This window comes from Halomonas sp. 3A7M, from assembly GCF_014897875.1.
GTDB lineage: Bacteria > Pseudomonadota > Gammaproteobacteria > Pseudomonadales > Halomonadaceae > Vreelandella.
The window spans coordinates 35612-79720 of sequence record NZ_JABUZD010000082.1; the positions used below are offsets into that span (position 1 = coordinate 35612).

41 protein-coding genes, 2 tRNA genes and 1 pseudogene are annotated in these 44109 nt (G+C 51.9%); 10 read left to right on the top strand and 34 right to left on the bottom strand.

All coding sequences use genetic code 11. The annotated features are described in order from the left end of the window. On the top strand, positions 1–3962 hold a 3962-nt coding region (locus tag INT19_RS07555; protein ID WP_226924527.1), incomplete at its 5' end, for an ExeM/NucH family extracellular endonuclease. A 158-nt stretch (positions 3963–4120) separates the two neighbouring features. After that, on the top strand, positions 4121–5557 hold the full coding sequence (locus tag INT19_RS07560) for a phosphomannomutase (RefSeq protein ID WP_226924529.1): 1437 nt from the start codon (positions 4121–4123) through the stop codon (positions 5555–5557). A 105-nt stretch (positions 5558–5662) separates the two neighbouring features. Here INT19_RS07560 and glyA read toward each other — a convergent pair whose 3' ends face one another. The 4 genes from glyA to INT19_RS07580 all read right to left on the bottom strand — a co-directional run bounded on the left by glyA (position 5663) and on the right by INT19_RS07580 (position 11936). Further along, positions 5663–6928, bottom strand: coding sequence for a serine hydroxymethyltransferase (glyA, locus tag INT19_RS07565; protein WP_089037385.1), 1266 nt, complete (start codon positions 6926–6928; stop codon positions 5663–5665). 156 nt (positions 6929–7084) lie between these two features. After that, positions 7085–8476 (bottom strand): hypothetical protein, encoded by a 1392-nt coding sequence (locus INT19_RS07570; protein ID WP_193060330.1) that lies wholly within the window; start codon positions 8474–8476, stop codon positions 7085–7087. A gap of 51 nt (positions 8477–8527) precedes the next feature. Then, the gene (locus INT19_RS07575; RefSeq protein ID WP_193060331.1) at positions 8528–11092 is read right to left on the bottom strand and encodes an ABC transporter permease; all 2565 of its coding nucleotides are present in this window, start codon (positions 11090–11092) and stop codon (positions 8528–8530) included. Continuing rightward, entirely contained in the window at positions 11085–11936 is an 852-nt protein-coding gene (locus INT19_RS07580; RefSeq protein WP_226912702.1) for an ABC transporter ATP-binding protein, read from the bottom strand. The genes INT19_RS07575 and INT19_RS07580 overlap by 8 nt, the downstream gene beginning before the upstream one ends. Here INT19_RS07580 and INT19_RS07585 point away from each other — a divergent pair. Continuing rightward, positions 11935–12606 carry an arylesterase gene (locus tag INT19_RS07585; RefSeq protein WP_193060332.1) on the top strand — a complete coding sequence of 224 codons (672 nt, stop codon included), beginning with the start codon at positions 11935–11937 and terminating at the stop codon, positions 12604–12606. The two genes, INT19_RS07580 and INT19_RS07585, sit on opposite strands and share 2 nt — an antisense overlap. 317 nt (positions 12607–12923) lie before the next feature. Here the strand turns inward: INT19_RS07585 and INT19_RS07590 are convergent, their stop codons facing one another. Both INT19_RS07590 and INT19_RS07595 read right to left on the bottom strand, forming a co-directional pair. Beyond that, on the bottom strand, positions 12924–13799 hold the full coding sequence (locus INT19_RS07590; protein ID WP_193060333.1) for a DMT family transporter: 876 nt from the start codon (positions 13797–13799) through the stop codon (positions 12924–12926). Then, positions 13796–14065, bottom strand: coding sequence for a SelT/SelW/SelH family protein (locus tag INT19_RS07595; protein WP_193060334.1), 270 nt, complete (start codon positions 14063–14065; stop codon positions 13796–13798). Before INT19_RS07595 ends, INT19_RS07590 begins: the two co-directional genes overlap by 4 nt. 381 nt (positions 14066–14446) lie before the next feature. Here INT19_RS07595 and INT19_RS07600 point away from each other — a divergent pair, with 381 nt between their 5' ends. The 3 genes from INT19_RS07600 to ettA all read left to right on the top strand — a co-directional run bounded on the left by INT19_RS07600 (position 14447) and on the right by ettA (position 17121). Beyond that, the gene (locus tag INT19_RS07600; RefSeq protein WP_193060335.1) at positions 14447–14884 is read left to right on the top strand and encodes a PAS domain S-box protein; all 438 of its coding nucleotides are present in this window, start codon (positions 14447–14449) and stop codon (positions 14882–14884) included. A gap of 154 nt (positions 14885–15038) precedes the next feature. Continuing rightward, the gene (locus tag INT19_RS07605) at positions 15039–15251 is read left to right on the top strand and encodes a PA3496 family putative envelope integrity protein (protein WP_089039365.1); all 213 of its coding nucleotides are present in this window, start codon (positions 15039–15041) and stop codon (positions 15249–15251) included. A 208-nt stretch (positions 15252–15459) separates the two neighbouring features. Next, positions 15460–17121, top strand: a complete 1662-nt coding sequence (ettA, locus tag INT19_RS07610) for an energy-dependent translational throttle protein EttA (protein ID WP_038476899.1) — start codon at positions 15460–15462, stop codon at positions 17119–17121. A 102-nt stretch (positions 17122–17223) separates the two neighbouring features. On the opposite strand, the gene INT19_RS07615 is transcribed toward ettA, so the two are convergent. From INT19_RS07615 to phaR, 5 genes are all read right to left on the bottom strand, one after another. Continuing rightward, positions 17224–17565, bottom strand: coding sequence for a histidine triad nucleotide-binding protein (locus INT19_RS07615; protein ID WP_193060336.1), 342 nt, complete (start codon positions 17563–17565; stop codon positions 17224–17226). A gap of 54 nt (positions 17566–17619) precedes the next feature. After that, positions 17620–18492, bottom strand: coding sequence for a phosphoribulokinase (locus tag INT19_RS07620; protein WP_038476906.1), 873 nt, complete (start codon positions 18490–18492; stop codon positions 17620–17622). Next, positions 18492–18944 carry an acyl-CoA thioesterase gene (locus INT19_RS07625; protein ID WP_193060337.1) on the bottom strand — a complete coding sequence of 151 codons (453 nt, stop codon included), beginning with the start codon at positions 18942–18944 and terminating at the stop codon, positions 18492–18494. Before INT19_RS07625 ends, INT19_RS07620 begins: the two co-directional genes overlap by 1 nt. 52 nt (positions 18945–18996) lie before the next feature. Next, positions 18997–20283, bottom strand: a complete 1287-nt coding sequence (gene purD / locus INT19_RS07630; protein WP_193060338.1) for a phosphoribosylamine--glycine ligase — start codon at positions 20281–20283, stop codon at positions 18997–18999. Positions 20284–20379: 96 nt separating this feature from the next. Continuing rightward, on the bottom strand, positions 20380–20844 hold the full coding sequence (gene phaR, locus INT19_RS07635; RefSeq protein WP_038476915.1) for a polyhydroxyalkanoate synthesis repressor PhaR: 465 nt from the start codon (positions 20842–20844) through the stop codon (positions 20380–20382). 134 nt (positions 20845–20978) lie between these two features. Here phaR and INT19_RS07640 point away from each other — a divergent pair, with 134 nt between their 5' ends. Further along, positions 20979–21689 carry a 16S rRNA (uracil(1498)-N(3))-methyltransferase gene (locus tag INT19_RS07640; protein WP_193060339.1) on the top strand — a complete coding sequence of 237 codons (711 nt, stop codon included), beginning with the start codon at positions 20979–20981 and terminating at the stop codon, positions 21687–21689. A gap of 56 nt (positions 21690–21745) precedes the next feature. On the opposite strand, the gene rloA3 is transcribed toward INT19_RS07640, so the two are convergent. From rloA3 to hemH, 12 genes are all read right to left on the bottom strand, one after another. Continuing rightward, a complete protein-coding gene (rloA3, locus tag INT19_RS07645; protein ID WP_193060340.1) occupies positions 21746–22300 on the bottom strand; it encodes a retropepsin-like aspartic peptidase RloA3 in 555 nt (184 codons plus the stop codon). 76 nt (positions 22301–22376) lie between these two features. Next, positions 22377–23633, bottom strand: a complete 1257-nt coding sequence (locus INT19_RS07650) for a lytic murein transglycosylase (RefSeq protein ID WP_193060341.1) — start codon at positions 23631–23633, stop codon at positions 22377–22379. A 125-nt stretch (positions 23634–23758) separates the two neighbouring features. Next, complete coding sequence (locus tag INT19_RS07655) at positions 23759–25180, bottom strand: DASH family cryptochrome (protein ID WP_193060342.1); 1422 nt, start codon at positions 25178–25180, stop codon at positions 23759–23761. Then, positions 25164–25340 (bottom strand): DUF2256 domain-containing protein, encoded by a 177-nt coding sequence (locus tag INT19_RS07660; RefSeq protein WP_193060343.1) that lies wholly within the window; start codon positions 25338–25340, stop codon positions 25164–25166. Before INT19_RS07660 ends, INT19_RS07655 begins: the two co-directional genes overlap by 17 nt. 255 nt (positions 25341–25595) lie before the next feature. Continuing rightward, complete coding sequence (mnhG, locus tag INT19_RS07665; RefSeq protein WP_038476932.1) at positions 25596–26000, bottom strand: monovalent cation/H(+) antiporter subunit G; 405 nt, start codon at positions 25998–26000, stop codon at positions 25596–25598. Beyond that, positions 25993–26262 carry a monovalent cation/H+ antiporter complex subunit F gene (locus INT19_RS07670; protein WP_193060344.1) on the bottom strand — a complete coding sequence of 90 codons (270 nt, stop codon included), beginning with the start codon at positions 26260–26262 and terminating at the stop codon, positions 25993–25995. The genes mnhG and INT19_RS07670 overlap by 8 nt, the downstream gene beginning before the upstream one ends. Beyond that, positions 26262–26735 (bottom strand): Na+/H+ antiporter subunit E, encoded by a 474-nt coding sequence (locus tag INT19_RS07675; protein WP_193060345.1) that lies wholly within the window; start codon positions 26733–26735, stop codon positions 26262–26264. The genes INT19_RS07670 and INT19_RS07675 overlap by 1 nt, the downstream gene beginning before the upstream one ends. After that, positions 26732–28333 (bottom strand): Na+/H+ antiporter subunit D, encoded by a 1602-nt coding sequence (locus INT19_RS07680; RefSeq protein WP_193060346.1) that lies wholly within the window; start codon positions 28331–28333, stop codon positions 26732–26734. Before INT19_RS07680 ends, INT19_RS07675 begins: the two co-directional genes overlap by 4 nt. After that, positions 28330–28677 (bottom strand): Na+/H+ antiporter subunit C, encoded by a 348-nt coding sequence (locus INT19_RS07685; RefSeq protein WP_193060347.1) that lies wholly within the window; start codon positions 28675–28677, stop codon positions 28330–28332. The genes INT19_RS07680 and INT19_RS07685 overlap by 4 nt, the downstream gene beginning before the upstream one ends. An 18-nt stretch (positions 28678–28695) precedes the next feature. Next, positions 28696–29127 (bottom strand): Na+/H+ antiporter subunit B, encoded by a 432-nt coding sequence (locus INT19_RS07690; RefSeq protein ID WP_193060348.1) that lies wholly within the window; start codon positions 29125–29127, stop codon positions 28696–28698. Continuing rightward, complete coding sequence (locus INT19_RS07695; protein ID WP_193060349.1) at positions 29120–31477, bottom strand: putative monovalent cation/H+ antiporter subunit A; 2358 nt, start codon at positions 31475–31477, stop codon at positions 29120–29122. The genes INT19_RS07690 and INT19_RS07695 overlap by 8 nt, the downstream gene beginning before the upstream one ends. Before the next feature lie 215 nt (positions 31478–31692). After that, positions 31693–32772: a ferrochelatase gene (hemH, locus tag INT19_RS07700; RefSeq protein ID WP_193060350.1), complete on the bottom strand. Its 1080-nt coding sequence runs from the start codon at positions 32770–32772 to the stop codon at positions 31693–31695. Between the two features lie 395 nt (positions 32773–33167). Between hemH and INT19_RS19745 the strand changes: the two are divergent. After that, positions 33168–33314: pseudogene (locus tag INT19_RS19745) on the top strand (DCC1-like thiol-disulfide oxidoreductase family protein); the annotation flags it as partial. 59 nt (positions 33315–33373) lie between these two features. On the opposite strand, the gene INT19_RS07710 reads toward INT19_RS19745, so the two are convergent. The 9 genes from INT19_RS07710 to rnr all read right to left on the bottom strand — a co-directional run bounded on the left by INT19_RS07710 (position 33374) and on the right by rnr (position 41167). Continuing rightward, complete coding sequence (locus INT19_RS07710) at positions 33374–33676, bottom strand: DUF6482 family protein (protein ID WP_038476962.1); 303 nt, start codon at positions 33674–33676, stop codon at positions 33374–33376. Positions 33677–33816: 140 nt separating this feature from the next. After that, positions 33817–34110 (bottom strand): hypothetical protein, encoded by a 294-nt coding sequence (locus INT19_RS07715; protein WP_009721685.1) that lies wholly within the window; start codon positions 34108–34110, stop codon positions 33817–33819. A gap of 66 nt (positions 34111–34176) precedes the next feature. Continuing rightward, complete coding sequence (gene dnaB / locus INT19_RS07720) at positions 34177–35565, bottom strand: replicative DNA helicase (protein ID WP_009721684.1); 1389 nt, start codon at positions 35563–35565, stop codon at positions 34177–34179. Positions 35566–35784: 219 nt separating this feature from the next. Further along, on the bottom strand, positions 35785–36231 hold the full coding sequence (rplI, locus tag INT19_RS07725) for a 50S ribosomal protein L9 (RefSeq protein WP_038476968.1): 447 nt from the start codon (positions 36229–36231) through the stop codon (positions 35785–35787). 15 nt (positions 36232–36246) lie between these two features. Next, on the bottom strand, positions 36247–37098 hold the full coding sequence (locus tag INT19_RS07730) for a hypothetical protein (protein ID WP_038476971.1): 852 nt from the start codon (positions 37096–37098) through the stop codon (positions 36247–36249). A gap of 12 nt (positions 37099–37110) precedes the next feature. Beyond that, positions 37111–37338, bottom strand: a complete 228-nt coding sequence (rpsR, locus tag INT19_RS07735) for a 30S ribosomal protein S18 (protein WP_009097135.1) — start codon at positions 37336–37338, stop codon at positions 37111–37113. A gap of 33 nt (positions 37339–37371) precedes the next feature. After that, positions 37372–37755, bottom strand: a complete 384-nt coding sequence (rpsF, locus tag INT19_RS07740) for a 30S ribosomal protein S6 (protein WP_009721681.1) — start codon at positions 37753–37755, stop codon at positions 37372–37374. Between the two features lie 212 nt (positions 37756–37967). Further along, positions 37968–38762: a 23S rRNA (guanosine(2251)-2'-O)-methyltransferase RlmB gene (gene rlmB, locus INT19_RS07745; protein WP_089039382.1), complete on the bottom strand. Its 795-nt coding sequence runs from the start codon at positions 38760–38762 to the stop codon at positions 37968–37970. Positions 38763–38764: 2 nt separating this feature from the next. Further along, positions 38765–41167 (bottom strand): ribonuclease R, encoded by a 2403-nt coding sequence (gene rnr, locus INT19_RS07750; RefSeq protein ID WP_193060351.1) that lies wholly within the window; start codon positions 41165–41167, stop codon positions 38765–38767. Between the two features lie 246 nt (positions 41168–41413). On the opposite strand from rnr, the gene INT19_RS07755 reads away from it, so the two are divergent. Both INT19_RS07755 and INT19_RS07760 read left to right on the top strand, forming a co-directional pair. Then, positions 41414–41500, top strand: a tRNA-Leu gene (locus tag INT19_RS07755). A 104-nt stretch (positions 41501–41604) separates the two neighbouring features. Continuing rightward, positions 41605–41691 (top strand) — tRNA-Leu (locus tag INT19_RS07760). A 176-nt stretch (positions 41692–41867) separates the two neighbouring features. Here the strand turns inward: INT19_RS07760 and INT19_RS07765 are convergent. Both INT19_RS07765 and INT19_RS07770 read right to left on the bottom strand, forming a co-directional pair. After that, positions 41868–42518, bottom strand: a complete 651-nt coding sequence (locus INT19_RS07765; RefSeq protein WP_193060352.1) for a DUF4214 domain-containing protein — start codon at positions 42516–42518, stop codon at positions 41868–41870. Positions 42519–42550: 32 nt separating this feature from the next. Further along, positions 42551–43945, bottom strand: coding sequence for a choice-of-anchor L domain-containing protein (locus tag INT19_RS07770; protein WP_193060353.1), 1395 nt, complete (start codon positions 43943–43945; stop codon positions 42551–42553). Between the last annotated feature and the right edge of the window lie 164 nt (positions 43946–44109).

The window sequence follows — 44109 nt, forward strand, 5'->3', positions numbered from 1 at the left end:
CAGCAGAACCTGAAGAGCCAGCAGAACCTGAAGAGCCAGCAGAACCTGAAGAGCCCAGTCAGCCTGAGCCAAGCAACCCAAACTTCAACCTGGGAGAGCGCTACCACACGGGCACTTCTGACGCTTCAGCAGCGATTGCCGTGGGTGAGGGTCTAATGCTGGTGGCGGATGACGAAGATCAAGTGTTACGCCTCTATGAGCGCGACACTGATGGTGCCCCTCTGGCGGAAATTAACCTGAATACTGCCCTGGGCTTGAATGACACCCAGGAGGTGGACTTGGAAGCGGTGGCGACTTATCAAGGCACCCACTACTGGCTAGGCTCCCACGAGAGCAGCCAGCGCTCGATGATCTTCGCCACTCAAGTGACCGGTGATAATGCTGAGAATTTGAGCATTGAGGTGACGGGCCAGTTTACCGATTTAGCCAGCCAGCTTAGCGACTGGGATGCCAAAAATGGCCATGGGCTCGGTGAAAATGCGCTGAGCCTCTCGTTAGGGGTTAATATTGAAGGCGCTGTGTTTATCGGTGATTCCCTTCACCTTGGCCTCCGCTCGCCGTTGGATGATGGCTTCGCACAATTAGTGCCCGTTGAAAATGTGATTGACCTCGTTTCTGGTGAGGCTAACGAAGCTTCTTTTGGCGATCCCCTTCGTTTAGACCTGGATGGCCGCGCGGTGCGTTCTATTGAACCTGCTGGCGATGAAGGCTACCTGATACTAGCGGGCCCGGTTAATGATGATGACGACGTTGGTTTTGGTCTTTATCTATGGGATAGCGATTATGCCGTTCGTGAAATAGACGGCCCGGATCTCAATACCCTACCGGACGCACTAACGGCGAAGCCGGAATCACTTTTCGATGTTTCCATCACCGAGTCGGGCGTTACTGCGAGCGTGCTGTTTGATAGCGGTACGGTGGATTGGTTAGAGGATGGTCAAGAGTCTAAGGATCTGCCCGCCGAACAGCAGCGCTTTGTGAGCACAGGCATTGAATTCAACCTGCCTGATTTCGCACCTCAACCCGGTGACATTGCGATTACTGCGCTCAGTGGTAGCGAAAAATCCTTCCAGTTCGTCGCATTGAAAGGTATCAGCGGAGGTGCGGAAATTACCTTTACTGACTCAGGCTGGGCAGGCGATGGCTTCCGCGCCAGCGAAGGCGCCGTTAAGTGGACGGCGCCTGAAGGCGGCGTACCGGCAGGCACGGTTGTTACTTATACCGCAGACTCTTCGCAGTTCACGCCTGCTAATAGCAGCAACGTAGGTAATAACGGGTTCAACCTTTCGGTCGGCGGTGACCAAGTACTTGTTTTCGTCGGCGAGGCAAGCGACCCAACGTTTATCTACGCAGCCCAAACAAACAGCGATGCGTGGCAAGACACTGCAGACTCCTCTAATAACTCTTCCCTGCCGCCTGGCCTTGAAGAGGGTATCACCGCGGTTGCCATTGGCAGCGTACGCAATGCCGCCTTTACCGGCAATGGCTTCGGCACGGCGGAGGAGCTATTAAGCGCCATTGGTAACCCAGAGAACTGGTCATTTGAGTACGCTGAACTACCCACCAATGCCACCACTGACTTTCATGTAGGCACGATGAAAGCTCCTTATGTACCGGGCGAGCTCGATATTGGTTTAGCCATCACTGAGATATGGTCGGGCCAAAGCGGCTTTGACGTCACCGCCGATTGGTTTGAAGTAACCAACCGCTCGTCTGAAGCGCTTGATTTCAGCGATATGCCGCTTTACTACGATGATGACAGCGCCGATCCCGTAGATGCGATTGAAATTAAGGGGCTAAGCTCGCTAGCTCCTGGGGAATCAGCGATTGTCATGGTCGATGGCGACGCCCAGTCAGTCGCGGAATTCCGTTCAGCGTGGAGCAACCTGGATAATATCGATGCCTTAAAAATCGGTTATGCCGAGAATGCTTCTGGCCTGGGTGGTGGTGGCGATGCGGTAACGCTGTGGCAAGGTGACCCACGTGTTAATGGCAACCAAGTGGCAATGGAAGCCTACCCAGATACCGACGGGTTTGACGCCGCTTCTTGGGATGTGGATTTAGGCAAATTCACCACCACTGATACCGAGGGAGCAATTAGCTCTGACGCACTAGGCGGTGATGCTAGTGATGTAGCCGCCGTAGCGTCTCCGGGCCTTGCTAATGAACCCCAGGTAGATATCACGCTGATTTCTGCCGTACAGGGTAACTCGAACACCAGCACTTTAGCGGGTGAGAACGTTACCCTTGAAGCCATCGTCACCATGGTAGCGCCTGGCTTGGATGGCTTCTTCCTGCAAGAGGAAGATAACGATAACGACAATAATGCCGAGACGTCAGAAGGTATTTTTGTGTACGCAGGTAGCGGTAGTAGCGATTGGCTGGAACAACTCACTGCCGGCGATCAAATTCGTATTAGCGGTGAGGTCTCAGAGTATTTCGATAAAACGCAGTTAACCGCCGAGCGCGGCAGCCTTGAGGTACTGGCAAACGATATTCCTCTGCCTGAAAGCCAGCGAATCGTTATGCCGTTTACCGACAAACAAGGTCTGGAAGCCTTTGAAGGTATGCGAGTCGCCATAGAAGCACTGGACGGTGAGCCATTGGTGGTCACCGAACTTTACGAGCTTGGCCGTTACGGCGAAGTCACGCTTTCGTCCGGTGGCCGTTTAGAGCAGTTCACTGAAGTCAACGAGCCTGATGTAGAAGGCTATAACGCGTGGCTTGAAGATGCAGAGTCGCGCACCATCAAAATCGATGACGCGAACTCGACACAAAACGCTGATCCAATTATTTATGGTCGTAACGGTGAGGAGCTTTCTGGCACTAACCCGCTGCGCGGTGGCGACGAGCTTCAGACACTCGAAGGCGTGCTTGATTACAACTTCGAAGAGTGGAAAGTTCAAAACGTCGAAGGTCTGGACTTTACCGGCGCGGAGCGTCCGGCGACACCTGATACGGATGCCCTGGGTGAGGCCGATATTACGGCGGCCTCTTTCAATGTATTGAACTACTTCACGACGCTGAATGAAAACGGCAATAAAACAGAGACCTTAAATGGCACCCTGCATAATCCTCGCGGGGCCAATAATGCCGAAGAGTTTGCCCGCCAGGAAGCCAAAATCGTTGAGGCGATTAATACCAGCGGTGCCGATGTGGTGGGGCTGATGGAAATCGAGAATAACGGCTATGGTGACGATAGCGCCATCGCAGCGTTGGTTGATGCACTGAATGCAGATGTGCAGGATAAAAACATTCAGGATGTCACTTGGGCTTACAGCGTCCCCGAAGATGAGAATGGCAACACCACTAGCCCTGGGGATGACGCCATTGCCGTTGGGGTCATCTACAACAGTCAGGCGGTGACACCTACGGGCGCTGCAGTCACTAAAACCGATGGGGCTTTCGCCACTGCAAACCGCGCACCAGTGATGCAAACCTTCGAAGATAATAAAGGTGAAACCTTTTCGGTGGTGGTTAATCACTTCAAATCCAAAGGCAGTGTCGTCAATGGTGAAGACGCTATCGGCGACGGACAGGCCAACAACAACCCCACACGGGTCGAGGCCGCGGAGGAATTGCTTGAATGGCTATCCACCCAGCCCACCGGTAGCAATGACAGCGATGTGCTGATTCTCGGCGACTTGAATGCTTATGCCATGGAAGACCCCATCACAACCCTGAAAAATGCTGGCTATGACCTGCTTGATGATGATTACAGCTACGTCTTTGATGGTTTCTGGGGTTCATTGGACCATGCGTTAGCCAGTGAAACGCTCGCAACACAGGTCACGGGCACCACGACCTGGCACATTAATGCGGATGAGGCATCTGCTTTGGACTACAACACCGACTTCACCAGCGACCGTCAGGATGACAACCTATACGCCGATGATGCGTTCCGTAGCTCAGACCATGACCCTATCTTAGTAGGTCTGAATTTAGGCCTCGCTGAAGCTTAATAAAAAGGACTGACATTTGCTGATGGCCTCCGCTTGCGGGGGCCTTTTTTGTCTTGGCAACTTGCTATTACAACTGCCCACTTCAATAGCCAAAGCACCCCGTAGCGCTTCACGCCTAGGGTGTTAAACTCATGGCAGGCACTTTCTCCAGGAGATACATGTTGAGCTCAGTACGTTCCACGACCGCGATTATTGATGACAGCGGCATTGCTTTTGGTACCAGCGGCGCGCGAGGGCTGGTTGAACAGTTTACCGATGAAGTATGTGCGGCCTTTACCGTGGCGTTTATTAGCGCCATGCGCACATCCTTTCCAGTGGAGCGCATTGCGTTAGGCATGGATCGCCGCCCCAGCAGCCCCGCGATGGCAGCCGCCTGCACTAGCGCTGCCCATGCGCTGGGAGTGGAGGTGGATGACTATGGCGTATTGCCAACGCCCGCGCTGGCGCTAAAAGCGATGGCGGATGGCATACCCTGCATTATGATTACCGGCAGTCATATCCCGTTTGACCGGAACGGCATCAAGTTTTATCGCCCCGATGGCGAGATCACCAAAGCTGATGAAATTGCCATTCTTAATGCCGAGGCAGCAATACCTCCCCTCGCTGCATCAGCGCGCGGCGAGGTCTCTGAAGCAGCAAACAAGGCATACTCCCGACGCTTCACAGCATGGTTTCCAGGTGAACCATTGAAAGGTTGGCGGGTAGGCTTATACCAGCACTCCGCTGCAGGCCGTGATTTAAGCGCGCATATTTTGAGCGAGTTAGGTGCGGATGTGGTGGTGTTGGGCCGCAGCGAGGCCTTCGTTCCCGTAGATACCGAAGCCGTTAGCGACGAGGATCAGGCTCAAGGTCGTGCCTGGGCAAGCCAGCACCAGTTACAAGCCCTGTTGTCTACTGATGGTGACGGTGATCGCCCATTGCTGGGGGATGAAACGGGGACATGGCAGCGTGGTGATATCGTCGGGTTACTCTGCGCCCAGGCATTGGGAATCGAAGCCCTGGCCGTGCCGGTAAGCTGCAATACGGCAATAGAAGCCTGCGGTGCCTTCCAGCTAGTTGAGCGCACGCGTATCGGTTCACCGTATGTATTGGACAGTATGGCTGAACTCAATAAGCGGTTTGCGCGAGTGGCTGGGTTTGAGGCCAACGGCGGCTTTCTATTGGGAAGCAGTCTGGAAAGCGATGGCCGTCAGTTAGCCGCACTACCCACCCGTGATGCGCTACTACCTGCTTTTACGTTAATGGTGATGGCCGCCCAGCGTGGGGTTAACCTTTCGCAGTTAATCGCTGATTTACCTGCTCGCTATACGGCAAGCGATAGACTCAAAGATTTCGCCACAGAGAAAAGCCATGCGTTGCTGGCCGAGTGGCAAACCTCGCCTGAGCTGATGCAGCAAACGTTAGGGCTTCAGTCTCGCATTTCAGCGGTGAATAGTATCGATGGCCTAAGAGCCACGCTTGAAAATGGCGATATTGTGCATCTTCGCCCCTCTGGCAATGCGCCGGAGCTGCGCTGCTATAACGAATCAGCTTCGCAAGCAGACGCAGCGGCACTGGTAAAACAGAGCTTGGCCGCTCTCGAAAAGCTGAACTAAGGACCTTATTCTTAAAAAGAACGGAGCATTAACAAAGAACGGGCGACCCGAATGGGCCGCCCGTTCTTTGGGCTATCCTTAGCCAAGGAGCATTGTTACAAGCGCTTATTTATAAACCGGAAGCCGCGCACAAACCTCGGCCACTTTATCCAGCACTTGGGCTTCGATTGAACTGGTGTCCTCACCTTTAGCAAGTACATCTAAGATGTCACAAATCCAACCGGCCAATGTACTACACTCTTGCTCACTGAACCCGCGCGTGGTCACCGCCGGGGTGCCAATACGCAAACCAGAGGTCACGAATGGGCTTTGCGGATCGTTAGGCACCGCATTTTTGTTCACAGTAATGTGAGCGCGGCCCAGGGCGGCGTCTGCATCTTTACCAGTCACACCCTGCTTGATCAAAGACAGCAGGAACAGGTGATCTTCGGTACCACCAGAAACGATATCGTAACCGCGATCGATAAACACCTTGGCCATCGCCTGGGCGTTTTTGACCACCTGCTGCTGGTAAGCTTTGAATTCAGGCGCCATGGCTTCTTTGAAGCAGATCGCCTTGGCAGCAATAACATGCATCAACGGGCCGCCCTGACCACCAGGGAAGACAGCTGACTGCAGCTTTTTCTCGATATCCGCATCGTTTTCAGCGGAGAGAATAACGCCGCTGCGTGGGCCACGCAGGGTTTTGTGCGTGGTAGATGTGACGACGTGAGCATGGGGCAGCGGGCTTGGGTAAATGCCTGCAGCAACCAAGCCAGAGACGTGCGCCATATCAACCAACAAGTAGGCACCTACTTCATCAGCGATCTCACGGAACTTAGCCCAATCGACAATTTGCGAGTAGGCAGAGAAACCAGCAATGATCATTTTGGGCTTGTGCTCGCGAGCAAGCTGAGCCACCTGATCGTAATCAATCAAGCCCTGTTCGTTCAGCCCATACTGGATAGCATTGTAGTGCTTGCCAGAGAAGTTAGGCTTGGCACCATGGGTTAAGTGACCACCGGCATCCAGGCTCATCCCCAAGATGGTGTCACCCGGCGTTACCAGCGCTTGGAAAACCGCGCTGTTGGCCTGTGAACCAGAGTGAGGCTGAACATTCACGTAGGTCGCGCCGAACAGCTGTTTGGCGTAGTCGATCGCAAGATTTTCAGCGATATCAACAAATTCACAGCCGCCGTAGTAGCGCTTACCTGGATAGCCTTCGGCGTATTTATTGGTCAGCTGGCTGCCTTGCGCTTCCAGTACGCGGGGGCTGGCGTAGTTTTCAGAAGCAATCAATTCAATGTGAGCTTCCTGGCGTGCAACTTCTTTTTGCATCGCGTCAAATAGCACATCATCGAATCCGGCAATTGTCATATCGCGGCTGAACATCGGCGGGAACCTCGTTACAAAAGGATCATCATGGGGAAACTAGGCCGCTATCATAACGCAGCCTGACGCGACTTTCATCGCATCCGCGTCAGGTCGTGCATGAGCGTATTTCATGTTGCAGTCGTCATCAAAAAACTGACTAACTGGTCAACCGCGCTACTTTAGCTCATAGGTGAACGTAAACCGCTCAGTACTCGCCATCGGGTTCATCATGAATTGGTTAAAAGTAAACGGATTGGGCAATGCGACATTGACCGTTAAGGCTTGGGAATGGCCAGCCATAATGTCGACCATCCCGGTCATTAATTTGGTTATTTGCGAGCCTAACATAGGCTCAAGCTGACGAGCCTGCCCCACCGCCATAGAGATTGCTTGCGCTTCGGTAATATTCTCGTGCGCGGCGATCTCGGTAGTTAATCGCGGCAGCAACCCTTCATCGGTATAAGCCACAACGACCTCACCACCATGCAACGTGGCTGATTCAAACAACGCAGGGTTTTGCATTGCCTGCTCAATGGAAACGCTTTTTGGCAAACTGATCGGCAAATCAAGGCTGTATTCAATTCCTGCAGCACTACTCAAGCGCACATAGCCATCAGCGATCAAGCGGTCGGTTTCCCCCCCTTCCTCCCAGCGGGAATGACTGCGCCCTTCAGCCTGTAACTGACCACTTCCCCCTGTGAGTATTTTGTTGAAGGTTTCGAACTCTTGTCGTTGCTCGAGTGGCAATAAAGGCAGCAGTCCCCCAATATCAAAAAATGCGCCTTCGAAGCCTGCATCGCCCACATAGGAATTGCCTTCTACCCAGGCGCTATCCAACGCTACGCGCCAACCATCTCCGGACAGATCCATGCCATTCAACGCGGCATGTTCCACGCTCTCTTCCCCAGGCGTATCAATTCCGGTTAGCTGCTCAATGCGCAAATTAGCGAGCGCAAGAACCGAACTAATCCCACTTTCCAAGTCATTAAAATCGGCACTGACGCCCTGCATATCGAACAAGCCAATAGCGCTACTGCTGACCTCTTCAAGCGTCAGCGTTTCAATGTGCAACTGCCCCTCAAGCGGGGGAGAGTCTAGCTCACTAAAAAACTCATCCGCTGCCTCACCCTGTAGGTTTAGCGTGATGTCACGCGCATTCAGCGCCTTCCATACCATGCCTGGCGCACTCATTTCATCAATCGACGGCACGGCTTGCACTGCGTTAGGCAGTTCAATGGAGGCGACGCTGAAAAAAGGCAGCGAGCTGCCAGCCTCGCTAACGGCCATACCATCAATAACTACGTTATCAGGACGATGATAGTCGCCTTCAACGAGATAGCGTTCGATAGTAAACACGTCGCCATTGGCATAAGTGATAGCAATGTCTTCAGCAATAACAGCCTCAGACTGCTCATACACTTGGGCAACTGTGAATGCGCTCGCTTCATTGCCAAGCCGCTCGCGAAGCTCCGCTTCAAGTTGCTGAGGCGACGCATTCACCGCACCGGAAAGTAGCAGCAACGAAACCCCAGCCGTCAGCTGGCGATGACCTAAAGACACGGGCATGTCATGACCTCCTTGTGAGAAGCGCTAAGCATAGCACTTGGCAACGTGCTGTTAAGCTTCTCCAAGCAACCCCAAACTCGCCGCAGGCGCTTGACGCCGCAGGCTATAAGAAAGGGCATGTCCGATAATGCCAATCAGTAATGCGCCCCCTAAGGGCAGAACTAACCATAAGCTCACATGTAGGCGCGGTGTTAAATCAAGCCAATAGAGATAAAGCGCGGCAGTGGCAAACTCTGCAAGGAAGGCCCCCATCAAACCGCTGGCAAAACCGAGCAGCGCATATTCAGCACCTTGTACCCGTGAAATCATTCGGTTACCTGCACCAAATACACGCAGCAAGCCGCTCTCATGGGCGCGTACCGGCCGGCTAGCCGTCAGTGCTGCATAAAGCACACTAACGCCAGCCATCAGAACCAGAATAAGCACTAGCTCCACTGCTCGGGTGACCTGGGTAAGCACCTCGCGCACTTGGCCTAAGATGGCATCCACGTTGAGCAGTGAGACACCTGGAAAATCATTGACTAATTGTCGGATTAAGCTCTGTTCTTGCTCTGGCAAGTGAAACGCGGTGATAAAACTATGGCCAAACGATTCAAGCACGCCCGGTGGAAAAATAACGAAGAAATTTGGGTTAAAGCTATCCCAGTTAAGGCTGCGCAGGCTCTCAATACGGGTAGTGATGGTATCACCGCCGACGGAGAACGTTAGCTCGTCGCCTAACCCAAGGCCAAGGCGCTCTGCTAGTCCATCTTCCACCGAGATGGGCACAACGTTAGCAGCTTCCTGAGGCGTGGCCTCCACCTCACTCATCCACCCCTGTGGCTCACGCGGTTGTGAAAACCACTCTCCGGCGACGACCTGATTACCTTCGGGCAGCTCTGATTGCCAGGTAAGATTCAGTTCACGGCGCAGCGAGTTATCACCTCTGGCATCAGGCGGAACGGCTTCTATCGGCGGCTGACCGTTAATAGCACTGATTCTTCCGCGCACCATTGGGTACAGCGTGCTTTGGGTCTCCACCCGCGGAGCAACCGCCTCTTCGAAGGCATCTCGCTCACTGGGCTGAATATTGATAGCAAAGTAGTTAGGGGTATTCGCCGGCAACTGATCTTGCCAGGTGGACAATAAATCCCCCCGCACCAGTACGATCATCGCCATCGCAAAAAACGTGACCGAAAACGCCAGCAGTTGCCCAAGCCCTGCCTGCTTTCGGCGGGCCAGCTGCCTGCCGCCCAACCGAAACGCTTGGCCCCACTCACTTCCACCGGAAAGCCGTTGAACAGCTTTCAACAGGCCGTTTAGCAACAGCGTGCTAGCCATCCATAGAAGCCCTAACAGGGCCGCACCGCCAATGAGTAAAGCCAGTGCAAGCGAAAAACTGCCTGAGTAAAGCCACAACAGGCCACCAAACACTAGACTCGCCACTCCCACTACTAACCAAGCAGACGGTGGTAGTGGGTCAAGCTCACGACGCAACACTTTCAGCGCACTAACACGCTTAATGCGTAACAGTGTGGGGCCAGCAAAACCAACCAGTACCGCAAGTGCAGTAAAAATGCCCAGCCAGAGCGGCATAATGCCGGGGGGTGGTAAAGTCATAGGCAGAAAACTTGTTAACAGCCACAGCAGCACAGCCTGACCAATAAGCCCTAACAGCGCTCCAATAATTGCGGCCATCAGTGCGAGTCCCATTAGTTGCAGGGTAAAAATAGTCACCAGTTGATATTGACTAGCGCCGAAGCAGCGCAGCAACGCCGCGGTGTCTAGATGGCGTTCAACGTAACGACGAGTCGACATAGCCACCGCGACGCCCGCTAATAATACCGCCGCCAATCCGGCAAGCCCAAGATAACTCTCAGCGCGTTGAAGCGCGTTGCCTAACTGAGGACGGTCAACACGTACATCACGTACGTCTACCCCATTACGTTTTAGTTCGGCCAGCAAGCCCTGTACTTGCTCCAGTGCTGTAGGAGGCCCAGCAGCAAGCAGTTCAAACTCGAGCCGTGACCCTAACTGCACCAATCCTGTTGCTTCCAAGTCGGCGGTATTGAGCATTAAACGAGGATTGAAATTACTAAAACCAGCCGACTGATCCGCCTCGCGCTCGATAATCCCACTAACAAGAAGTTCTGTTTGGCCTACTTGAACACGGTCGCCTATCGCAATGTCAATCAGTTGCGCTAACCGCGGGTCTGCCCAGGCTTCCCCAGGCAGCGGACCTGATGCAATCTGCTCAACCCCGTTGCCACGATCCACATGGGAAACGCCATAGTGAGGATAGACTTCATCCACCGCTTTCAAGCTAGCTGGCTGGAAGCGCTCACCACGACTAATCATTGACACCAGATCAACCTGATCACTCAGCGTAAAACCCGCTTGCTCTAGCGTGGTGCGTAGCTCCTCAGAGAATGGCTCGCGCTGCTCAAGAACTAAGTCGCCACCCAGCATCTGACCTGCTTGGCGCTCTAACCCACGTTCCAGGCGATCTAAAAAAAAGGCGATCATGGTAGAAGCGGCAACTGCCAACACCAGCGCGACAAACAGCGCGCGAACATCAGCGGCACGTAGGTCACGCTTCAAACTACGTGCCGCAAGCCGCCAGTTTATATCACTCATCGCCACCCCCGCTGGCAGCAGCGGTTGGCTCGAACGGCATCAACTGCCCGTTAGCCAGGCGCAAACACCGGTCGCAGCGGCGGGCAAGTGCGTGGTCGTGGGTCACTAAAATTAGCGTCGTGCCCGCTTCACGGTTCAGCGTGAAAAGCAGGTCAATAATCTGTGCGCCCGTATCGGGATCAAGGTTACCTGTTGGTTCGTCGGCAAAGACTAGCTCAGGGTCGGTAACGAATGCGCGAGCAATGGCAACGCGCTGCTGCTCGCCTCCCGAAAGCTGTTTAGGCAGATGCTCTGTGCGCTCACCCAGTCCGACTCGCTCAAGCCATTGAGCCGCTGCCTGAGTTTCTCCCGCTCTGGGAGACAACTCCAACGGCAGTAGCACATTTTCTAATGCACTTAACGTCGGTAGTAGCTGAAAGTTTTGGAATACAAAACCGACTCTTCCGGCACGCAACGCTGCACGCCCATCTTCATCCATTCGGCTCAGCGGCTGGCCAAATAGCGTGAGCTCACCATCACTGGGCGTATCCAACCCAGCCAATAACCCTAGCAGGGTCGACTTACCAGCACCGCTTTTACCAAGAATGGCAACACTTTCTCCCGCGGCCACGCTGAGCGAAAGGTCGTGTAAGATAGTTAGCGAACGCTCTCCGCTCCTCACCTGTTTAGATAGTTTCTCAGCATGCAGGACTGGCTGGTGAGCTTGCTTGTGAGGAACATTACTAGCGGTGATGGTGTCGGTGGTGGGCTGATGCGAAGAGGCAGCATCGGTTGGCAAATTAGCGGTTGGGTCCAAGTGGGCTTTTGGATCCAAATTGGCTTGTGGATCAGAGGAGTAAGACATGAAGCATGGCATCCCTATAGCGAGGCAAAGACTGAACCGCATGGTAACCGGAGGGTTGCTGGCACTGATAGTCATCTTTAGCGCACCAGCACTCAGCGCCGACCAACGCCCAACACTTTTAGTCATGGGCGATAGTCTTAGTGCCGCCTATGGTATAGAGCAAGAAATGGGTTGGGTAACGTTATTGGCTGAGCGGCTAGATAGTGAAGCCCAGGTTATCAATGTCAGTATCAGCGGTGAAACGACGTCCGGTGGTGCACAACGATTAGCTAACATTATCGGACAACGACAGCCTGATATCGTTCTGTTAGAGCTTGGCGGCAACGATGGATTACGCGGCCTTCCGCCTGCTCAAATGCGTTCTAATCTAGCTGGCATGATTGAACAAAGCCAACAGGCAGGTGCTGACGTACTGCTTCTCGGCATTGATATTCCGCCCAACTATGGCCAAGCCTACCGTGATGCCTTTACCGGTGTTTTTCATTCGTTAGCTGATGAGTATGACGTACCTCTCGTGCCCTTCTTGTTGGAAGACGTAGCGCTTAACGAGCAACTGATGCAAGATGACGGCATTCACCCCACCGCAGCAGCTCAACCCATTATTTTAGACAACGTTTGGCCAGCACTTGAACCTCTGCTCGATAGCGTGTTTCAAGCATCCGCCAAATGAGACAACGACAGTTCCTTTTTATCGTTTAACGCTAGCGCTTCTAAGCCACTAATCTTAAAGAGGCTCTGAGAAAAACCCTAACATCAGCGATAATGCGGCCATTGTCTTGCATAGATTTCAGTACTGTCATGGATCAGATCACCTTCTCCGAAGCTGAGTACCAGAACAAAAAGCGAAAGGCTCGTTATCGTGGGCTGGCCAAAAACACTCGGTACCTGCACTTGCTAGCAGCGTCGTTCAACAACCTGCTAATCAAATCAGTGAGAAATATCTGTGGGAATAGGGCTATTCCGCCCCCCCCCCTTAAGCTCCAAGAGCTAGGCTTTCGAAGATTGCAGCTGCTGCAGCGCTAGCCCTGAAAGGATCAGCATCAACCCTACCAACGTGGATGCCAACAATGGCTCATTGACAACCAGATAGAGCAGTAGCAGCGAAATAGGCGGCGAAAGAAATATCAGATTAGACACCTTGGCCGTACGCGAGACCTTGCGAACCGCCATCTGCCAAAGAATAAAAGCGACCCCCATTTCGAAAAGACCCACGTAGACACCCGCGCCTAAAGCTTGCCAGCCATGCCAACTGAACCCTGGCCCGACAATTAATAGCAGCGTTAAAACAGGCAAGCCGACGCTGAAGTTCTGCCATTGTGCGACCAAGGGCGCTCTTTCATCCCGTGCGTTGAGCAACCAGTAGAGCGCCCATAACAGCGTCGACACAAGTGCAAACACGACTCCAAGGGGGTCTGCGAAATCTACATTGAAAACATTACCGCGGGTTGCTATCACCCAGACCCCCGCGTAGGCAATGAGCCCCGCGACCACATCCACTCGCGTGAGCCGTTGCCCTAAGATCGGTACCGCCAGAAGCGCCATTGCCAGCGCCCAAGTATAGTTGAGTGCCATTGCCTCTTGCCCAGGCAGCCTATCGTAAGCGGCAAACAGCACTAGATAGTAGGCAACAGGATTCATCAACCCAGCCCATGCAGCGGTTCGCCAGCCATGGCGAAGGGCTTCTGTTAAATGCCCTTGCTTCACTACCAACACAAACATGAATGCCCAAGATACAAGGGCCGCGAGCCACATCAACTCTAGCGGACTCATCCAGGCAAGAGCGACCTTAAAAGCCGTAGCAACTGTCGACCATAGCGCCACCGCTCCAAGACCATACAGTATCGCTTGACGATCTTGGTTCATCGGTCGATATGCCCCAAATCCCGGGCTGGCTCGACCTTATCCCGCACGCGCTGCTTTAGGACCTTGATATCTGGAAAGCCACCATCGCGCTTTCTTTCCCATAGCAACGCCTCGTCGCACCATATCTCAAAGGTGCCACCATGAGAGGGAGACAAGGCAACCTCTGCAAGACTTTCGCCAAAGGTTGAAAGCAGCTCTTGGGCATACCAAGCACTGCGTAACAACCACTGGCACTGCGTGCAGTAACGTATTTGAATGCGTGACATACAGAGGTTCCTAAACGTTTTAATGTGGCATCCTTGTTTCTCATTCTGTCACCTTACATTAGCAACTGCCAAGGGAACGCAATGACCAAGGTAGGCGGGATAATTGGTGGATTGGCCAAATGGCCTGGTAGCGCTCCGCTGCTATTCTGCTTGCTGGGACAGCATTCGGTGCCATGTTATCAGCCCAACGATTACCTGAGGCAGAATAGCGCTGTCGATTGCAATGCATCACAACGCTCGCCATGATGGTAGGTAATTAGCGGTGATTAGCTGGGTTTTTGCTATTCTACCTTTATTAAGCAATATGAAATGCCGCTTAGCTCCGCGTTGATGGACAGCGCATAGCTTCGGAAGAACGAGAGCAGCAACAGGAACCCATTGATGAAACGATCTCCTTTGATCAGCCCTGTGTTACTCGAACGCATTATTGACGCCTCCGAGGATGGCATCGTCGTTGCAGAGCAAGAAGGCGATGAAAACATTCTGATTTACGTCAACCAAGGCTTCGAACGTCTCACCGGCTACAGTGCAGATGAAATTCTTTATCGCGACTGCCGTTTTTTACAAAATGAAGACCGTGACCAAGATGCACTGGTCTCTATCCGGGAAGCGCTGAAAGAGGGTCGCCCTTCTCGTGAAGTGCTGCGTAATTATCGCAAAGACGGCACTATGTTCTGGAACGAGCTCTCTATTACACCCGTTTATGACGAAGCTGATAACTTGATGTACTACATCGGCGTACAGAAAGATGTGACGGAACGCGTAGAAGCACAGCAAGCATTGGCAGCCATTCAAAAGCGCCAAGAGCTAGCAGAATAAACAAAAAGTAGCCTCAGGGGCTTGAACTTCAACCTAAGTGGCGGTATATAGCGGCTAAGCGCATAAAAGCGCCAGGCGCTTCTTGTTTCATCTATCGATTGAAAGAAGAAGCCGTTGTGATGCCGGTGCGCCGGCTTGGGTTGGAGGGCATACTATGAGCCGTGACCCCTTAAATCGTGAATCTTATGCCAGTGATGCAATCGATGCAGATGAGTTCGATAACTTAGACGCTGTTAACGATGACCACTACGGCAAAAGCAAACCCAGCAAAGCAGATACGCTTCGCGCCCGCCGCCAAGTAGAAGCATGGCTCGAGGAGCGCCGTTTGCAGCGCGCTATTGAAGATGATTGGGATGAAGAGGAATAACCTGATCGCCTCAACCGCTTTCATTGATTGGCAGCTTAGTTACGACGTCTAGTGACTCACGCACTAAGCCTTCACTAAGCTGCTGATCAACGCATACACAAGACTTATCTTCTACGCTTCTGGCCTTTACCTGCGCTGAGCACTATCATCTTAGCCCTATGCCAGCACACAGCTGCGACTCTTTTCTCCAACAACCTAACGGATTTCCATGGCGCAATACGTATTCACCATGAACCGGGTTGGCAAAGTTGTGCCACCCAAAAAGCAAATTCTCAAGGATATTTCGCTATCGTTTTTCCCTGGCGCCAAAATTGGCGTACTGGGTTTGAACGGTTCCGGTAAATCCACACTGCTACGCATTATGGCTGGTGTCGATAAAGAGTTTGAAGGTGAAGCTCGTCCGATGCCTGGTATTAATGTGGGCTACCTGCCTCAGGAGCCACAGCTTGATGACGAAAAGAACGTTCGCGATACAGTAGAAGAGGCGCTAGGCGCCATTAAAGAAGCCCAGGAAAAACTGGATGCGGTGTATGCCGCGTATGCCGAGCCTGATGCGGATTTTGATGCCCTAGCAAGCGAACAAGCACGCCTTGAAAATATTATTGAAGCCGCCGATGCGCATAACCTTGAGCGTAAGCTGGAAGTCGCTGCTGAAGCGCTGCGTCTACCGCCCTGGGATGCCAAAGTAGGCAATCTTTCTGGGGGCGAGCGCCGCCGTGTAGCGCTGTGCCGCCTGCTGCTCTCAAGCCCCGATATGCTCTTGCTCGACGAGCCTACCAACCACTTGGATGCTGAATCCGTTGCCTGGCTAGAGCGCTTCTTGCACGACTATAACGGTACTGTCGTGGCCATTACCCACGACCGCTACTTCCTGGACAACGTTGCCGGATGGATTCTGGAACTTGACCGCGGCCAGGGCATTCCTTTTGAAGGCAACTACTCCCAGTGGCTGGAGCAGAAAGAGCAGCGCCTGAACCAAGAAGCCAAACAGGAAGTATCGCGCCAAAAAGCTATCAAGCAAGAGCTTGAGTGGGTGCGCAGCAACACTAAAGGACGCCAAGCGAAGAGTAAGGCGCGCCTTAATCGCTTTGAAGAGATGCAGTCTGGCGATTTCCAAAAGCGTAATGAAACAAATGAGATCTATATTCCGCCTGGCCCGCGCCTGGGTGATAAGGTCATCGAGTTTCATAACGTGACCAAGCGGTTTGATGACAAACTGCTCTACCAGGACCTCTCCTTTACCATCCCTCAAGGGGCGATTGTCGGGATTGTAGGTGGTAACGGGGCCGGTAAATCGACACTGTTCAAGCTAGTCACCGGCCAGGAACAGCCGGATGCTGGCGAAGTAGTGATTGGTGAGACTGTCGATATTGCCTACGTTGAGCAGTTGCGTGACGCGCTAGACGACAAGCAAACTGTTTGGGAAGCCGTCTCTGACGGACAGGATATTCTCAACATTAACGGCTATGAAGTCTCTTCGCGTGCCTACGTTGGCCGCTTTAACTTTAAGGGCAACGATCAGCAGAAGCGTCTAGATGAGCTTTCTGGTGGTGAGCGCGGTCGCCTTCAGCTTGCCCAAACGCTTAAACAAGGCGCAAACGTACTGCTGTTAGACGAACCTTCAAACGATCTGGACATCGAGACCCTACGCGCCTTGGAAGAAGCGCTGCTGGCCTTCCCAGGCTGCGCGATGGTGATTTCTCACGATCGCTGGTTCCTAGACCGTATCGCCACGCACATTCTCGCCTTTGAAGGCGATTCAGAAGTCGTCTTCTTCGATGGTAACTACACCGAATATGAAGAAGATCACAAGAAGCGTGTGGGTAACGACACACCTAAGCGAATGAAGTATAAGCGCATCGACGCCTAACGATTCGTTGCAATACCGCTGATACGTAAAAAGCCCCTTGTACGCTAAAAACGCACAGGGGCTTTTTACTTTTGTTGGGCTATAAAATAAACAAACCCACTATCAGCCAGCCGGCCAAGTAAACTGCCGACCTCCCAATAAATGCATATGAATGTGATAAACCGTCTGACCACCCAGTTCATTACAATTCATCACCACACGATAACCATCTTCCGCGAAGCCTTGCTGCTTGGCCAGCTGTGCGGCAGTGTGCTGCAAACGCCCAACCAGGGCTAGGTCTTCAGGATCAATATCGTTAAGCGTAGCAATATGCTTTTTAGGAATGATCAACTGATGCGTTGGCGCCTGAGGATTAATGTCGTTAAACGCCAATACATGCTCATCTTCAAACACAATATCTGCGGGAATTTCGCGGTTTATTATTTTGCAAAACAGGCAATCCATACGGCCTCCTTCATTTTTGTAAGTGGCGAAAACGTGCTAATTAGCAAAAACGGCCTAGCGAAAACGGCGCTGAGACAACAAATGGCGAACTAGCGGCGCTAGGATCAGCTCCATCGCTAACGACATTCGCGCCCCAGGCACCACTAACGTGTGCGGACGTGTCATAAATGAATCTTTTATCATCGCCAATAGCCATGGAAAATCCACCGTTGAGGGATCTCTAAAGCGAATCACCACAAACGATTCTGCATCGGTCGGAATATCCTGAACCTCAAAGGGGTTCGACGTATCGACAGTGGGCACACGCTGGAAATTAATATGGGTACGCGAGAACTGCGGCTGAATGTAGCGCACGTAATCATCCATGCGCCCTAATATGGTATCGATGACCGCTTCCTGGGAATAACCGCGCAGCTTGGTATCACGATCAATTTTTTGAATCCATTCAAGATTCATGGTCGGCGCAACGCCGACTAGCAAATCTACGTGACGAGCAATATCATACTCTTGGGTCACCAAGCCGCCATGCAGTCCTTCGTAAAAGAGCAGATCAGTACCACAAGGCAGTGACTGCCACTCAGTGAACGTCCCTACTCGATAACCTGCCTCAATTTTTTGCTTATCTTCTGCATGAATGTAGTGACGGAACGTACCCGCTCCATGCTCACCGTATTCAACAAAAAGCCCTTCAAGTCGATCAAGCAGATTAGCTTCTACAGCAAAGTGAGAAAGCTCATCTTTGCGTTCGGGCTCGTCACGAAAAATCCGCTGGAGATCATCGCGGGTGTAGCGGTGAAAGGCATCGCCGTCCACCATGGCAGCATGCACATCTTCACGCAGGAACATGCGCTCAAAGCTGCGACGCACCGTGGTAGTACCCGCGCCTGAAGAGCCCGTGATGGCAATGATTGGATATTCCCGCGACATTAAGTACCTCTCTCCTGAGCAGTCGCGCGAGCAATCGCCTGCGCAACGTCATCAGGCACTTTGACAGGCCGCCCTGAAGAAAGGTCTAAAAGAAGCTGGTTAACCCGAGCAGTTGCCACCACCTTATCGGTTTCTGCATGACAAATGCGCTGATAAACCGTCAACGCTTTGCCTTGTGGTTCAGGGACAGCGGTCTCAATTACCAAAGCATCCGGCCAGCGCGCCTCGCTCTGGTACTGAACCGCTAGGTCAGCAACAACGCTCGGGTAGCCTTTTATATCCCACTCAGGCAAACCTAGCGCAGCGAACGCATGCACGCGAGCTTCATGTAGCAGCGATACTAAAGCGTCATGCCCCAGGTGGCGACCGTAATTCATATCCGTTACGCGCACCGTTAAAGGATGCCGATGAATAATCGCTGCCGTGGGGAAATCTAGCGTGACACGCTCCATGCTTAGTTCCTTGTCAGTGGTGGTTTAGCTCCGGCGAGATCATCGCTGATCGCTATTTTTCTCGGGCGATAGCACGGAATGCGATATCACGGCGGAATTCAGCACCCTCCCAGTGAATCGCTTTAACCCCCTGGTATGCTTGCTGTTGAGCAGCAGATACTGTGTTGCCTAATGCGGTTACGCATAGCACTCGCCCGCCTGCGGTTACGATACTGCCGTCAGCAGCCTGAGTAGTGCCTGCATGGAATACTTTGCACTGCGCCTGACCTGCCTGCTCCAAGCCATGAATGACATCGCCTTTGCGGTAACTGCCGGGATAGCCACCTGCCGCTATCACAACACCCACGGCTGCGCGGGAGTCCCACTCACACTGCTTATCGGCAAGCTCGCCCTTAGCGCCAGCCAAGCAAAGCGCGGCTAAATCTGACGTTAACCGCATCATGATTGGCTGAGTTTCGGGGTCACCAAAACGGCAGTTATATTCGATTACTTTTGGATTGCCTTCAGCATCAATCATTAGGCCTGCATATAAAAAGCCGGTATATGCATTTCCTTCTTCCGCCATGCCCCGCACGGTGGGAAGTATAATCTGCTCCATGATGCGCTCGTCGATCTCTGGGGTTACCACCGGCGCCGGAGAGTAAGCTCCCATGCCGCCTGTATTGGGGCCGGTATCACCGTCATAGGCACGCTTATGGTCTTGGCTAGTGGCCATCGGCACCACATTCTCACCATCAACCATGACGATAAAGCTAGCTTCTTCGCCTTCCAGAAATTCTTCGATAACAACGCGCGCACCCGCATCGCCAAATGCATTCGCCTCTAACATATCGCGAATAGCCGCTTCAGCTTCGGCTTCACTCATCGCTACAATGACACCCTTACCCGCCGCCAAGCCGTCAGCTTTGATGACAATAGGCGCGCCCATCTCAGCTAAGTAAGCCAAGGCTGGCTCTACCGCTGTGAAGGTTTGATACGCGGCAGAAGGAATCTGGTGGCGTGCCAGAAAGTCTTTGGTAAACGACTTAGAGCCTTCCAACTGTGCGGCGCGTTGTGAAGGCCCAAAAATTGTCAGGCCAGCCGCCTGAAAACGATCAACCACCCCTTCAACTAACGGCGCTTCTGGCCCTACCACTGTTAGCGCTACCTGCTCGCGCTGGGCAAACGCCACCAACGCGTCTAAATCTGTTGCTTCAATAGCTACGTTGGTCAATTTAGGCTCAGTGGCAGTACCTGCATTACCTGGCGCTACAAACACCTGCTCGACGTCACTAGACTGCGCTAGTTTCCACGCCAATGCATGCTCGCGACCACCGCCACCTATCATTAAAACGTTCATCATCATCCTTCTCAAACGGGAGTGCCTAGCTGAGATTAGCTGAAAGCGTAACTAAGTTAATCGGCATATTATGCCACAACGACTCAACCAGCGGCGTCAGGAGCTTTTATCCGGCGTATCGTCATCGTCTGTTTGATTAGGCTGATTAAGCGTTTTTTGCCAAAAACGCATATTTTCTTCGGCCAACTCACGCATGAACTCCATAGGAGAGTGGCGTATCGCTTGTTGCCACTGGCTTTGCATGCGCTTTTGCTGTTCCAGCATGAGCTGGGTGCCCTGCTCTAAATAACGTGCTAGCGGTAAAGGCGATGACATATCGTACACACGGATCAACTGAGCCAGCAGGTCATTTGAGAAAACTTCGGCTTCACTATCAGCCTGCTCTTGCTCGATAATGATCGACAGCAAAATGGTCCGCGTCAGGTCTTCACCACTTTTTGCATCCTCGACGCGGAAGGGTTCTTCTTCAATAATCAAACGCCGCAGATCCTCAAGCGTCACGTAACGACTTTGTTGAGTATCGTACAACCTACGGTTGGCATATTTGCGAATTACGCGCACAGCGCATCTCCTTAAACGCGGTAGAGGCTTTGTCGCCGTTGCTGCTATTGTGCCTGCAACATGCGCCTATGCAAGTCAGCTTAACGGATTAGTACCGGTAGGCGTGTCTTCCTTATGACCAATAGACGACAATCATGAATCTTATTCTGCTTGATCCGAGCGAAGTAAAGGGAGCTTATGCTTACCTTACTGACACACGACGTATCACCCATTTACGCGAGGTCCACCGCGCTTGTGTAGGAGACTACTACACAGTCGGTCTACAGGGCGGCAAGATGGGGAAAGCGCAGCTAACTGAACTACACGAGACCCAGGCAACCTTCACACTGGAAAATCTCAATGAGCCCCCCCCTCCGCCCTTGCCAGTACACTTAATATTGGCGCTTCCTCGCCCCAGAATGCTGGCACGTACCTTAGAGCATGTCACGGCTCTTGGTGTAAAAAATATTACACTGCTTCACACCAAGCGGGTGGAAAAAAGCTACTGGCAGTCCCCAGAACTCCGTGCAGAAAAAATTCATCATCACTTAGTGCTAGGCCTGGAACAAGCGCGAGACACACAATTGCCTAATGTGACGCTGTGCAAAGGCTTTCGCCCTTTTTTAGAAGAACAACTGCCGGAGCTGCTAAAAGAACGACGCGGGCTGGTGGCACACCCTGGTATGCCGAATGCCTGTCCACGGAATATTGACGGAAAAGTACTGCTTCTCGTTGGACCGGAAGGCGGCTTTATACCTTGGGAAGTTGAAAAACTACTTGAGGCAGGCTGCGAGGGCATGCACCTAGGCCCTCGCATCTTACGGGTAGAAACTGCCGTCACCGCACTATTATCGCGACTTTTTTAATCACCGATTACGCCAGTAAGCTGGGTGACACGAGCTTTATGCTTAGAACGGCGTAATTAGGACTGTTCATCTGTTGGATCGTGGGGAACATAGGCTGCCTTCTCCCCACATTCAGGGTCTTGAAGAAAGGTATTGCGCACATCTAATAGTCCTAAGTGGCTAATTGTGCGACGCCCCAAGAGCAGCGGGTAAATCATCTCTTCACGATCTCGCAGACCAAACTGCTCTTCATACACCGTGTTGCCCATGCAAACATCCATTAGCACCACTGGACGTTCATCACGACCACCTGCGCCACGAACCGCCAACTCTCGATAGAGGGGGCGCTCAATCTGATCACTAAACGTTTCACCGTTTGCCTGATCCTCGAGCTTCAGGCGGAAGCGAACCCACTCCTCGCCGTCTTTCTCGAACATCTCAATATCACGCGCGTCTAATGATGAGGTCAGCGCACCGCTATCTAGCTTCGCTTTTACAGCGATACCCCACGGTTCAATGGATGCATTTTCAACCCAACCAAATACCTTATCATCTGCCTGGATAGCTGTGCTCACTGACAACGCACTGACCATTACACCGGTAGCCAGCACACCTACAAAAGTTTTCCTCATTACCTTTCGTCCTTAGTGAGAAGTTTACCTAGCATGAGACATTTGACTCGCTAAAGAGACTCATCGAAACGCAACATTAACGCAGCCGTTCTAACAGCGCCTGGGTGGCAAAGCCATCGGGCGTGAGCCCTTGGTCACGCTGAAAAGCACGTAGGCCCTCGCGCGTATTAGGCCCCATGATGCCGTCCGCAGTACCCACTGAATATCCAGCACTATTTAGGCGTTGCTGTAGAGTACGCACATCATCACGTGTCAACGGCGCCTGATCTCTGGGCCAGGACTGGGCAATGCCGTCACGCCCAGCAATAGCATCCGCCAAGGTAGACACGGCTAGCGCATAACTAGTTGCGTTGTTATAGCGCAAAATTGCCCGAAAATTAGGCCCTACCAAAAAGGCAGGGCCGTTTGCTCCTGCTGGCACAATAACCGCAGCGCTATCGAACGAGGGCAGCTCACCACTCAATGAGCGAACGCCTTGTGCCGCCCATTCAGCACTGCTACGACGTTGCGTTTGTGAATAATCGAAGGAGTCAGGCAAACTTACTTCAACGCCCCAAGATTGGCCGGCCTGCCAACCTGCCCTGGCAAGATAGTTAGCGGTAGAAGCCATGACATCAGGAATACTGCCCCATATGTCTCGACGGCCATCATTGTCGCCATCCACTGCGTATGCCTCAAAACTGCTGGGTATAAACTGCGTATGTCCCATGGCACCCGCCCAGGAGCCTTTCATTTGCTCGGCGGCAATATCGCCTTGGTCGATAATACGTAACGCGGCTAACAGTTCGCTGCGTGCAAAATCACGCCGACGGCCGTCGTAAGCAAGTGTTGCCAGTGACTCAAGTGTCGAGAAATCACCAAAATTGCTGCCGTAGTTACTTTCTATACCCCAAATAGCCACGATGATTTCTGCAGGAACCCCGTAACGTTGCTGCATTTGTTGCGCGGTATCGCGGTGAGCCGCAAGCTTCTCTACGCCGTTATTAATCCGTGTGCTGGAAACCGCTGTATCTAGGTATTGCCAAATGGGACGAACAAACTCTGGCTGATACTGATCGAGCTCAATGACTCGTTCACGATAGCGGAGCCCATCAAAAGCGGAGGCAAGAGTAGACTCACTGACGCCCTGCTGAGCAGCATAGCGGCGAAAATCAGCCAACCACTGGTTAAAGTTGGCATAGCTAACTTGTTCTGCCGCTTGTGCATCCACTTCGCTCATCAATTGCTGATTAGCGACTGCATTAGTACTTAATGCCCCACTGCATGCTGCTAGTGCAAATGATAAATACAAGGCGGGGCGGATACTCAGTGGAGCTTTAACTTTCAAAGACATAGCATTAATCTCTTGGCAATCCTTGGCGTGCTTCCGATAATGGCTCAGAAATAGCGTAGATGCTAGCCCTACCCACATTGCATAACCTATCTTTCGGGCACCATCGTCTATTTCCAGGAAGAACATTACTCATCCGTTTCTTGAAGTTCCGTTGTAGCCACTAGCCAACGCTGCCACTCGGCTGGCTCTACGCATGGTGCATCAAACTTAGCAGGCGCTACCCGCCAGGGTTGGTGGCGCTCCATTCCTAACGGCAGCGACGCCAGCTCAGGCAGCCAATAGGCAACGTAAAGCCCGTTTGGATCATAATGCCCTGCTTGTTTCAGTACATTAAAGTAACGGTCTTGACGGGGATCACGACCAATACCGGCAATATAACGCCAGTTGCCCCAGTTACTCGCCACATCGTAATCAATCAGGCAGTGCTCAAACCACGATGCACCAAGGCGCCAATCGACGTTGAGATCTTTCACTAGGAAACTGGCGACATTTTGACGCGCTCGGTTAGATATCCACCCGCTAACCTTCAGTTCTAGCATGACAGCATCTATAAACGGCACGCCGGTTGTCGCGTTGCGCCACGCATCAAATGCACTGTTAGCGGGCGGTAACTCTTCATAACCAAATAATGCCGCACCGTCCACCTGAGCCGCTCGATGGAAGTAATCTCGCCACATTAATTCGAAAATTATCCAATAACTTGATTCGCAGCTCCCATGAATGGCCTCCCAGTTTTTTACTTCTTGACACACTTGGCGCGCAGATAAGCAGCCACGCGCCAGCCAAGGAGAAAAACGTGTGGAAAAATTGGCGCCCAGCAAACCATTACGGGTTGTCTTATAAGATTCCGCGCCGTTTTGCCGCCAGAGATACTGCTGAAAACGATCGCTTGCCGCCGCCTCCCCGCCAACAAACACAAAGCCCTGTCGCTTATCAGGCTGCCAGCCAGCACTCTCTTTACACACTACTTTAAGGGGAGGAAATCCTCGGGGAGCAGATTCTGGCCAGGGTGGCAGTGTCACTGGCGCTGGCAGGGGCGCTAAAAACGTACAATGCTTTTCAACACGTCGCCGAAATGCCGAAAAGCTGGGCGGCAACTCATTCAATGCAAAGGGAAGCTCGTCTTCGGCAATTAAATAACCGCTATCAGCACAACATAACTGACAGGCCGATGGGAGCTGGTCAGCGACCCGCGCAATATACTGTGACTCTTCATACCCAGAATGCGCTGCCACACGTATTTCTCTTGCACCAAGCATGGCAGCAGTATCTAGCACGATGCTGGCAGGATCACCGATGCGGACTAGCAAATCACTGCCACGCTGCAGCAGCTCGCCTCGTAGCTCCATCAAACTTTGCCATAAAAAGCGTAGCCGAGCGGGCCCCAGCCTGGGAGAAGCATCACCCGTAATCGAACGTTCAAACCATCGCTGGTCTAGCACATAGAGACAAAGCAACTGGTCAGGAGGGGAATCAAAATGCAACAAGGGATTATCAGCTATCCGCAAATTATCCTGAAGCCATACAATATCAGTCGTGCTGCTCATGCATTTGCCTCCTTGGTGCGTTGGACTGCTTGGCTTCGCGACGGCAGCGTTCACTGCAATGGCGCACTTCATCCCAGCAGCGCGCCCACTTTTTCCGCCAAGTAAAAGGACGCTGGCATTGAACACAGTCTTTTTGCGGTAAATCCTGCTTACGTTGCATAGGCCCCATCTCGCTAGCTAACATTTACACGCCACGCGTCAAAAACATAGACATACAATCCTTCACAGTATAACTATTGTACACAAATAGGCACGCGTGTTTTCTTTCCCCTGAGCCTCCTTCCCTACTGTTTAGCCGATTTTTTTCACGCTTATCTCGATAGCTTTTCCCCAAAGCACTGCAAATAAAAAAGCCATCCGTGTGGATGGCTTTTCGAGCAGACGTGTCAGCATGGGGAAAGTTAGCAAATTGCCGTCAGTCCGGGTCTGTGGCGCGGGGATGCCGTTTGGCATTTTCATGGGTTTCTAGGCCACTTTTAAGCTCATGAGTAAGCGGGTCATAATTGGGTCTCAGTTCATCCTTAACGGTGCCGCTCCAGAGGCGCGAGCCAACAAAGTAACCCGCCCTACCAATCACATGGGCAGCAATCGGTGCCGTTATTAAAATAAACACAATAATCGCGAACGAGCGCGCAACCACCCCAACTTCAGCAAAGTGCATGGCCGAGGCAAGCATGATTAAAATAACCCCAAGCGCTGCAGCCTTAGTGGTTGCGTGCATGCGGGTCAGCAGATCCGGTAACCGCAACAAACCGATGGCCGCCAGCAACATAAAGCTTGACCCCGTTATCAACAGCGCGCCTTTGATAAATTCAATCATCTCGCGGCCCCCCTCGTTCCAGATAGCGCGCAAACCCAATCGCGGCTAAAAAGCCCATCAGAGCGATCACGATTGCCGCATCTAGAAAACTCGCTACCCCCGACTGAATAGCATAAACACCCACCAGCCCCACCACGGTAGTGGAAAACAATTCAAGCGCAACAACACGATCAGGTAAGCTAGGGCCACGAACGACACGTACGAAGGTCAGTACAAGCGCCAGCCCCATAATTATCTGGCTTATCAGAATAACGGTATCCATTAACGAAATAGCTCCAATGCACGGTGCTCCATCTCTTTTAAGTTATTTCGAAGCTCTTCTTCATTATCCAAAAACATCGCGTGAATATAGAGCACCTTTCGATCGTCAGAGACATCAAGGCTCAACGTACCAGGCGTCAGCGAAATCAGGTTAGCGACGATCGTAATTTCCATTTCCGTGCGTGCAGAAAGAGGTAGCGCAATAACGCCGGGCTTCATGTGCCAGGGAGGGGTCACTATATCGAAGGCGACGCGCAGGTTTGCCCGCACCAACTCCTTAATAAAAAAACCAATAAAACCAATAATTCGCGGCACACGAGCGGGGTAGCCTTTTAACGCGTCGACTTGAGGCTCAATTAACAGCAACGCAATATAGCCAAAAATCATTCCGACCAGCAGATTAAGCCCGGAAAAATCGCCACTTAGTAGTACCCAAGCCAACCCGAGCAGAAGGTTCCAAATCGCACCAGTCATGGGGCGTCCTCCGCACGGTCACCTATTTGCTCCGCCTGCAACTCACCCCGGTCAAGCAGCGCATCTTCAGCACTAGCAGAGACGCCCAGCACAGCTTCAATATAACCTGATGGGGACATTAGCTGATCACCGATAAGCATCATCACCTGCATAATGGCTTCTGCGAAAACACCGATTAATAACGACATCATGGCCAACACAGCAACTGGGGTGTACATCATCCACAGGCTTGGTTTTAGTAATCGACCATCATCACCGACGGAGGTTTGTGAGGCGGGCACTTTATTTTCTTCTGGCAACGCTTTCCAAAACACGTCATTCCAAATTTTCACCATGGAATAAAGTGTCATAAGCCCTACTGCCAACGCAAAACCTGTTGCTACATACGCCTCCGCCTCCAGGCCAGCGCGAACCAGCACAAACTTGGCAAAGAAACCCGATAGTGGAGGAATGCCCGCCAGCGAAAACGCTGAGATAAAGAATGCCACGGCTAACCAAGGACGCTCTCGATAAAGGCCACCCATTTTTTTAAGCTGATAAGTACCTTGCAGACGGTGGGTAATGCCACTGATCAGGAACAGGTTCGTTTTAACAACAATGTTATGCACGATGGCGAATACACCACCCGCAATCGCCAGCGGTGTATACAGCGCCAAGCCCAGAATCATGTAACCAATCTGGCTGACGATATGGAATGAGAGAATGCGGCGGAACTCATACTGAGCGGCGGCACCAAGCACGCCAGTGACCATTGTCAGCACAGCGCCCCAAAGCATTATATCCTGCAGATACCCCATCGTTTGATCAAAAATAAGCGTGAACACGCGAAATAATGAATACACCCCGACCTTTGTCAGCAAACCAGCAAACAGCGCCGACACCGCTACTGGCGGCGTGTGATAAGAAGCCGGCAGCCAGAAAAAGAGCGGGAAGGCGGCGGCTTTAATACCAAATGCCACCATAAACATAACGGCAAGCACTTCGACCATCCCGCTATGCTCTGCCTCATCCATACGCAGCGCAATGTCAGCCATGTTTAGGGTGCCTACCGTGCCATACAGTAACCCCACAGCCGTTAAAAAAATCACCGAAGCCAGCAGGTTCAACGTGACGTATTTAATTGCGCCTTCCATCTGCGCCCGTTCACCGCCCAGAATCAACAGCGCAAACGACGCCACCAGCATAACCTCAAACCAAACATATAGATTGAAGATATCGCCGGTTAAAAAGGCCCCTGCCACCCCTGCTAACAGCAAATGCATCAGCGGGTAATAACCAAACTTTTCATGCCCCCGCCCTGTGGTGGCTAGCGAATAAACCCCCATAGCCAAACCAATGATGCCTGTCATTAAAATCATGACAGCACTTAACATATCGGCAATTAGCGTAATACCAAACGGCGCTGGCCAGCTGCCCATTTGCATGGTGATGTAACCATCAGCTAACACAGCAACAAACAGCCATATACTAACTAGCAACAGCGCAACATTACCCGCCACCGCAATAAAACGCTGGACGGGGCGAGAGCGCCAAAAAAGTAATGAAAGAGCGCCAGAAAGCAGTGGCAACAGGACGGGCAGTGCGACTTCAGGCCTCACGTGTCGGTATCCTTCATTTTGTCCAAATCATCTGCCTTAACAATTTCGTAGGCACGGCGAATTAACACAACAGCAAATGCCAGCACCCCAAATGCAATGACAATCGCCGTCAATACAACAGCTTGAGGCAGCGGGTCGGCTACTTCGGCTAACGGCTGTAACATGCCTTCCGGTATTAATGGTGGGGCGCCGCGCGTCATGCCTGCAGTAGTGAAGATCAGCAAATTAGCAGCGTTCGACAGCAGCAGTAGACCAATCACCAACTTCACAATAGAGCGACGTAACATCATAAAAATAGCGGCGGCGTAGAGTAGCCCTATCGCTAGTGCCATTAGCGGTTCCATACGGGACCTCCTAAGTCACTAAGGTTCATCCTTATCCACCTCCATCAGCGCCATCACCATGCCCATCACCGAACCAAGAACGGCAAAGTACACTCCTACATCGAAAATAAGCGGTGTAGACGCTTTAAAATCGATCACGGGGATAGTCCACCACTGAGCAGTTAAAAACGGTTGATCCATAAACCATGCTGGCACCACCGAAATCATCCCTAGCAGCAGCCCAACACCAATCAAGTCGCGTGGATCGACCATACGCAGCACCTCTTTGGTGGCGCTGACCCCAAAGGCAAACAGGTAAAGCGTGAAGGCCCCTGCTGCTACTAGCCCAGCAATAAATCCACCTCCTGGCTCATCATGTCCACGCAGCAATAGAAAAACTGAAAACATCAGCTGTAGCGGCATCAAAAACCGCGCCGCAGTGTTGAGAATAATAGTGCCGGATTTAACCATCGTAGGGCTCCTTAACACTGGCGTTTTCGCCGTTTTCGCCTTCTGCTGATTTGCTTTCATTGTCGCCGTGGCGCAGTTTAAGCATGGCGATAACCCCAATAGCAGCGAGCGCAAGAACAAACATTTCACCTAGCGTGTCGAGGGCACGATAGTCCACCAAAATGACATTCACGATGTTGCGACCATAGGCAAGAGGAGCGCTATTTTCGATCATATAAGCTGAAATCGGCTCAAACTGATCGATACTCCAAGCGGTCATAATCAGTAGGAAAATCAGAATTCCCATTGTTGCCGCCACAGCACCATCTCGAATACGTTCCAAATTTGTGGAAAGGTTTGAAAAACGCGGCAAACGAAAGAGCACCAAAACCAACAAGATAACGGTGAGCGTCTCAACCAGTAGTTGGGTAATGCCTAGGTCGGGAGCACTGAAAAGAATAAAAATAAGCGCAATAGAGAATCCCATAATGCCGACCGACACGACGGCTCCAAGTCGTGAGCGAGAAATGGTGGCAAACAGAGCCCCCATCACCATAGTGCCAACAACAATTACCTCGTGGAAGCGCACGTCCAGCGTTAGTGCCAACTGAGGTGCATGGCGCACAAGTATTGAGTTACCAATCAAAACGATCAGCACCACCAGCATAACGAGAATATAGTTACGCATATAACCGTTTTGCAGCAGGCGTGTTTGCCATTCAGAAAAACGCACAATGCTATTCATGAAGCCTTCATAGCCTGCTTCTGGGCCATGTCGCATTAGTGGCGCCAACATCGCTAGTTTACAACGCACACTATCCCAGCGTTTAAACAGTAAAAAGCCTAGTCCAAGGCTGACGATCGACATAATCAGCGCCATATTGATGCCATACCAAAGCGATAATGACACTTGCAGCGGCTCACCTACCACCGCTGTCGCCGCTGACGTAAGCAGCGCATCGGTACCAAGCATGGCTGGTGCCAGCCCTAACACAAGTGAACCAAGCGCCAATACAGCGGGCCCAACTAACATACTAAAAGGCGCTTCATGGGGTGTTTTGGGTGTTTCAATTTGCCGACCATAGAAGGGGCGGAAGGCGATAATAGCAGCCACTGCAATCGTCAAAATAGCCGCCAGGAAAGCAAACAGGACTAGCAACACATTGAAGCGCTCCGCCCCCAGCGCTGCCTCTAGCATTAGCTCTTTACCAATGAAGCCAAATAGCGGTGGCACGCCTGCCAACGACAGTGCCACGACAAAAGCAATCACCGCAGTGATTGGCATGGCAGACCTCAAGCCGCCCATTGCGGTGACATCTTTGGTGCCTGTCTCATGGTCCAGAATACCGGCGACCATAAACAGTGCCCCTTTGTACATTGAGTGGGCAAGCAAGAACGTTACAAATGCCGTCATGGCGTACTCAGAACCAATGCCCAGCAACATGGTTAGCGTGCCAAGTGCCATAATGGTGGAATAAGCCAGTAGCTTTTTAATATTGGTGTGATGGATTGCTAAAAAGGCACCTGTCAGCATGGTAATAGCACCGACGACCGACAGTATTCCGATCCATAGCGCTGTGCCACCCAATTCAGGGTGTAAGCGCGCCAGTAAGTAAATACCCGCTTTCACCATGGTGGCCGAGTGGAGGTATGCCGACACCGGCGTTGGCGCAGCCATGGCGCTGGGTAACCAAAAATGAAAAGGAAACTGGGCTGATTTTGTGAATGCCCCCAGCAGCAAGCAAATGAGCATCGGGGTATAAAGCGAATGTTCACGCAGATCGCTTTCCATTTGGCCAATCTCATAAAACGACCAGCTTCCGCTTGCCCCCCCTAACAGCACCAGACCTGCCATCAGCGCCAAACCACCAGCAACCGTTACAAACAGCCCCTGACGTGCGGATTTTCTTGCCTCCATATCGGTATGGTTAAAGCCAATCAGCAAATAAGAGGTGATGCTGGTTAGTTCCCAGAATACGAAAAGCGTAAGCAATCCATCGGCAAGCACCAGCCCCAACATAGAGGCCATAAACGCAACAAGTGCTAAATGAAAGCGTGCAATATCCGTATGGCCTTTGAGATAACCACCGGCATAGATCAATACGAAAGTACCGATAACGGTAATCAGCAGCCCGAATAAAAGTGACAGTCCATCAAGCAGAAAACTCAAGCTGATGCCTAATGATGGCACCCAAGACCACTCCAACAGTAATGGCCCTTCACTCATTACAGCGGGTGCCTGACTGAACAGCCAGGCAGACATCAAGGCAGGAAACAGCGCCAGTACGAGGCTCGTCCGTTCTCCAAACCAGCGGTTGAGCAAAGGCGACGACGCTGCCAGCACAAAGCCCATTAATACAGCGAATTGCATCCGGTGGTTTCTCCCTATAAGAACGTGTCAGTTAACCCCAAGGCAGTAGCAAGACCAAACGGCTCTAAGCGTTGGCTAAATGTGATTATTAATGCACAAACCTTATACCAAGGTTGATTACGTTTCTATAAAACTAGTCACCCATAAAAAAAGCCGTCCTAGTTGAGCACTTTTGGGGTGCAGTTCACTTTGGCGGCTTTTGACAAAACGCACTATTAAGAAGCGGACAGCCACCCCGCCAACTCGTTGTTAACAACCGCTAACAGGGCATCAATGTGATCGTCTCGATCATTCAAGCAGGGAATATAACTAAACGTCTCCCCTCCTGCGCCCATAAAGCTATCGTGAATCTCTTCTTTAATCTCCTCCAGCGTTTCAACACAATCAGAAGAGAAGGCAGGTGACATAATCGCAATATGCTTATGCCCTTGCTTGGCAAGTTCAGCCACATGATCAACGGTTTGCGGGCCAACCCACTTTTCTGGGCCAAACTGAGACTGAAAGGCGGTGTCTACTTCCTCTTTACTCAGCCCTAGTTTTTCACGCATCAAACGCGTCGTTTTCTGACACTGACAATGGTAAGGGTCACCTTCTAATAGATAACGTTCGGGGACACCGTGGTAGCTTGCTACCAGTTTCGTCGGACGCGTTTCAAAGCCGTCGTAAGCTTCCTGAACCGAATTCGCCAGCGCCTGAATATAGGCAGGATGCTCAAAATAAGCGGGCACCGTACGAATATAGGGCTGCCACTTCATTTTCATCAGCGTACGGAATGCCTGATCATTTGCCGTCGCAGTCGTAGGCGAGCCGTACTGAGGGTAAAGCGGGAAGAAAACGATCCGCTCACAGCCCTTCTCTTTCATGCGCTTAAGGACACTTTCCGTTGACGGGTTGCCGTAGCGCATACAGAAATCAACTTCGATGCTATCGCCGTAGAGCGCTTTCAAACGTGCAGCTATTTTTTCAGTTTGGGCACGCGTCGTCGTTAACAACGGGCTCTCGTTCTTCTCGTTGTTCCAAATACTTTTATAGGCGTTACCAGAAGAAAATGGACGTTTGGTCAAAATAATCAGTTGTAAAAGCGGCTGCCACTTCCAATTAGCGTAATCAACAACACGCTTATCGGACAAGAACTCGCTAAGGTAGCGCCGCATAGACCAATAGTCGGTTGCGTCCGGGGTGCCCAAGTTAGCCAACACCACGCCGACTTTTGCAGGGGGAACGGCAGGATGATCACTTGGCGCATGGACCAAGCGCCCTTCGCCCAGCTGATCTTTTACAACGCTATCGACCATGTCGCTAACTCCTCAGATGCTTTAAACAGTTGGCAAAATCTTAACACTTTTCGGCAAAGCTGCGGCATAAAGTTATACTATCAACATTATTTGTATAACTGTAGACCAACTCATGTCGAAGCCTTTATCCTTGGTGACCAGCCTTCGCTTTCATTATCAAAGAGTGCTCAATGAGCCGTTTTTCTACGCTTCACGCAACGTCACCTGTCACGCTATATCACAATGGCCACTGCCCTTTTTTGCCGCGTGGAAGTCACGTGGTTTGCAAAGCATCGCCATCAAGAACGTGTCGCACTCGTGGACATTCAGAGTAGTGATTTCAATGCAGCCGATATAGGGCACAAGTTTGACGATATGATGGGGCTACTGCATGTCAAAGACAGCCAAGGAAATGGTATATCGGGATGGATGCCAGCCGGGCCCTCTATGCGGTACTGGGCTACCGGTGGCTAGTATGGCTTTCTTGCTTACCAAGCCTGCGAGGAGTAATGGATGCAGGCTATCGTTTTTTTGCCCGTCGCCGTGTGCGGCTAGGGCGATGATGGAAGAAGCGTCACGCAAACAAGTGAGGACGCCATAGGATGTTGCAATGTTTGTAGTGTTAAAACACTAGCGGCATACGTGATGTTAACGGCGAACTGTAATGAGCATCGCGTCCAATCACTTCATCCTGGGGTACATGCTGCACTAAGTAAGCACGGTGAATCCCAGCACGCTTTAGCTCAAGATAAACATCATCTAGCGAGCGAAACAGCATTGGCTTACCGCGCTGGGTCAACATATGCCGCTCGCCCTCTACATCTTCAAGCTCTAGTTGATAAAAGCGGCTGCCCGAATGCGTGATAACGCGTATTTCAAAGTTATCGTGACCCGCAACAAATTGCTTCAGTTCTTTAAGTTCCATGGTTCCCTCCTGTGATTGTTCATCATCATGGGGCACAGCATGACGATACCCCATGACAATTTTATTACCTTGGCACTAACTGCCTATGACGGCAACATCACAAAAGAGTTCCTGACCAAAACGTCAACTTATTCGTCGAATTATTGATACTCAGAGGGGTCGATTGCTTTACCTAACGAGTTGCGATCTATCCAGTTACCGCCTTTAGTTTCCTTGTAACGGAAAACTACTTTATCGCCCACCGTTACCGGCAGTTCTGAATCTTCAGTTTGGTAGCTATATTTTTCTCCTTCAACTACCAGGAAGTAACGGTAGAGGTCAGGCATTCCCAACCACTCTTTAAATGGCCCTTCTCGCTCTAGTGACTGCAGTTCCCCACGGCCTTCCAGCTTAGGAAGACGCTTACGGTTACCACGTCTAAAACCACCTGCCATTTGCTACTCCTGTCTATCTGCTTGGTCGGGGAGGAGCATTATACGTTCTCCCCCCTAACGCTCAAGTTAATCGCCGAACGCTTCGCCATAGCTATCGGGCGCAAGGTCTTCGAAGCGTGTGTATTTACCAATAAAGGCCATATGTACCGTACCGATAGGCCCGTTACGCTGTTTACCAATAATCAGCTCGGCAATCCCTTGGTTGTCAGGATTGTCAGGGTTATACACCTCATCTCGGTAAACAAACGCAATGACGTCGGCATCCTGCTCAATCGCGCCGGATTCCCGCAGATCCGACATGACAGGACGCTTATTGGGGCGCTGCTCCAACGAACGGTTAAGCTGTGAAAGTGCTACAACAGGGCATTGAAACTCTTTTGCTAGCCCTTTCAGCGAGCGGGATATCTCCGATATCTCACCGGTACGGTTTTCAGAAAACCCAGGAATCTGCATTAACTGCAGATAGTCAATCATGATCAGCGCCATATTGCCGTGCTCCCGCACCACTCTACGTAGGCGTGAGCGCATTTCATTAGGCGAAAGCGCCGCAGTATCATCAATAAATAGCTGCTTGTCTTTGAGCAGGTTGACCGCCGATGTTAATCGCGGCCAATCTTCATCTTCCAACTGCCCCGAGCGCACACGGGTTTGATCAATCCGACCCAACGAAGAGAGCATACGCAGCATCAGAGATTCTGCTGGCATCTCCATGGAGAACACCATCACCGGCTTATCGCTAGCAATAACCGCGTGCTCCACCAGATTCATGGCAAAAGTGGTTTTACCCATTGACGGGCGGCCCGCGATAATTACCAAATCTGAGGGCTGTAAGCCTGAGGTCATTTCATCGAGGTCACGAAACCCCGAGGAGAGCCCTGTCATTTCACCCTTTAGATTGAACAGCTCATCAATACGATCAACGGCTTTGGTTAGCAGTTCACTCATGCCGATAGGACCGCCCGTTTTCGGCCGCTCTTCGGCAATCTGAAAGACTAATCGCTCAGCTTCATTCAGCAGCTCATCAGCAGGCCGCCCCTGGGGCGAAAACGCCCCGTCAGCAATTTGATTGGCCGCACGGATTAATTTACGCAGTGTTGCCCGCTCGCGAACGATATCCGCATAAGCACGAATATTACTGGCAGAAGGCGTATTGCGAGCCAGCTCAGCTAAGAATGCCAAGCCGCCTACCGTATCCAACTGATCACGCGCTTCTAACGCCTCTGACAGCGTTATAACGTCCAGCGGCTGCCCGGATTCGGCCAAATGAATCATCACATTGAATACCAAGCGATGCTCATAGCGGTAAAAATCATCCGCCACCAACCGTTCCGAGACATTGTCCCAGGCCTGATTATCCAACATTAGCCCACCTAGCACCGACTGCTCCGCCTCAAGAGAGTGCGGCGGCAGCTTTATCGCTGCCGTTTCCTGATCAGCAGAAGGCTGGTCCTGCATAGTGAGCTCCTTAATCATAAAGCGTAGCCAATAACGATGACTATCTTAGCGGGACAATCTCAAACTCACCATAAGCGACCTATCTACGCCAAGCGACGTTCAAAAAAATTCGACCCACACCTCAAACGTTTTTGACCGCGCTTAGAACGACATAGATTAAAAAGACAAAGGGCGCGGGAAGACCCGCGCCCTTTGAGGCGTCAGCGTTGGCGAGAGCGTTTACTCTGCGACAACAACCACGCGAACAACAGCATCTACTTCTGCATGCAGGTGTAGAGCGATGTCGTATTCGCCAGTTTGGCGAATCGGACCTTGCGGCATACGTACTTCGCTCTTGGCAACTTCGATGCCAGCAGAGGAAATAGCGTCGGCCAAGTCACGAGGACCGATAGAACCGAACAGCTTGCCTTCATCGCCTGCTTTAGAAACCAACGACAATTCGATGTCGTTAAGCTGCTCAGCACGCGCTTCAGCTTCTGCTTTACGCTCAGCGGCTTGGGCTTCAAGCTCAGCACGCTGGGCTTTGAATGCTTCAACGTTATCTTTGGTTGCCGGCACGGCTAGGCCGTAAGGAACCAAATAGTTACGACCATAACCGGGCTTTACAGTGACTTTGTCACCCAGGCCGCCCAGCTTACCAATGTTGTCGAGCAGAATGACTTCCATCTCGTAAACCTCTTGTCAGTTGCTGCGGGCAAGGCGTGCGCGAACGTTCGCGAATGTATCAATCAGCCCCAACAGCAGCACAATGAGAATCGTGGGCCAGGTCGTGATCAGCAGCACATAAAATGCCACCAGCCACAGCCCGTTCATCCCCTTTATTCCAATAAACCCATGCACTAGCGCAATGCCAGCTACCAGCAGTGGAATCCAACCAAGCATTGCCAGAGCGTGCGCTCCCAACACCATACCCCCCACACCAAGCACGACTAAAACAGCCAGCTCTTTGGGCGATAGGCGCAGTGCGTGAAACTCTTCGCGGAAGCCGCCTGGGTTATAAAGCCCAGCTTGCCAGCTTCGCGCCAAAGCCAAACACGCAATAGCGGCCAACAATACCACCAAGCCTGTTACACCACCGATCACCATAGCGGCGAGCGTCGGTGCATCAATACCTTGGTTAGCAAACTCTGTCAGCATGCGATCAATCTCAGTAGAGCTTGCTCGCAGTTGCTCCAGCATTAACTCTGTTCCACCTGGCGGTATAAAGATGCCGAGTTGAACCATAACCGCTGCCGCCAATGTGCCAACGATTAACGCTTCACTCCAACGCATCCTCTCACGCAGGATGACTGCCATTAGCGTTACTAGCAGTACGCTAGCAAGTGGAATGACGTCACCTTGAGACCACCAGAACCCCGCAGGTAGTGCAGCAGCGATAATTACCGGAAGCGCAGGTGCAAAACCTTTGCGTAAGGTAACTAGCGCGGCGATGGCTGCCCCTAACCAGAACAGCCAAGGCACTAGCGTCGCTAACGCCGCCCCGCCAATGGCATAGGGCGTGCTCCGCATGAGCCATCTCGCCAGTGCCAGCATCACGTTAAACGCTTACTGATGGCTATCGGAGTAGGGCAGCAGTGCCAAGTAACGCGAACGCTTGATAGCAGTCGCCAACTGACGCTGATAGCGTGCTTTGGTGCCGGTAATACGGCTCGGAACGATCTTGCCGGTTTCGGTGATGTAAGCCTTCAGCGTATCGAGATCTTTGTAGTCGATCTGCTTGACGCCTTCAGCAGTGAAGCGGCAAAACTTACGGCGACGGAAAAAACGTGCCATGGACTAGCTCCTTAAAACGTGCGGTGGATGAAATTAGGCAGTTTCTTCTTCAGCTTCTTCAGCGCGCGGTTTATCTTCGCGACGCGGACGCTTTTCTTCTGCCGGCTTCATCATCGGAGAAGCTTCGGTGATCGCTTCTTTACAGCGAACAACCAAGCTGCGGATGATGGCGTCGTTGAAACGGAAGATGTTCTCGATTTCTTCGAGAGTCTCGCCGGTGCACTCAACGTTCATCAGCACGTAGTGGGCTTTGTGGATCTTGTTGATCGGGTAAGCCAGGTGACGACGGCCCCAATCTTCCAAGCGATGCACAGTGCCACCGTTTTCGGTAACAATGCTGGTGTAGCGCTCGACCATAGCCGGCACTTGCTCGCTCTGATCCGGGTGGACCATAAACACGATTTCATAATGACGCATGGAATCTCCTTGCGGTTTGACAGCTTCCGGTGTGTATTGACACAGCTGTATCAATGACGACAGGGAAGCAAGGAGTTAACTGAAATGCCCATTGTTCACCGCGAACGATGTCATTTGGGGCATCAAGCAGAACTGTTTTTCGTATTAACTGTTAGCCAATACGAGCGCCCGCTTAAAGTTAAACGGGCGCAAGCATTCTAGTGGGCTAGTGCTTAACTTGCAAGCTGCCTCTGCCGAACAGCTTCAAACAAACAAATGCCTGTCGCGACCGATACGTTCAGGCTGGACACCTGTCCGGCCATAGGCAGCTTTGCCAGATTATCGCAGGCTTCCCTGGTTAACCGGCGCATGCCCTTCCCTTCAGCGCCCATCACTAATGCAGTCGGGCCAGTCATATCAATCTCAAACAGGCTAGCCTCAGCTTCACCAGCAGTACCGGTAATCCATACACCAGCATCTTTTAGCTTAGCCAATGTACGCGATAGGTTAGTAACCTGATAAACAGGCACCACCTCGGCTGCGCCGCAAGCTACTTTCCGCACCGTCGCGTTCAACGGCGCGGCTTTATCCTTAGCCACAATCACACCGTGGGCACCAGCAGCATCCGCGCTGCGCAGGCACGCACCAAAGTTATGAACATCGGTAACACCATCCAGCACTAACAATAGCGGCGGTGCAGACGCTTGCCATGCGCGTAGCTTCAACCACAACGACTCTTCCCCTTCGGGAACCAGCGGCGGGCAAAATGCCACAACCCCTTGGTGGGCTGCACCCTGAGTAAGCTGATCCAGCAAGTCTCGAGACTGCTCTTTAATCCGCGCACCACGAGCCTGAGCGCTCGCAACCACTTCCTTCAAGCGGTTACCCGCGCCTTGCTGCACCCACAACTCAAGGGGCGTTTCGCCCCGTTCCAGCAGACTTTCCAGGGCGTGAACGCCATACACTTGGTCTAGCCCATCCGGAGTTCGAACAGCCGGACGCGAGCTACGTCGAGACGACGATTTCATGCTCAACCCTTATTCGGTGATGGTTTACGCGGGCCATTACGCGTGCGTCTTGGCCCACGGCGCGTCGGCTGCTTATCAGCCGATGCCGCTTTGCTAGCTCCCCCTTCTACTCCAGCACCACCTTCTCCACCGCGGCGCTTGCGCGGCTGGCGGCGTGGCCGGGGTTTCTCGTCAGCTAAACCAAAGTCGATCTTACGATCATCCATATCTACCCGCGCAACCTGAACCGTAAGCCCGTCACCCAAGCGGTAGGTCGTGCCTGTGCGCTCACCTTTGAGGCGATGCTTCTCTGCCTCATAGTGGTAGTAGTCAGAGGGCAGCGAGGTGACATGCACCAACCCTTCGACATAGAAGTCATCCAGTCGCACAAACAAGCCAAACTGAGTCACTGAGGCGATAGTACCTTCAAACGTTTCGCCCAGCTTGTCGGACATAAACTCACACTTGAGCCAGCTTTCAACATCACGGGTTGCTTCATCAGCCCGCCGCTCGGTCATTGAGCAGTGCTCACCCAACTCAAGCATTTGCTCGAAGGTATAAGGACACCACTTGCTTGGCGGATCAACCGGTGCGCCTTCTACCCGAACAACCGTATTGGTTTGTCGTGGCCCACGAATAACCGAGCGAATGGCACGATGCACCAATAGATCAGGGTAACGACGAATCGGTGAGGTGAAGTGCGCATAGGCCTGGTAAGCCAAGCCAAAATGGCCCTCATTCTGGGGCGAATAAACCGCCTGGTTCATTGAGCGCAGCATGACAGTTTGGATGATGTCAGCATCTGGGCGATCAATAATCGCCTCACGTAACGCTTGATAGTCCTGAGGCGTCGGCATATCGCCACCACCAACGGAAAGCCCCAGTTCGCTCAAGAACAGACGCAGCTTATCAAGGCGCTCCGGTGTCGGGCGCTCGTGAATACGGTAAAGAGCGGGCAAGTCATGCTTATCCAGGAAGCGCGCGGTGGCCACGTTGGCCGCCAGCATACACTCCTCAATTAGCTTATGAGCATCGTTGCGGGTGCGCGGGACGATTTTTTCAATCTTGCGCTCATCATTGAAGATAATCGCCGTTTCAGTGGTATCAAAATCAATCGCACCACGCTCTTCCCGGGCACTACGCAGCAGGCCATAAAGCTCGTGCAAATTTTGCAACGGCTTCACTAGCGCCTTGTGCTCATTGCGCAGCGCTTCCCCTTCATCGCTCTCGTTATCGAGGATGGCCGCCACTTTATTGTAGGTCAGGCGAGCGTGGGAGTTCATTACCGCTTCGTAGAACGAGTAGCGGCTAATAGCCCCCGTCTTGGAGATATTCATCTCACAGACCATCACAAGACGATCAACATGGGGATTTAACGAACACAAGCCATTTGAGAGCAGCTCAGGCAGCATCGGCACAACCTGGCCTGGGAAGTACACCGAGTTACCCCGCGTGCGCGCTTCATCATCAAGCGCGGTCCCCGGGCGCACGTAGTGCGACACATCGGCAATAGCGACCAACAGCTTCCAACTGCCCGACTTGGTTTTCCAGGCGCACACCGCATCATCAAAGTCTTTGGCGGACTCATCGTCGATAGTGACCAACGGAATCTCACGCAGATCGACGCGGTGTTGCTTATCTTCCTCTAATACTTCTGCTGAAATACCGCTGGTTTGATCAAGCACTTCTGGCGGAAACTCAGCGGGAATATCGTAGCTACGAATCGCGATATCTATTTCCATGCCAGGATCCATCCGCTCGCCCAGCACTTCGATAACCTCGCCGACCGGCTGAACACGCGTGGCCGGCTGCTGAACGATTTTTGCAGATATTACCTGCCCGTCTTTCGCGCCAGCGCTTGCCGTATGAGGAATGATAACTTCCTGGGTAATACGTGGATTTTCAGGAATCAGCACACCAAACTCAGGCGAGTTACTACGGTATACACCCACAATCGTTTGGGTGTTTCGCGCAATCACATCGGCAATAGTCGCCTCATCACGGCCACGGCGGTCACGGCCACTAACACGCGCCAGCACGTAATCGCCATGGAAAACACGGCGCATCTGACGTGGAGGCAATACTAAGTCTGGCTTTTTACCATCATCACGCAGCAGGAAGCCAAAGCCATCTCGGTGGCCCAGCACCTTCCCTTTAATAAGGTCAAGTTTATCAATTAGTGCATAAGCGCCGCGGCGATCGCGCAGCACCTGACCATCACGCTCCATGGCAGCCATACGACGGCGAATAGCTTCAAGATGATCTTCATCTTCAATGCCGAGCATGCGGCTCATATTTTCGTGGGTTATTGGCTTGCCGTACGTTTCCAGGGCAGCTAATAAATATTCGCGGCTGGGCGCAGGATTATCATACTTTTGCGCCTCGCGCTCGGCGTGCGGATCATCACTCAACGTCCAGTACTTCATGCGATCAACATCCTTGATTGCGTTTGCGGGAGGCAGACAGTTTGCGCAGGCGCAGTGCACTGCGGGCGGGAGGATTCAGCCAATGATTGACTGAAAAACATCATGTTTGGTTTGGTCATCACTGCATTATAGCGCTGCCCGCTCAATCACCCAACCACCTAGCTCGGCAATTGTACGATTTTAATGATAAAAAACAGTTACTGGGTCTTGCATTTAAGCGTGGCCTCGGTATCATACGCGCCACTTGCCCAGATGGCGGAATTGGTAGACGCGCTAGCTTCAGGTGCTAGTGTCCGTATGGACGTGGAGGTTCAAGTCCTCTTCTGGGCACCATCTTATATCATGTCACCCCCTTTTCATGGTGTAAAATGGTGTAGCGGCAAGCAGTACTATTTTAGAAATAGTATAGATAAAGTATTAGCAAAACGTTTGTATTCGCCCAGGTGGCGGAATTGGTAGACGCGCTAGCTTCAGGTGCTAGTGACCGTATGGTCGTGGAGGTTCAAGTCCTCTCCTGGGCACCAACGCTGTAACATTATTGACTTACCCCCCCTCGCCTACACTTATTGTCCCTCTGACTTTTAATTCTCACTTCTACTTCCTCGATTCGAATAGAGCGCTGGCGCCTGCTGGGCTGAAGATAAAAAAAGCGACTACTCTTACAGATGTAGCCGCTTAGGTTACTGTCAAAATTGCGCTATCAGGCGAAGATAAAACCTTCCGCCAGATACTTGCTGTGTATTTCGTCGGATGAGGCGAAGTAAGCCATTACATCGCCCTGGCCAGCCTGCTCAGCTCCCAGCACCTCAGACCAGTACTCAAGCCCTTCTGCATCGGGCGCACGGTCGAAGGTATTGTCATAAAGCAGCATTAGGAAGTCATCATCGCCTAGGTTATCACCATGCGCGCTGACAAACTCTTCCGATGCTAAGAAGTAGTCAGCCACCTCAAACAGACTGCTACCTTCGTTACGAATACCGGACCAATACTCCAACCCCTCGGCATCCGCCTCGCGGTCAAACGCCATCTGGTAAAGCGCCTCAATAGCCGAAACCTCAACGCTATCAGCTACCTCACCCAGCTCCACTGTAACAACTGCTGATGCTGCCACGCCTTGGCTATTGGCAATTGAATACTCGAAAGTATCCATAACCATCTCACCCTCTGCCAAAGCAGTAAACGCAGAACCTTGGTCATAAGTGAAGTCGCCATTTTCCTGCACAACCACACTCGCACCGGAGTCCAGCGTCATCGCCGTATTGAAAACAACATCCTGACCATCAATGGCAGTGATGACAATTGCATCGTCCCCAGTAGCCTGATCAGCACCATTGCCATTATCAGCAAACAAGTTGCCACTGGCCAACCAGCCAAAACGACCCGCTAGATCATCATTATTGGCCGCTCTGGTTCTGGCTCTGGTTCTGGTTCTGGTTCTGGCTCTGGTTCTGGCTCTGGTTCTGGTTCTGGTTCTGGCTCTGGTTCTGGCTCTGGTTCTGGTTCTGGTTCTGGCTCTGGTTCTGGCTCTGGTTCTGGTTCTGGTTCTGGCTCTGGTTCTGGCTCTGGTTCTGGTTCTGGTTCTGGCTCTGGTTCTGGCTCTGGCTCCGGAGAAGTCTCCTCAAGGGTGATCGTGGTCCCATCCTCAGCTTGTGTAAATACAAAGCTATCTGGATCATCCAAGTCCGCAAACGTCAGCGTCGTATCATTTTCCCCGTCCTGATTAGAATCAATATCTAAAATCACCGACCCAAGGCTAAATGTCACATCTGACACATCAAAAAAGCTATCTTTAACAACTACTTTGTCATTCGACTCAAAACCAACAATGACATCACCATTCAACTCAGTAGTACTGCCTGTGACGGTGTTTGCCTGCTCATTCAACGTGACTTCTTCTGCAGCCACGGTTGTAGTGACGTTGCCCCCAGCATCCGGAACCAACGCACTGAGCACACCGCCGCCAGAGCCTCCCCCACCAATCAGAGAGAGATCAGATACAAAAAGACCTGAATCCAGAATGAAATCACCAGTATCCGCAATACCAATCTTGACGGTATTCTCGCCTTGTTGGAGAGGAGCTCGAACTACAATCTCTCTGCTAAAGCCGTCCCACTCAATTGCATAAGGCGAACTAAATTGATTGTCATTATCAATAAATACACCTGACTCAAGGTTATCTGAAATAACACTTAGAGGCTTATCCGTAGCAGCAAACTCAGCGTAGTTAACGCCGTTGACATATAGAGCAGCAATATCTACAAAATCACTGTCAACATATTCAGGGAACTCTTCTGAGCCAAATACAAGGCTCGCACGAAGTGTATCCACATCCGGGTCATTGACGTTTACCGTAAACTCAATCACTGACGCATCGTTTGTGCTACCCGCCCCCGGAAATGCTTCAAGTGCCGTTTCGGTTAGATCTGAGTCTCCTGGCTCCCCGTGACTCACACTATCCCCAGTCGTGGTATTCTCTGAGCCTGGGAACCCACCTGTCGACAACATAATACCCTGACCATATTGATATGCTGGCAACTCAGAATCTTCATCTGGCAGAATTTCAAAATTATCAACCCAAAACGCAGCGTTACTTGAGCCGGTATAGGTAACGTTAGTTGCTAGCCCCCCTCCCAGAATTTTGTTAACAGCATCAGCCGCAACATCTGAAGCTGTAGCCTCTTCCGCCTGAGTCATTAGATCATGGAAACTTAGGTAATAGCTCGCTAACAGTTCATCATCCAGCGTGAAAAACTCATATTCTTCTTTTTTTACAGTCATTTACCTACCCCTCCAAGACTGATTTATTGGCATGATCACAAGAACACACCGCATAAATATATTTTTAACTAAGAGTGGACACGCATACCCCAAACGAACATTCAAATCTTAGCAACAATCATACTAAGTGAATCCGCATAAGTTATGGTGTATAAAGCGAGGCT

Coding starts and splice junctions, on each gene's coding strand:
- INT19_RS07585 (WP_193060332.1), top strand. CDS start 11,935: ATGAAGCATGGCATCCCTATAGCGAGGCAAAGACTGAACCGCATGGTA.
- INT19_RS07615 (WP_193060336.1), bottom strand. CDS start 17,565: ATGGATTGCCTGTTTTGCAAAATAATAAACCGCGAAATTCCCGCAGAT.
- INT19_RS07580 (WP_226912702.1), bottom strand. CDS start 11,936: ATGTCTTACTCCTCTGATCCACAAGCCAATTTGGATCCAAAAGCCCAC.
- INT19_RS07575 (WP_193060331.1), bottom strand. CDS start 11,092: ATGAGTGATATAAACTGGCGGCTTGCGGCACGTAGTTTGAAGCGTGAC.
- dnaB (WP_009721684.1), bottom strand. CDS start 35,565: ATGCAGGACCAGCCTTCTGCTGATCAGGAAACGGCAGCGATAAAGCTG.
- INT19_RS07590 (WP_193060333.1), bottom strand. CDS start 13,799: ATGAACCAAGATCGTCAAGCGATACTGTATGGTCTTGGAGCGGTGGCG.
- INT19_RS07660 (WP_193060343.1), bottom strand. CDS start 25,340: ATGCAACGTAAGCAGGATTTACCGCAAAAAGACTGTGTTCAATGCCAG.
- INT19_RS07595 (WP_193060334.1), bottom strand. CDS start 14,065: ATGTCACGCATTCAAATACGTTACTGCACGCAGTGCCAGTGGTTGTTA.
- INT19_RS07710 (WP_038476962.1), bottom strand. CDS start 33,676: ATGGAACTTAAAGAACTGAAGCAATTTGTTGCGGGTCACGATAACTTT.
- INT19_RS07570 (WP_193060330.1), bottom strand. CDS start 8,476: ATGCCCGTGTCTTTAGGTCATCGCCAGCTGACGGCTGGGGTTTCGTTG.
- rnr (WP_193060351.1), bottom strand. CDS start 41,167: ATGAAGTACTGGACGTTGAGTGATGATCCGCACGCCGAGCGCGAGGCG.
- rpsR (WP_009097135.1), bottom strand. CDS start 37,338: ATGGCACGTTTTTTCCGTCGCCGTAAGTTTTGCCGCTTCACTGCTGAA.
- INT19_RS07690 (WP_193060348.1), bottom strand. CDS start 29,127: ATGGTTAAATCCGGCACTATTATTCTCAACACTGCGGCGCGGTTTTTG.
- INT19_RS07605 (WP_089039365.1), top strand. CDS start 15,039: ATGAGCCGTGACCCCTTAAATCGTGAATCTTATGCCAGTGATGCAATC.
- rlmB (WP_089039382.1), bottom strand. CDS start 38,762: ATGAAATCGTCGTCTCGACGTAGCTCGCGTCCGGCTGTTCGAACTCCG.
- purD (WP_193060338.1), bottom strand. CDS start 20,283: ATGAACGTTTTAATGATAGGTGGCGGTGGTCGCGAGCATGCATTGGCG.
- INT19_RS07730 (WP_038476971.1), bottom strand. CDS start 37,098: ATGCTGGCACTGGCGAGATGGCTCATGCGGAGCACGCCCTATGCCATT.
- INT19_RS07695 (WP_193060349.1), bottom strand. CDS start 31,477: ATGCAATTCGCTGTATTAATGGGCTTTGTGCTGGCAGCGTCGTCGCCT.
- rplI (WP_038476968.1), bottom strand. CDS start 36,231: ATGGAAGTCATTCTGCTCGACAACATTGGTAAGCTGGGCGGCCTGGGT.
- hemH (WP_193060350.1), bottom strand. CDS start 32,772: ATGGTCGATAGCGTTGTAAAAGATCAGCTGGGCGAAGGGCGCTTGGTC.
- INT19_RS07670 (WP_193060344.1), bottom strand. CDS start 26,262: ATGGATACCGTTATTCTGATAAGCCAGATAATTATGGGGCTGGCGCTT.
- INT19_RS07685 (WP_193060347.1), bottom strand. CDS start 28,677: ATGGAACCGCTAATGGCACTAGCGATAGGGCTACTCTACGCCGCCGCT.
- INT19_RS07675 (WP_193060345.1), bottom strand. CDS start 26,735: ATGACTGGTGCGATTTGGAACCTTCTGCTCGGGTTGGCTTGGGTACTA.
- INT19_RS07620 (WP_038476906.1), bottom strand. CDS start 18,492: ATGTCGCGGGAATATCCAATCATTGCCATCACGGGCTCTTCAGGCGCG.
- INT19_RS07770 (WP_193060353.1), bottom strand. CDS start 43,945: ATGACTGTAAAAAAAGAAGAATATGAGTTTTTCACGCTGGATGATGAA.
- INT19_RS07640 (WP_193060339.1), top strand. CDS start 20,979: ATGAATCTTATTCTGCTTGATCCGAGCGAAGTAAAGGGAGCTTATGCT.
- INT19_RS07650 (WP_193060341.1), bottom strand. CDS start 23,633: ATGTCTTTGAAAGTTAAAGCTCCACTGAGTATCCGCCCCGCCTTGTAT.
- INT19_RS07625 (WP_193060337.1), bottom strand. CDS start 18,944: ATGGAGCGTGTCACGCTAGATTTCCCCACGGCAGCGATTATTCATCGG.
- rpsF (WP_009721681.1), bottom strand. CDS start 37,755: ATGCGTCATTATGAAATCGTGTTTATGGTCCACCCGGATCAGAGCGAG.
- ettA (WP_038476899.1), top strand. CDS start 15,460: ATGGCGCAATACGTATTCACCATGAACCGGGTTGGCAAAGTTGTGCCA.
- INT19_RS07560 (WP_226924529.1), top strand. CDS start 4,121: ATGTTGAGCTCAGTACGTTCCACGACCGCGATTATTGATGACAGCGGC.
- INT19_RS07715 (WP_009721685.1), bottom strand. CDS start 34,110: ATGGCAGGTGGTTTTAGACGTGGTAACCGTAAGCGTCTTCCTAAGCTG.
- INT19_RS07600 (WP_193060335.1), top strand. CDS start 14,447: ATGAAACGATCTCCTTTGATCAGCCCTGTGTTACTCGAACGCATTATT.
- rloA3 (WP_193060340.1), bottom strand. CDS start 22,300: ATGAGGAAAACTTTTGTAGGTGTGCTGGCTACCGGTGTAATGGTCAGT.
- INT19_RS07655 (WP_193060342.1), bottom strand. CDS start 25,180: ATGAGCAGCACGACTGATATTGTATGGCTTCAGGATAATTTGCGGATA.
- mnhG (WP_038476932.1), bottom strand. CDS start 26,000: ATGATTGAATTTATCAAAGGCGCGCTGTTGATAACGGGGTCAAGCTTT.
- glyA (WP_089037385.1), bottom strand. CDS start 6,928: ATGTTCAGCCGCGATATGACAATTGCCGGATTCGATGATGTGCTATTT.